At 66.4% G+C, this 55,864-nt stretch carries 54 protein-coding genes (2 of these 54 only partly in view); 25 read left to right on the forward strand and 29 right to left on the reverse strand.

Annotated features, from left to right (window positions below; translation table 11 throughout):
* A protein-coding gene (gene budC / locus MUN73_RS06015) for a meso-2,3-butanediol dehydrogenase (RefSeq protein ID WP_250139522.1) crosses the window boundary here: on the reverse strand, positions 1-517 show its 5' portion. 212 nt of this gene lie to the left of the window's left edge; the window shows 517 of its 729 coding nt (coding positions 1-517); it begins with the start codon at positions 515-517; its stop codon lies off the left edge, out of view.
* Positions 518-662: 145 nt separating this feature from the next.
* On the opposite strand from budC, the gene MUN73_RS06020 reads away from it, so the two are divergent.
* Positions 663-3,425, forward strand: coding sequence for a cation-translocating P-type ATPase (locus MUN73_RS06020; RefSeq protein ID WP_250139523.1), 2,763 nt, complete (start codon positions 663-665; stop codon positions 3,423-3,425).
* 122 nt (positions 3,426-3,547) lie between these two features.
* Positions 3,548-3,952: a universal stress protein gene (locus MUN73_RS06025; RefSeq protein WP_250139524.1), complete on the forward strand. Its 405-nt coding sequence runs from the start codon at positions 3,548-3,550 to the stop codon at positions 3,950-3,952.
* A gap of 27 nt (positions 3,953-3,979) precedes the next feature.
* On the opposite strand, the gene MUN73_RS06030 is transcribed toward MUN73_RS06025, so the two are convergent.
* From MUN73_RS06030 to MUN73_RS06045, 4 genes are all read right to left on the reverse strand, one after another.
* Positions 3,980-4,390, reverse strand: coding sequence for a universal stress protein (locus MUN73_RS06030; RefSeq protein WP_250139525.1), 411 nt, complete (start codon positions 4,388-4,390; stop codon positions 3,980-3,982).
* 68 nt (positions 4,391-4,458) lie between these two features.
* Positions 4,459-6,147 (reverse strand): cation:proton antiporter domain-containing protein, encoded by a 1,689-nt coding sequence (locus MUN73_RS06035; protein WP_250139526.1) that lies wholly within the window; start codon positions 6,145-6,147, stop codon positions 4,459-4,461.
* Positions 6,140-7,864, reverse strand: a complete 1,725-nt coding sequence (locus MUN73_RS06040) for a cation:proton antiporter (protein WP_250139527.1) — start codon at positions 7,862-7,864, stop codon at positions 6,140-6,142. Before MUN73_RS06040 ends, MUN73_RS06035 begins: the two co-directional genes overlap by 8 nt.
* Positions 7,865-8,059: 195 nt before the next feature.
* Positions 8,060-8,524 (reverse strand): universal stress protein, encoded by a 465-nt coding sequence (locus MUN73_RS06045; protein WP_250139528.1) that lies wholly within the window; start codon positions 8,522-8,524, stop codon positions 8,060-8,062.
* A gap of 234 nt (positions 8,525-8,758) precedes the next feature.
* Here MUN73_RS06045 and MUN73_RS06050 point away from each other — a divergent pair, with 234 nt between their 5' ends.
* From MUN73_RS06050 to MUN73_RS06070, 5 genes are all read left to right on the forward strand, one after another.
* Positions 8,759-9,010: a DUF8015 family protein gene (locus tag MUN73_RS06050; RefSeq protein ID WP_250139529.1), complete on the forward strand. Its 252-nt coding sequence runs from the start codon at positions 8,759-8,761 to the stop codon at positions 9,008-9,010.
* Positions 9,011-9,107: 97 nt separating this feature from the next.
* Positions 9,108-9,872, forward strand: coding sequence for a proteasome assembly chaperone family protein (locus MUN73_RS06055; RefSeq protein ID WP_250139530.1), 765 nt, complete (start codon positions 9,108-9,110; stop codon positions 9,870-9,872).
* A 69-nt stretch (positions 9,873-9,941) separates the two neighbouring features.
* A complete protein-coding gene (locus tag MUN73_RS06060; RefSeq protein ID WP_250139531.1) occupies positions 9,942-10,346 on the forward strand; it encodes a universal stress protein in 405 nt (134 codons plus the stop codon).
* A 112-nt stretch (positions 10,347-10,458) separates the two neighbouring features.
* On the forward strand, positions 10,459-10,878 hold the full coding sequence (locus MUN73_RS06065) for a universal stress protein (RefSeq protein ID WP_250139532.1): 420 nt from the start codon (positions 10,459-10,461) through the stop codon (positions 10,876-10,878).
* Between the two features lie 187 nt (positions 10,879-11,065).
* Entirely contained in the window at positions 11,066-11,551 is a 486-nt protein-coding gene (locus tag MUN73_RS06070) for a cupredoxin domain-containing protein (protein WP_250139533.1), read from the forward strand.
* 80 nt (positions 11,552-11,631) lie between these two features.
* Here the strand turns inward: MUN73_RS06070 and MUN73_RS06075 are convergent, their stop codons facing one another.
* Positions 11,632-12,546: a universal stress protein gene (locus MUN73_RS06075; RefSeq protein WP_250139534.1), complete on the reverse strand. Its 915-nt coding sequence runs from the start codon at positions 12,544-12,546 to the stop codon at positions 11,632-11,634.
* A 440-nt stretch (positions 12,547-12,986) separates the two neighbouring features.
* Between MUN73_RS06075 and MUN73_RS06080 the strand changes: the two genes are divergently transcribed.
* Positions 12,987-13,481: a universal stress protein gene (locus MUN73_RS06080; protein WP_250139535.1), complete on the forward strand. Its 495-nt coding sequence runs from the start codon at positions 12,987-12,989 to the stop codon at positions 13,479-13,481.
* 352 nt (positions 13,482-13,833) lie between these two features.
* Here the strand turns inward: MUN73_RS06080 and MUN73_RS06085 are convergent, their stop codons facing one another.
* Complete coding sequence (locus tag MUN73_RS06085; RefSeq protein WP_250139536.1) at positions 13,834-14,334, reverse strand: DUF2267 domain-containing protein; 501 nt, start codon at positions 14,332-14,334, stop codon at positions 13,834-13,836.
* 135 nt (positions 14,335-14,469) lie between these two features.
* On the opposite strand from MUN73_RS06085, the gene MUN73_RS06090 reads away from it, so the two are divergent.
* Positions 14,470-15,120, forward strand: a complete 651-nt coding sequence (locus MUN73_RS06090) for an HAD family hydrolase (RefSeq protein ID WP_250139537.1) — start codon at positions 14,470-14,472, stop codon at positions 15,118-15,120.
* Between the two features lie 74 nt (positions 15,121-15,194).
* On the opposite strand, the gene MUN73_RS06095 is transcribed toward MUN73_RS06090, so the two are convergent.
* The gene (locus MUN73_RS06095; protein ID WP_250139538.1) at positions 15,195-15,836 is read right to left on the reverse strand and encodes a dienelactone hydrolase family protein; all 642 of its coding nucleotides are present in this window, start codon (positions 15,834-15,836) and stop codon (positions 15,195-15,197) included.
* Positions 15,837-15,941: 105 nt separating this feature from the next.
* Between MUN73_RS06095 and MUN73_RS06100 the strand changes: the two genes are divergently transcribed.
* Both MUN73_RS06100 and MUN73_RS06105 read left to right on the forward strand, forming a co-directional pair.
* Positions 15,942-16,580 carry a phosphoribosyltransferase gene (locus MUN73_RS06100; protein WP_250139539.1) on the forward strand — a complete coding sequence of 213 codons (639 nt, stop codon included), beginning with the start codon at positions 15,942-15,944 and terminating at the stop codon, positions 16,578-16,580.
* Between the two features lie 151 nt (positions 16,581-16,731).
* Positions 16,732-17,949 carry a CBS domain-containing protein gene (locus MUN73_RS06105; RefSeq protein WP_250139540.1) on the forward strand — a complete coding sequence of 406 codons (1,218 nt, stop codon included), beginning with the start codon at positions 16,732-16,734 and terminating at the stop codon, positions 17,947-17,949.
* A gap of 66 nt (positions 17,950-18,015) precedes the next feature.
* On the opposite strand, the gene MUN73_RS06110 is transcribed toward MUN73_RS06105, so the two are convergent.
* A complete protein-coding gene (locus MUN73_RS06110) occupies positions 18,016-18,465 on the reverse strand; it encodes a universal stress protein (protein ID WP_250139541.1) in 450 nt (149 codons plus the stop codon).
* A gap of 78 nt (positions 18,466-18,543) precedes the next feature.
* Positions 18,544-18,738, reverse strand: a complete 195-nt coding sequence (locus tag MUN73_RS06115) for a DUF2196 domain-containing protein (RefSeq protein WP_250139542.1) — start codon at positions 18,736-18,738, stop codon at positions 18,544-18,546.
* Positions 18,739-18,901: 163 nt separating this feature from the next.
* Between MUN73_RS06115 and MUN73_RS06120 the strand changes: the two genes are divergently transcribed.
* The 4 genes from MUN73_RS06120 (at position 18,902) to MUN73_RS06135 (ending at position 21,973) form a co-directional block, all read left to right on the forward strand.
* Positions 18,902-19,507, forward strand: coding sequence for a metal-dependent hydrolase (locus tag MUN73_RS06120; protein ID WP_250139543.1), 606 nt, complete (start codon positions 18,902-18,904; stop codon positions 19,505-19,507).
* Positions 19,508-19,749: 242 nt separating this feature from the next.
* The gene (locus MUN73_RS06125; protein WP_250139544.1) at positions 19,750-20,190 is read left to right on the forward strand and encodes a universal stress protein; all 441 of its coding nucleotides are present in this window, start codon (positions 19,750-19,752) and stop codon (positions 20,188-20,190) included.
* Between the two features lie 260 nt (positions 20,191-20,450).
* Positions 20,451-20,939, forward strand: coding sequence for a universal stress protein (locus tag MUN73_RS06130; protein WP_250139545.1), 489 nt, complete (start codon positions 20,451-20,453; stop codon positions 20,937-20,939).
* Between the two features lie 158 nt (positions 20,940-21,097).
* Positions 21,098-21,973: a universal stress protein gene (locus MUN73_RS06135; RefSeq protein ID WP_250139546.1), complete on the forward strand. Its 876-nt coding sequence runs from the start codon at positions 21,098-21,100 to the stop codon at positions 21,971-21,973.
* Positions 21,974-22,061: 88 nt separating this feature from the next.
* Here the strand turns inward: MUN73_RS06135 and MUN73_RS06140 are convergent, their stop codons facing one another.
* The 4 genes from MUN73_RS06140 to MUN73_RS06155 all read right to left on the reverse strand — a co-directional run bounded on the left by MUN73_RS06140 (position 22,062) and on the right by MUN73_RS06155 (position 25,049).
* Entirely contained in the window at positions 22,062-22,535 is a 474-nt protein-coding gene (locus MUN73_RS06140) for a pyridoxamine 5'-phosphate oxidase family protein (protein ID WP_250139547.1), read from the reverse strand.
* Between the two features lie 100 nt (positions 22,536-22,635).
* Positions 22,636-24,006 carry a nicotinate phosphoribosyltransferase gene (locus MUN73_RS06145; protein ID WP_250139548.1) on the reverse strand — a complete coding sequence of 457 codons (1,371 nt, stop codon included), beginning with the start codon at positions 24,004-24,006 and terminating at the stop codon, positions 22,636-22,638.
* Positions 24,007-24,084: 78 nt separating this feature from the next.
* Complete coding sequence (locus MUN73_RS06150) at positions 24,085-24,432, reverse strand: DUF7344 domain-containing protein (RefSeq protein ID WP_250139549.1); 348 nt, start codon at positions 24,430-24,432, stop codon at positions 24,085-24,087.
* 203 nt (positions 24,433-24,635) lie between these two features.
* Positions 24,636-25,049 (reverse strand): universal stress protein, encoded by a 414-nt coding sequence (locus tag MUN73_RS06155; protein ID WP_250139550.1) that lies wholly within the window; start codon positions 25,047-25,049, stop codon positions 24,636-24,638.
* Between the two features lie 143 nt (positions 25,050-25,192).
* On the opposite strand from MUN73_RS06155, the gene MUN73_RS06160 reads away from it, so the two are divergent.
* Entirely contained in the window at positions 25,193-26,401 is a 1,209-nt protein-coding gene (locus MUN73_RS06160; RefSeq protein ID WP_250139551.1) for a CBS domain-containing protein, read from the forward strand.
* Positions 26,402-26,532: 131 nt separating this feature from the next.
* Here the strand turns inward: MUN73_RS06160 and MUN73_RS06165 are convergent, their stop codons facing one another.
* On the reverse strand, positions 26,533-26,976 hold the full coding sequence (locus MUN73_RS06165; protein ID WP_250139552.1) for a pyridoxamine 5'-phosphate oxidase family protein: 444 nt from the start codon (positions 26,974-26,976) through the stop codon (positions 26,533-26,535).
* An 82-nt stretch (positions 26,977-27,058) separates the two neighbouring features.
* The gene (locus tag MUN73_RS06170) at positions 27,059-28,633 is read right to left on the reverse strand and encodes an ABC1 kinase family protein (protein ID WP_250139553.1); all 1,575 of its coding nucleotides are present in this window, start codon (positions 28,631-28,633) and stop codon (positions 27,059-27,061) included.
* 571 nt (positions 28,634-29,204) lie between these two features.
* On the opposite strand from MUN73_RS06170, the gene MUN73_RS06175 reads away from it, so the two are divergent.
* The 3 genes from MUN73_RS06175 (at position 29,205) to MUN73_RS06185 (ending at position 31,674) form a co-directional block, all read left to right on the forward strand.
* Positions 29,205-29,558 (forward strand): hypothetical protein, encoded by a 354-nt coding sequence (locus MUN73_RS06175; RefSeq protein WP_250139554.1) that lies wholly within the window; start codon positions 29,205-29,207, stop codon positions 29,556-29,558.
* Positions 29,559-29,788: 230 nt separating this feature from the next.
* Entirely contained in the window at positions 29,789-31,012 is a 1,224-nt protein-coding gene (locus MUN73_RS06180) for a molybdopterin molybdotransferase MoeA (protein ID WP_250139555.1), read from the forward strand.
* On the forward strand, positions 31,009-31,674 hold the full coding sequence (locus MUN73_RS06185; protein WP_250139556.1) for a nucleotidyltransferase family protein: 666 nt from the start codon (positions 31,009-31,011) through the stop codon (positions 31,672-31,674). The genes MUN73_RS06180 and MUN73_RS06185 overlap by 4 nt, the downstream gene beginning before the upstream one ends.
* A gap of 56 nt (positions 31,675-31,730) precedes the next feature.
* Here the strand turns inward: MUN73_RS06185 and MUN73_RS06190 are convergent, their stop codons facing one another.
* Together MUN73_RS06190 and MUN73_RS06195 are read right to left on the reverse strand one after the other, a co-directional pair.
* Positions 31,731-32,537, reverse strand: coding sequence for a hypothetical protein (locus tag MUN73_RS06190; RefSeq protein ID WP_250139557.1), 807 nt, complete (start codon positions 32,535-32,537; stop codon positions 31,731-31,733).
* A gap of 175 nt (positions 32,538-32,712) precedes the next feature.
* A complete protein-coding gene (locus MUN73_RS06195; protein ID WP_250139558.1) occupies positions 32,713-32,898 on the reverse strand; it encodes a 30S ribosomal protein S17e in 186 nt (61 codons plus the stop codon).
* A 314-nt stretch (positions 32,899-33,212) separates the two neighbouring features.
* On the opposite strand from MUN73_RS06195, the gene MUN73_RS06200 reads away from it, so the two are divergent.
* On the forward strand, positions 33,213-33,455 hold the full coding sequence (locus MUN73_RS06200) for a DUF7979 domain-containing protein (protein ID WP_250139559.1): 243 nt from the start codon (positions 33,213-33,215) through the stop codon (positions 33,453-33,455).
* Between the two features lie 73 nt (positions 33,456-33,528).
* Here MUN73_RS06200 and MUN73_RS06205 read toward each other — a convergent pair whose 3' ends face one another.
* The 5 genes from MUN73_RS06205 to MUN73_RS06225 all read right to left on the reverse strand — a co-directional run bounded on the left by MUN73_RS06205 (position 33,529) and on the right by MUN73_RS06225 (position 39,314).
* On the reverse strand, positions 33,529-34,476 hold the full coding sequence (locus MUN73_RS06205; RefSeq protein WP_250139560.1) for a DUF8073 domain-containing protein: 948 nt from the start codon (positions 34,474-34,476) through the stop codon (positions 33,529-33,531).
* Between the two features lie 238 nt (positions 34,477-34,714).
* On the reverse strand, positions 34,715-34,909 hold the full coding sequence (locus MUN73_RS06210; protein WP_250139561.1) for a 30S ribosomal protein S17e: 195 nt from the start codon (positions 34,907-34,909) through the stop codon (positions 34,715-34,717).
* A gap of 196 nt (positions 34,910-35,105) precedes the next feature.
* Positions 35,106-36,899, reverse strand: a complete 1,794-nt coding sequence (locus MUN73_RS06215) for an archaea-specific SMC-related protein (RefSeq protein WP_250139562.1) — start codon at positions 36,897-36,899, stop codon at positions 35,106-35,108.
* Complete coding sequence (rdfA, locus tag MUN73_RS06220) at positions 36,896-37,546, reverse strand: rod-determining factor RdfA (protein WP_250139563.1); 651 nt, start codon at positions 37,544-37,546, stop codon at positions 36,896-36,898. Before rdfA ends, MUN73_RS06215 begins: the two co-directional genes overlap by 4 nt.
* Before the next feature lie 469 nt (positions 37,547-38,015).
* Positions 38,016-39,314, reverse strand: coding sequence for an amidohydrolase family protein (locus MUN73_RS06225; protein WP_250139564.1), 1,299 nt, complete (start codon positions 39,312-39,314; stop codon positions 38,016-38,018).
* Between the two features lie 154 nt (positions 39,315-39,468).
* Between MUN73_RS06225 and MUN73_RS06230 the strand changes: the two genes are divergently transcribed.
* Positions 39,469-40,824 carry a dihydroorotase gene (locus tag MUN73_RS06230; protein WP_250139565.1) on the forward strand — a complete coding sequence of 452 codons (1,356 nt, stop codon included), beginning with the start codon at positions 39,469-39,471 and terminating at the stop codon, positions 40,822-40,824.
* Positions 40,825-40,897: 73 nt separating this feature from the next.
* Here the strand turns inward: MUN73_RS06230 and MUN73_RS06235 are convergent, their stop codons facing one another.
* Positions 40,898-42,619, reverse strand: coding sequence for an inositol monophosphatase family protein (locus MUN73_RS06235; protein ID WP_250139566.1), 1,722 nt, complete (start codon positions 42,617-42,619; stop codon positions 40,898-40,900).
* Between the two features lie 425 nt (positions 42,620-43,044).
* On the opposite strand from MUN73_RS06235, the gene thrC reads away from it, so the two are divergent.
* Positions 43,045-44,304 carry a threonine synthase gene (gene thrC / locus MUN73_RS06240; protein ID WP_250139567.1) on the forward strand — a complete coding sequence of 420 codons (1,260 nt, stop codon included), beginning with the start codon at positions 43,045-43,047 and terminating at the stop codon, positions 44,302-44,304.
* Between the two features lie 239 nt (positions 44,305-44,543).
* On the opposite strand, the gene MUN73_RS06245 is transcribed toward thrC, so the two are convergent.
* Both MUN73_RS06245 and MUN73_RS06250 read right to left on the reverse strand, forming a co-directional pair.
* Positions 44,544-45,581 (reverse strand): LLM class flavin-dependent oxidoreductase, encoded by a 1,038-nt coding sequence (locus tag MUN73_RS06245; protein ID WP_250139568.1) that lies wholly within the window; start codon positions 45,579-45,581, stop codon positions 44,544-44,546.
* Positions 45,582-45,806: 225 nt separating this feature from the next.
* A complete protein-coding gene (locus tag MUN73_RS06250) occupies positions 45,807-47,447 on the reverse strand; it encodes an N-acyl-D-amino-acid deacylase family protein (protein ID WP_250139569.1) in 1,641 nt (546 codons plus the stop codon).
* A gap of 125 nt (positions 47,448-47,572) precedes the next feature.
* Between MUN73_RS06250 and MUN73_RS06255 the strand changes: the two genes are divergently transcribed.
* The 3 genes from MUN73_RS06255 (at position 47,573) to MUN73_RS06265 (ending at position 50,661) form a co-directional block, all read left to right on the forward strand.
* Entirely contained in the window at positions 47,573-48,805 is a 1,233-nt protein-coding gene (locus MUN73_RS06255; RefSeq protein ID WP_250139570.1) for a Zn-dependent hydrolase, read from the forward strand.
* Between the two features lie 93 nt (positions 48,806-48,898).
* Positions 48,899-50,227, forward strand: a complete 1,329-nt coding sequence (locus MUN73_RS06260; protein ID WP_250139571.1) for a 5'-deoxyadenosine deaminase — start codon at positions 48,899-48,901, stop codon at positions 50,225-50,227.
* A 131-nt stretch (positions 50,228-50,358) separates the two neighbouring features.
* A complete protein-coding gene (locus MUN73_RS06265) occupies positions 50,359-50,661 on the forward strand; it encodes a sulfurtransferase TusA family protein (protein WP_250139572.1) in 303 nt (100 codons plus the stop codon).
* A 255-nt stretch (positions 50,662-50,916) separates the two neighbouring features.
* Here the strand turns inward: MUN73_RS06265 and MUN73_RS06270 are convergent, their stop codons facing one another.
* From MUN73_RS06270 to MUN73_RS06280, 3 genes are all read right to left on the reverse strand, one after another.
* Positions 50,917-53,421 (reverse strand): xanthine dehydrogenase family protein molybdopterin-binding subunit, encoded by a 2,505-nt coding sequence (locus MUN73_RS06270; RefSeq protein WP_382181799.1) that lies wholly within the window; start codon positions 53,419-53,421, stop codon positions 50,917-50,919.
* Positions 53,422-53,483: 62 nt separating this feature from the next.
* Positions 53,484-54,053, reverse strand: a complete 570-nt coding sequence (locus MUN73_RS06275; protein WP_250139574.1) for a (2Fe-2S)-binding protein — start codon at positions 54,051-54,053, stop codon at positions 53,484-53,486.
* Positions 54,054-54,234: 181 nt separating this feature from the next.
* Positions 54,235-55,864 carry the 3' portion of a xanthine dehydrogenase family protein molybdopterin-binding subunit gene (locus MUN73_RS06280; RefSeq protein ID WP_250139575.1) on the reverse strand. The gene runs 815 nt beyond the window's last position, so the window shows 1,630 of its 2,445 coding nt (coding positions 816-2,445); the start codon falls outside the window, past its right edge; the stop codon is at positions 54,235-54,237.

Consider the following 55,864-nt stretch of genomic DNA (forward strand, 5'->3'; position numbering starts at 1 on the left):
TGACCCGGACCCCCTGGTCGGCGTAGTCGATCGCCACCTGCTGTGTGAAGTTCACGACGCCGCCCTTCGCGGCGGAGTAGGACGCGGCCCCTTTCCCGCCGACGAGGCCGTAGATGGAGCCGAGGTTGATGATACAGCCGTCGGACGCTTTGAGGTGGGGCAGGGCGGCCTTGGTCCCGTGCATGACGCCGTCGAGGTTGGTCTCGACCACCGTCTCCCACTCTTCCAGATCCATCTCCTCGACCGACGTCTCGCTCGCGACGCCGGCGTTGTTCACCATGACGTCGAGTTCACCGTACTCCTCGACGGTCCCCTCGACGAGCGCCTCGACCTGGTCGTACTCGCGCACGTCACACCGTTCGAACCCGCAGTCGAGTTCGTCGGCCGCCGCCGCGCCCGTCTCCGCGTCGATGTCCGCGATCACGACGGTCGCGCCCTCCTCGATAAATCGGTCGGCGATCGCCTTGCCGATCCCGACCGCGCCGCCGGTCACGATCGCGATGGTGTCTTCGAGCATGGTGGCCCCTGCCTACACCCACTACCGATAAAGTGGTCGTACCTGTCGCTCGTTCGATCTCTCCCGTTGGCCACCAGTCAGGCCGAGTGCCAGTCGCTGGGGGAATTAAGTCGCGTATCGTCGTAGGGGCGACGGCGACACACACGTGTCACGAACTGAACAGTACGAACGGCCCAGGACCGAGTCCGCCGACGACTGGCACTCGCGCCCGATCGAGGACGTCTACGACGCGCTCGAGACGTCGGAACGGGGTCTCGATCCGGACGAGGCGCGTGCTCGTCTCGACCGCGTCGGGCCGAACGAGATCGAGGCCGCGGAGGGGATTTCGCCGCTCCGTATTCTTCTCGAGCAGTACTCCTCGGCGTTGATCTGGATCCTGATCGTCGCCGCGATCGTGATGGCGGCCGTCGGACACACGATCGACGCCGCGGTCATCGCCGGGATCGTCGTCTTCATCACGCTGTTCGGATTCCTCCAGGACTACCGGGCCGAACAGAGTATCCAGGCGCTCAAGGAGCTGTCGACGAGGTACGCGCTCGCGCGCCGCGGCGGCGAGAAGACCGAGATCGACGCCACGAAACTCGTCCCCGGGGACGTGATCTTCGTCGAGTCCGGCGACATCGTTCCCGCCGACGCCCGCATCGTCGAGGAATCGAACCTGAGCGTCGACGAGGCGGCGCTGACCGGGGAGAGCATGGCCGTCTCGAAGACCGTCGGGACCGTCGCCGAGGACACGTCGCTCGCCGACCGCGGGAACACTCTCTACAAGGATACCGTCGTCGAGCGCGGCTCCGGAACCGCGGTCGTCGTCGAGACCGGTCCCGACTCCGAGATCGGGCAGATCGCGACCGCACTCGAGGAGGCCGAGGAGCGAGCGACGCCGTTCCAGGCCGAGATGGACCGGCTCGGCAAACTCATCGCCGCCGGCGTCGTGGGTATCGTCGCGATCATCGCGATCGCCGAACTCGTCGTCGGCGACACGCCGCCGCTGCAGGTCTTCCTGACGGCGGTCGGGATCGCAGTCTCGGCGGTTCCGGAGGGGCTCCCCGCGGTCGTCACGCTCTCGCTCGCGCTCGGGGCTCGCCGGATGGCCGACCGGAACGCGCTCGTTCGCCGGCTGCCGATCGTCGAGGCGCTCGGCTCGGTCGACGTCATCTGTACGGACAAGACGGGAACGCTCACCGAGGAGGAGATGACGGTCCAGCGGATCGTCGCCGATCGGGGGGTCTACGAGGTGACCGGCACCGGCTACGACACCGACGGCGAGTTCCGCCGGGACGGCGACCCCGTCGACACCGATCGCGTGGCCGACGTGCTCCGCTGTGGGATGCTGTGTAACGACGTCGACGTCGGAACGCGGGAACGGGACGCGGAAGGAGACGACGGTGGTGGCGGCGACGGAGGTGTGCCTGCGGGCACCGGAGTCGATGGCGACCGGACCTATCTCGGGGATCCGACCGAGATCGCGCTGTTCGTCGCCGCACGGAAGGCCGGGTTCGATCGCGATCGACTCGACGAGGCGTACCCCCGCATCGGCGAGGTCGACTTCACCTCGGCGCGCAAGCGGATGACGACGGTCCACCGAACGCCCGACGGGGGGACGGTCGCCTACATGAAAGGGGCGCCCGAGACCGTCCTCGAACGCTGTGATCGCGAACTCGTCGACGGCGAAATCGTCCCTCTTACCGACGATCGGCGGGCGGAGATCGAGGCCCGGAACGAGTCGCTGGCGGCGGACGCGTTCCGCGTGATGGGCTTTGCCTCCCGGCCGGACGTCCCTCCCTCGCAGGCCGAGGCGCCGGACGAGACGATCGAGCAGGGGATGGTCTTTCTCGGCCTGCAGGGCATGCTCGATCCGCCCCGGCCCGAGGTGCCGGACGCGATCGCGGCCTGTCTCGACGCCGGCATCGACGTGGTGATGGTCACCGGCGACAACGCCGTGACGGCGCGGGCCGTCGGCGAGGCGATCGGCCTGCGATCGACGCGCGTGATCTCGGGTCCCGAACTCGAGGCGATGAACGACGAGGAACTGGCCGACGTCGTCGAGGAGGTCGACATCTTCGCGCGGACGTCGCCCGATCACAAGACGCGGATCCTCCAGACGTTACAGGCGAAGGGGCACACGGTGGCGATGACCGGCGACGGCGTCAACGACGCGCCAGCCGTAAAGAACGCGGACGTCGGCGTCGCGATGGGAATTCGCGGCACCGACGTCACCGAGCAGTCGTCGGACATCGTCCTGCTCGACGACAACTTCGCGACGATCCGGGACGCGGTGAAAGGGGGCCGCCGTATCTTCGACAACGTCCGCAAGTTCGTCAACTTCCTGCTGTGCTGGAACGCCGGCGAGGTGACGCTGGTGTTCGCCGGATCGATGCTCGGCTTCGGCCTCGTGATCTCGCCGGTCCAGATCCTCTGGATCAACGTCGTGACCGACGGGCTGCCCGCCCTGTCGATGGGCGTCGATCCGGCGACCGACGACGTCATGGACCGCGACCCCCGGCCGCCCGAGGAGGGCGTGATCACGGATCGAATCTCGATCTCGATCGTCGGCGTCGGAATCCTCATCGCGCTCACGATCCTGCCCCTGTACGCCCTCCACCGGGCCGATACGGCCCTCGCCCGGACGATGGTCTTTACGTCGCTCGTCGTCTTCGAGATCGCCGGCATCCAGTCGGTCCGATGGCGATACGGGCACGGGCCGTTCTCCAATCGGTGGCTCGTGATCGGGGTCGCCACCGCGCTCGCCCTCCAGTTGGTGGTGCTGTACACGCCGATCGGGATCCTGTTCGACGTCGTTCCGCTCGGACCGGGTCACTGGGCTCAGATCGGGATCGCGCTGGTCGCGTTCGGCGTCTTGCTGGCGCTCTTCGAGCGCGTCCTGGATCGGTACTACGATCGCTACTAAGTCCCCATCGCGGACCCCGACGCGATCCGAACCCGGGCCGATCGATCGCCGCGTGGACCCGGACCTGTCACCCGCACTCACAGTCAAGGCAGGACCTTGCCCGCCCGGGACCTACGTCGACTATGTTCCGCGTTCTGGTCCCGGTCGATGGCTCGTCGCAGGCGGCGGCCGCGCTCGAGGAGGCTCTCGAACTGTTTCCCGACGCCGAGATCGTCGTCTTGCACGTGATACAGGTCACCCGGATCCCGTCGGATCCGGATGTCACGCCCTACGAACACGCGAGGGAGGAGGGGGAAGCGATCCTCGAGGACGCGGAGGCGATCGCTGCCGAACACGAGCGCAGTATCGACACCGCGCTCACCGAAGGGCACGCCGGACGAGCGATCGTCTCCTGTATCGACGAGTACGATGCCGACCACGTCGTGATGGGCAGTACTGGCCGCTCCGGCGTGACGAGAGTTCTGCTGGGAAGCGTCGCGGAAACGGTAACGCGACGGTCCCCCGTCTCGGTGACGATCGTTCGGTGACGCACGCGCACACTGTCCGTCGCTCGCTCACCTGACGACCGTCACCGGGACCGGTGTCCGGCGGACGACCGTCTCGGCGACGCTTCCCAGGAGGACGCGCGAGGCACCGTCGCGGCCGTGGCTCCCCATCACGACGTGATCGATATCGTGTTCGTCGGCGTACCTGACGATCTCGCGCGACGGCCTGCCGGTGACCACCTCGGTCTCGATCGGTCCACCGTGCGCCCGCTCGTCGGCCAGTCGATCGAGCATCTCGCGCCGTCTCGCTCGCAGATCGTCGTAGTCCGACCCCCGTTTTTCGAGGTGGATCTCCGGCGGGCCGCCCGAGAAGACGTGCAACAGCGTGATGGCGGCGTCGGGGTACTCCTCGAGGGCGTAGTCGAGCGCCCGCCCTGCCTGTTCGGAGCCGTCGATCGGGACGATGACGTGTTTCGGCATCGCTGACCAGTATGTAGAGCACGTGCTCCGTATCCTCCTAATTCCTTCGCCGGGGTCCGCGACGCGGGTCAGCGCGTCGCCCGGAGTTCGTCCGCAGCCGTGTGATAGCCGTGAACGGACCGCTCGTCGAGTTCGGCCACGTGCCAGCGTCGGAGACTCTCGCGCGACCGGTCGCCTTCTATCAGCTCTTCGATATGTTCGACCAGTCGATCGGCGGCCAGTCGATCGGGGACGTTGACGTACAGTGCGCCCCGGTCCAGCAGATCGAAGGCCCGCTCGGTCGACCGGGCGCGGAGAATCACGTCCGTCCCGTCCGCGAGCGAGAGCAGTCGATCGGAGAGGGACGTCGAGTCGACCGTCGACACGATCAGTCGAGCGTCCTCGAGGCTCGCCTTCTCTCGAGTGTACGGTTCCATCGCGTTCCCGAAGACGTAACCGGCACACTGGGCGTCCAGGGCCGTCAGGAGGGCCGGATCGTTCTCGATGACGACGTACGGACGGTCGACGTCCTCGCAGGTTTCGACGAGCCGCTGACCCTGTCTCCCGTATCCGACGATGACGACGTGGTCGGAGACGTCGTCGGGGACGGCGCTTCGTTCGTCGACCTTCTCGTGGTGGCTCGCGAGCAGCCCACGATCGGTGAGCGTTCGGTAGACGCGCTCCGCGTGACGGTGACTGAGACTGGACGTGATCATCGTGAGCGCTGCCGTGAGAACGATGGCGTCGAACACCGACTGTCCCAGGATGCCGAGCAAGAGCGCCTCGATGGCGATGACGAGCGCGAACTCGCTGATCTGGTCGAGAGTGAGGCCGGTCAGCGTCGCCGATCGTGCCTCGTAGCCCGTGTGAATCAACAGGCCGATGGTGACCGCCGGTTTGACGACGACCGTCAGCACCACGAGGGTCGCCGCGACGATCACCGCGTCGGCCGTCGGCACGGACACGAGGGCGCCGAGTGTAACGAAGAAGACCGCGGCGAAGAAGTCCGTGATGGACGCCAGCCCGTTGAGCACGCCGATGTGTTCGGCGGGTTCGTGACGAACCGCGAGACCGGCGGCGAAGGCGCCGACGACGATCGAGACGCCGACGAGTTCCGCGGCAGTGAGGAACGCGACGAGCAACGCGACGACGCTGACGATCATCACCTCGTCGGACTCGTCCGCGAGCACCCCGACGTACTCGAACAGGACCCGGTTGATCAGGACGCCAGTTCCGACGATCGCGACGCCGAACCCCAGTTTCGTCGCGATCGACGGGGCTGTTGCTGCCCCGACGCTCATCGTGAGGACGAAGACGATCGCCAGTACGTCGTGGACGAACTGGATCGACTCCGCCAGGCGACCGTGAACGAGGTTCTCCCGGACGTCCGGTTCGAGGAGGGACGTTCCGACGGTCGTCGAGGAGAGCGCGGCCGCGACACCGAGATACGTCGCCTGTTCGGCCGAGAGGCCGACGAGAACGCCCGTCGCGACGCCGATCGACCCGGTCACGACGACTTGCCCGATCGCCACGAGTTCGCTGTCGTCGAGCACGAACCGGATCGCGTCGAACTGGATACGTGCGCCGAACGCGAACACGAGCAACGCGATGCCGTATCGGGCGAGTTCGAGCGTGAGACGTTCCTCGATGACGGTCCCGGTGACGAGCCCCGCGAGGATGAGAAACGGGATGGTCGGCAGATCGAACCGGTTCGCGACGAGGAGAAACGCACCGCCGACGACGAAAATAACCGAGAGTGCGGTCACCAGTTCACTCATGGTCTCGTCGCTCCGGGTCGAGCGTCTCGGGGAACGGTTCGGAACGTCGTAATCGCGCGACGTCCGTCTCGATCGCCGCCTCGAACGCCTCGACGTCTTCGAAATACGCCTCGAGATAGGCCGCGAGCCGTTCGGCGGTGAGCTGGGTACTCATCACGACGTAGTGCGCCCCGCGGGCGTAGAGTTCGCGGGCGTCGTCCGCCCACTGTGCTTCGACGAACACCGTCGTCTCCTCACTAACCGCCCCGAGAAGCACCTCGTTCACGTCCCGTTCGGGGGTCGAGGAGAGCACGAAGTCGGCTCGCCCCAGCCCGGCCTCCTTCCGAATCTCCGTGTGACGGAAGTCACCGTAGATGACGTCGTAACCGGCCTCGTCCAGCGTCTCGACGTGATCGACCGTCCGGTCGATGATGACGACGTCGTCGTAGTACGCCTCGAGCGGTTCGAGGGCGCTTCGCGACAGTTCGTCGTAGCCGATGACCACTGCGTGATTCCGGTACTCCGCTCGATCCATCTCGTGCTCGTCGCCGGTTTCCAGGCGACCGACGTGTGGGTGGAGGCGTTCGTAGAGCGCGTGACTGTACGCGATCGCGTAGACGGAGATGCTCATCGTGAGCAGGGCCACCAGACTGAGAAAGCCGAGGACTGGTGGCCCGATGACTCCCTCCGCGACCGCGACGGTGCCGACCACGAGCGCGAACTCGCTGACCTGAATCATGTTGGCACTGCCGAGAAACGCGGTTTCGAGGCTGAACCGCTGCCAGCGGATCAGGGAAAAAAACACCCAAAACTTGGCCGAAATCAGAACCAGCGAGGCGACGACGGCTTCCCGCCAGTAGACGACCAGGTCGGCCGCCTCCAATCCCAGGCCGATCGAGACGAAGAAGATCAGTATGAACAGATCCGTTATCGGTGTAATTCGATCCTGCAGTTCCGTGCTGTAGGGGAGCTGTGCGATGGCCAGACCGGCGAGGAACGCCCCCATCTCGATCGAGAGATCGAGTCGGTCGGCGACGAAGATGAACAGGAACGCCCAGCCGATGGCGATCAGGAAGAACACGTCTTCGTTGTCCGCGATACGCCGGAACACCACGGGCAACAGGTAGCGAGACGCGGCGATCGCGGCGAGACCGATACCGGCGACCAGGGCGAGGACCGTAAGGAGGGTGGTCGCGACGTCGATCGCGCTGTCCGGGCGGCCGAACGCCAGTAGCGTGAGCAAGACGACGACCACGACGTCCTGGACGAGTAGCACGCCGACGTCGATCGTTCCCTGCGGCGAGGTCACCTCGTCCCTGTCGGACAGCATCTTGACGACGACTGCGGTAGAGCTGTACATCACGGCGAGTCCGATCAGCAACGACTCCCGGAACGAAAAGCCCACCAGTAGCGCAGTCCCGAGTCCGACGAGACAGACGAGTCCCATTTGCGGGACGGCAATCATGACGACCGGACGGAAGACGTGCCTGACGTCCTCGATTCGCATCTTGACACCGAGCAGGAACAGCAGGAACGCGAGTCCGAGTTCCGACATCGTCTGCGTGAGTTCGCCGGGCGTACCGATGCCGAGGACGGCGGGTCCGAGCAGCAACCCCGTCAGGATGTAGGCGACGATGGTCGGCTGCTCTAGCTGTTTCGCGACGACGCTGGTGACGGCAGCGGCCACCAGAATGATGGTGAAATCCGCCGGGAGCGCTATCTCGGATGCCAGTGCCATTGGCGCGGTAGCCCACACTACTGCTGGTCGCCGGTTAACGCTGTTGACGGGACGCTGACAGGGCGCGATCGACCCGTCTTGGGGGGCCTCGACCGGCAACGGCGAATCGGGTTCACGCTCCGGTGCACCCGTCGAACCGACGTTCGACTTGAGGCTGGAAGCTACCTCTCGTGAACCGCGTCGCGGACGAGTCGTTCATCGCACGATCATCACCGGCACTGGTGCCCGTTTGACGACGGTTTCCGCGACGCTCCCCAGCAGGAATCGCTCGGCCCCGGTGCGGCAGTGACTGCCCATCACGATGCGATCGACGTCGTGCTCCTCGGCGTACTCGAGGACGACGTCGGCCGGGTCGCCGAACTCGAGGACGGTCTCGACGTCGCGTTCGCCGGCGATCTCGCGAGCGTCGTCGAAGACTTCCTGTGCCTCGGCTTCGGATTTCTCCCGCCACTCACGCCAGTACGCCGGCGAGACCGAGCCCGGCGGTGCCCCGTCGTCGAACGTCGGCCGCATGACGTCGATCAGACTGAGCCCGGATCCGATCGGGTCCATCACGTGAACGACGACGACGTCGGCGTCCGGATAGTCGGTCAGCGCCGTCTCGAGCGCTTTCGTCGAGAGTGGTGACCCCTCCGTCGGAACGAGGACCGTCCGCGTCATACGTCCCGTACGGGCCGTCGGTGCAAATATAGTAGCCACTGAACGTTACTGCACACCTGATCACAGGACAGCTTTGCGATCAGTGTGTGAATCGTTTCAGTGGCTACTATAGCCGGGGGCGCGCACCCGATCGACGGCAGGGTATCTCCCCACTCACCGGCGTTCCCGCCCCGTGGGAACTGGCACGGGGTCTTCGATGATCCAGGGCGAACCATTCCATAGAGGGGATCGAACGTGGTCGACTACTACGACAAGGTCATCGCCGGCATCGCGGGAAGCCTCCTCGGAGGCCTTCTCATCGGCGTCGTGGCCCCGATCGCGGTCCAGAGCGGACTGTTCCTCGGGACGCTCGCCGCGACGCTCCTGGTGTACGACGCCGTCTTCCGGAACCCGCCCGTGCCGGCGACGGATCCGCGGGTCGCGGCCGCGGCGATCGTCTGGCACGCGGTGCTGTTCTCCCTGGCGATCGCCGTTTTCGCCGGCTAGTTGACGCGACTCTCGCTGAAACGGCCGATTCCCACCAGTCCGGCGGAGCGGGAACAGGGGATACAATCTTGGTCGTTACCGGTGTAGCTGATCACCGATGGGAGATCAGACCCAATCCGCGTCGTTCGAACAGGTTACGGACGTCGACGCCGAGTCTCCGACGCTCGTCGAAGGGTTGCCCGGTCACGGGCTCGTCGCCTCGATCGCCGTCGATCAGATCACGGACCAGCTGGGGCTCGAGCACGTCGGGAACGTCGCGTCCGACGAGTTCCCCGCAGTCGTGACGTTCGACGACGGGCTCGTCCACGACCTCGTCCGCGTCTACGGCGGCGCCGATCCGGCGGTACTGACCCTCGAGAGCGACCTCGCGCTCCCGCAGCGGTCGTTCGAACCCCTGGCCCGGTGTGTCCTCTCCGACCTCGCAGACGAGTTCAGCCGTGCGATCTTCATCGCGGGCGCACCGGCCGAATCGGAGGAACAGATCGGCGACGTGACCGGCGTCGGGACCACCGAGGCGATCAAGAATGACCTCGTCGACGCGGGCATTTCGGTGCCCGAAGAGCCGGGACTCGTCGGCGGCATCACCGGCGCGCTCGTCCGGGAGTGTTACCAGGCGGACGTCCCGGCCGCACTGCTGATCGTTCGCTCCCACCCGTTCCTCCCGGATCCGAAGGCGGCGAAGGCGGTGATCGAAACCGCGCTCGAACCGCTCGTCGACTTCGACGTCGACACGACGGCGCTCGACGAGCAGGCCGACGAGATCCAGCAGCGCATGCAACAGGTCGCACAGCAGTACCAGCAGGTGGCCGAAGAGCAAGGGGGCCAGCAACAGCAACAGGTCCAGACCGGAATGTTCCAGTGATCCGATCGTCACGTCCTGGGAGCCGCCTGCAACCTATATATCCCGTCCAGTGGTTGAATCGGCACGGCCATGTACGACACGATCCTCGTGGCGACGGACGGGAGCGACTCGGCGAACCGCGCGGTCGATCACGCGATCGATCTCGCGTCCACGTTCGACGCCGATCTCCACGCGATATACGTCGTCGACACCCGGCGGTACGGCGGTTCGATGCTGGGGAACGCGGACGATGTCGTCGCCGACCTGGAAGACCGCGGTCGAGAACTCCTCGACGACGTCGCGGAACGCACGACCGTCGAGGTGACGTCGACGATCCGTGACGGTCGCCCACACGAGCAGATCGGGGCGTACGCCGACGAGATCGACGCGGACCTGGTGGTGCTCGGCAACCGCGGTCTCGGTTCCGGCGGCGAGATCGGCAGCAACGCCGAACGGGTCGTCAGGTACGTCGATCGACCGGTGATCACGGCGTGACCGGTGCCCGCGATCGGCTCCCCCTCGATCGTGGCGGATGGATCGAACCGCCGAGGGTCTGGCGCCCCGGCGTGAGTTATTTGACGGCGTTCGATGTGAATAACCCTGTTCGATGTACGATACGATACTCGTCCCGACAGACGGCAGCGACCCGGCGAACCGAGCGGTAGAGCACGCACTGGAACTCGCGGACCGGTACGACGCCGACGTCCACGCGATGTACTGCGTCGAGACCCACCGCTACGGCGAACCGGCCCTGAGTAGCGCCGAAATCGTTCTCGACAATCTCGAGGATCAGGGCGCGGCGATGCTCGAGGAACTGGCCGACCGCGCGGACAACGTCGGCATCGAGTGCACCTGGAACGTCTGCCACGGCCGACCCTGGGAGGAAGTCCACCGGAAGGGCGAGGAACTCGACGCCGACCTGATCGTGATCGGGTTCCAGGGCCAGAGCCACGATCGGACCGGGAAGATCGGCAGCGTCGCCGAACGCGTGGTTCGCAACGCCGATCGGCCGGTGTTGACCGCCTGAGGCGACGTCCGGGGTTCGGACCGGTCCGAGAGCTTCGGGACCGGGTTGCGTCCGAGAGCGATTGGGTGGCGCGATCGACTTCTCAAAATACTAGAACATCAGCTCAGCCTCAAATTGATAACGTTTCCTGATAGTCAGTCAAAGGCTGTAAACACGTTATTAGTGCTGAGCCCTACGATTCATCTTGATGACAGACTCCGACCGAATGTCGCGACGAACGATGCTGATGATCACCGGTGCAGCGGGCATGACGGCGCTCGCCGGCTGTGGTGGCTCGGATAATGGGGATGGAAACGGTGGCGGCAACGGTGACGAAAACGGGGCCGCCGACGCGGACTGGGAGAGCGTCGAGGAGTTCTACTTCAACGGGCAGATCTCCCACTGGGGGGCCGAGGAACCGGCCTTCCTCGAGGGCGAGGAGAACCCGACGATCACGCTCATCGAGGGTCAGGAGTACACCTTCAGGTGGTACAACAACGACGGGGTCCAGCACAACATGGAGATCCGCAACGAGGACGACGACGTCGTCGAGGACTACCAGAGCGACGACGTCAGCGAGGAGGGCGAGGAGGCGTCGATCGAAGGCGTCACCGCGACCCAGGAGATGGCGACGTACATCTGCCAGTACCACGAGACTACGCAAGTGGGTGACATCGAGGTCCAGTCCGAGTGACGACCACGGATCGACCTCGATCCGTACCGAATTTCCGGCGTCGATCGCTCCGGATGCACTGCGATCTTTTGTGAGCCCGCTTAGTCGTGGCTCATCGGGACACAGAGGACCGGCACGTCGGCGTTGCGGACGACGTTTTCCGTGACGCTCCCGAGGAGTTTCCGCTCGAGTCCGGAGCGACCGTGCGTTCCGATCGCGAGGAGATCGATCGCGTGCTCGTCGGCGTAGTTCAGGACCGCCCTGGCGGGCGGGCCGGTCGCGACGGTTCCCGTGACGCTGACGCCGGCCGCTCGCGCGCGATCGCGGACCGTTCCGAGCGCGTCCTCGCCCTCGCGCTCGAGTTTCGTCAGGATCGTTCCGGGCTCTGCGCTCCCCGTGAATCGGCTCGTATCGGCCGAATAGATCGTGTGGAGCATCGCGTCGAACGCGTCCGCGAGGGTGACTCCCCAGTCGACGGCGACCTCGGCGCCCTCGCTTCCGTCCGTCGGGAGGAGGACGTTCTCCGTGGTTTCGGTGGTCAGTTCGACGTCCCCCGCTTCGGGCGGGACCGCGAGCACCGGGACGGGAGCGGTTCGAAGTACATTTTCGGTGACGCTCCCGAGCACCACCCGTTCGAGTCCCGCTCGGCCTCTCGTCCCCATCGCGACGACGTCGATCCCGGCCGCGTCGACGGTGCTCTCGATGATCCGGAACGGTTTCCCACGTTCGACCGTCGTCGTAACCTCGAGATCCGGGTCCCGCTTTTCGGCCGCCCTCGCGACGGTTTCGACGGCCGTCTCGGCCTCGGCCTCGATCGCCGCTCGCGCCTCGTCGGTGTCGTCCTCGAAGATCCCGGAGACGCCCTCGACCTCCGAGGTGTCGACGACCGAGAGGACGTGAACGTCCGCTCCGGCCGCGACAGCCAGGTCGAGGCCGCGTTTCGCTCCCGCGAGCGCGCCGTCGCTCCCGTCGGTCGGCAACAGAACCGACTCGATCGCGTCGTCGATCGGTGGCATACTCGACCCTTTCACTACCCCGCCGAATAACTGTCCGGGTACGTCTCGAGGGCCGGCACGTCCCTGGCGACCGCTCGAGCGTGCCACCGCCGATCGAGGCCGGGCCGATATTGGAACGGCCTCGTCGTCGTAGACGTACGTCGCCACTGCGGTGGGAAACCATCGATTGGCGAACCATTACGGTCGCTCGATTTTCGACGGGCGGCCGCACCTGCACCACGGCAGACGTATTTAACTGATTTTACAACCGTATGTTCGTCATGGTTTTCGGAACAACCGACGGTTTCCCTCGGCAAACAAGTGGTAATGTGACATGTTGGCGAGCTATCTATCGTGGGGTCCCGAGGTGTACGGGTTCGATCGACCCGGCTACTCGAGGCGCGGACGCCCGCACCGATCGTCCCCTCGAAGTTATTGTCCAGCGAATCGAACGGACGCGTATGACCTTCGTCGTCCCGTTCGATGGATCGGAGCTCGCAGAGGCCGCCCTCGTCAGGGCCGTCGAGTACGCGTCAGTCCTCGACGAGGAAGTTGTGGCCGTCTCGGTCGTCCCGGAACGGAAGCGCTACGCGCGAGAAAAGGGCTGGATCGGGGAAGACGAGTCGTACGACGTCGACGCGGTCGTCGGACGCCTCCGCGACCAGGTCCAGGCGCTCGCGCCGGACGCGACGTTCGAGTACGAGCGAATTCGCGAGTTTCCCCCCGAATCGAAACTCGCCGGCCACATCGAACGGCTGGCCCTCGAGCACGACCCGAGCGTCGTCTTCCTCGGGAGCGACAACGTCGGCCGGGTCGTGACCCCGCTGACGAGCGTCGGCGTCCACATCGCCGCGGACGAATCCTACGACGTGTTCGTCGTTCGCCAGCCCGAGCCACCGAAGGTCGACGCGATCGAGCCTCATCCCGAGTTCTACGGGCGGGAGGATTCGGCGTAGCGATCGGCGGGTCCGGGGATCGATCGCTCTCGCGTCGGCGCTACTGGTCGATCGTTCGCGCGGTCAGCGGGCGATCGAGAGTCCCGCTGAGGTGGCGTCCGTCGCGGCGTCGCTCCCGTCGGTGGCGATGAGAACGTCCTCGTACATACCGGCCCGTACACCGACTACGGTCTTGGCTCTGTTGACAGCCGGGGCGCTGTTCGGATGCGACGCTCGGGTTTCGATCTCCGGCCTGCCGGTATCCACCGCGAGTCGCCTGCGCTCCGGACTGCGGTCGATCGCTCCGGGGACGGTTCGCCCGCGAATCCGCGAGCGATTCCGGGGCGGAACCCGTCCACGAACCCGGTGAACGTCATTCCGGTCCGCCGTCCGTCGACTCCGGATCCGTCTCGCCCGTGGCCTCGGGTTGCGGGCCGCCCCCGGTCTGTGCCTCCTCGGCCGCTCCCCACCCGCCAGCGTCGACGACTTCGAAGAGTTTGCGCCAGTTCTCGTCGCCTTCACTCTCGGGGAGCTGATCGCGGAGTTGCTGGAAGTCGGACGGGGGAACCGCGGTCTCGACGAGGTCGACGACGACCCGGGCGTGGTAGGCCGCCTCCGGCGGATCGACGCCCTCGATCTCGCTGACGCGTTCGACGAATTCCTGCCAGTCGAACCGCTGGCCGTGTTCCTGAACTGCACCGGTCAGGTACCACCTGATCTCGAGCGGGAGCGAGCCGGCGAGGTCGGCGGCGTTTCCCTCGGGGAGTCGCTGCCCCAGCGTCATGAGGGTCGCCCGGATCGCCCGCACTGTTCGGCCGGTGTCCGGAAGCTCGAGGCGGTGCTGAACCGTCCCGGTGAATTCGTCGAAATTCATACCACGACGTTCGCGAACCAGCACCGTCAATCTAGGTGGTGGTCACGCCCTGCTTCGAGGGGCCACGCCCGTCGGGTCGGCGGCCGGCCGCGATCGACGGGTGGATATCATTGAAACGGCGGCTGAACGGACTCCATGACGCTCGTCGCCTTCGACTTCGACGACACGCTCGCCCAGTCCGACCCGGGTATCCTCCTCGGGAGAGAGTACGACGTTGCGAGCGAGACGCGTGGGCTCGTAGAGCAGGGGCTGCGTGACGAGATCGATTTCGAGACCAGCCTTCGAGGGCGCGTCTCGTTGCTCGAGGGGATGCCGGAACGCCGGGTCGAAACCGCGTTCGATCGGTGCCAGTTGCGTGACGGCGCCGCCGAGTTGATCGCGGATCTGCGACGATCCGACGTGTCCGTGGCGATCGTCACGGGGAGTTTCGAACGGGGCGTCGAGGCGACGCTCGATCGAGCCGGGATCGCGGTCGACCACCTCGTCGCGAATCGACTCGTGCTGGAAAACGGGGCGCTGACGGGCGACGTCGAAGGCCCCGTGCTCGACGACAGGAAAGATCGGTCACTGGGCGAACTCGCCGTCGCCGAGGGGGAGGACCTCGACCGGACGATCGCGGTCGGTGGCGGGGCCACGGATCTCCCGATGCTCCGCGCTGCCGGGACCGCAGTCGGGTTCGATCCGGTGCCGCTCGTCGAACAGCACTGCGACGTCGTCGTACCGTCGATGCGAAAACTCCGGCTCTACTTCGACCAGCACGACATCGTCGACGCTGACGGGACCTGACGCGATCGTCGCCACTGTGCCACCCCGTGGTGGCTCCGGACCCGGTTCGCGAGCGGTACGCGGGATCGCGATCCCTATTTCACCGTCCGGGCGAACCAGTCGGCTGCCACGTCGGCGACTTCTTCGAGTTCGCCCTCCCCTTCGAAGAGGTGCCCTGCTCCCTCGACGACGTGCAGGTCCTTCTCACAGGAAAGCTGAGCTTTGGCCTCGCGGTTGAGTTCGAGCACCTGGGTATCGCCACCGCCGACGATGAACAGGGTCGGTGCCCGAACCTCGTCGAGGACGTCGGACGCCATGTCGACGCGGCCGCCGCGCGAGACGACGGCGTCGACGGCGTCCTGCAGGCGCGCCGCTGCCCGGAGCGCGGACGCCGCTCCTGTACTGGAGCCGAAGTACCCGACGGACGCGTCACGAGTGGCCTCGCGATCCCACAGCCACTCGGTAGCCGCGACGAGACGGTCTGTCAACAGCGGGATGTCGAAGCGATTGTCGCGGATCCGGTCTTCCTCCTCGGTGAGCAGGTCGAACAGCAGGGTCCCGAGTCCCCGATCGCGGATGACGTCGGCGACGAAGTTGTTACGAGGGCTCTTTCGGCTGGACCCGCTCCCGTGAGCGAAGACGACCACCCCCGGCGCGTCCGCCGGGATTTCGAGCATACCTTCGAGTGTCACGTCGTCGACCGGGATGGATACGAGGGTCTCCGATCGCGGTGCCATACTCGACCCGACACCGGCAGCGATCTTTATACAGGGGGGTCGTCCCCCGCGAGTATCCCACCTGTGTGTTATATGTACTCGCATTCCGTGATTCAATCCGGGACGATGGCAGAGACTCGCCGATTCAGCGACCGGACGGACGCGGGAGAGCAACTCGCGGACGAACTCCGCGAGCGGGGACTCGACGCGGATATCGCGCTCGCCATCCCCCGGGGCGGCCTTCCGCTCGGCCGAGCGGTGGCCGACGCGCTCGACGTTCCGCTCGACGTCGTCGTCGCGAAGAAGATCGGTGCCCCGGGCAATCCGGAGTACGCCATCGGTGCCGTCGCGAGCGACGGGAGCGTCTGGCGGAACGAACAGGGCCTTCGCGGCTCGGGGGCCGACGAGGAGTACTTCCAGCAACAGCGCGAGGAGGAAGCAGCGAACGCCCGTCGGAAGGCCGAGCGCTACCGCGGCGATCGATCGGAACCCGACCTGACCGACGAGACCGTGGTCGTCGTGGACGACGGCGTGGCGACGGGATCGACCGTCAGAGCCTGCCTCAGGAAGCTCAGCGAAACGGACGCCGATCGCATCGTGCTGGCAGTCCCCGTCGGCCCGCCGGAGACGATCGCGGAACTGGAGGACGAGGCCGACGAGGTCGTCTGTCTCGAGACGCCGCGCGGTTTCAGGGGCGTGGGGCAGTTCTACGAGCGGTTCGGACAGGTGACCGACGAGGAGGCGATGACGTATCTGGAGCGGTGACCGGTGTGCGACCAGCGCCGTCGGTCGACTCTCCGAAACCGAGGCCGATCACAACGATAACGACCGTCGGACACGTGTTCGTCGTACGGCGCACCGATGGCAGCGTCGTCCCGGCGGTATTGCAGTCCGATCGAGCGAACGCATACAAATCATGGATATCGCTGACATCGTTTCGAAAGAGTACGTCGAATTCACCCCGGAGACGCCCGTCTCGAAGCTCGTCGGGACGTTCGCGGATTCCGACGTCAAGGGCGTCGTGGTCCGCGACGACGAGTTCGAGGGGGTCGTCACCAGGAGACAACTCGCCACGTCGCATCGCCAACCGAACGAAAAGCTCGGATCGCTCGTCTGGCACGTGCCCCGGCTCGCGCCGGACGAGGACGTCCGCAAGGTGGCACAGCTCATGATCGACAGCGATTCGCAGCTGCTCCCCGTGTTCGAGGGCCAGGAACTGGCCGGCGTCGTCACCGTCGACGCGATCCTCCGGAAGGTCGAGCCGTTCCTCGACGCGGCGACCGTTGCAGAAGCCCACTCCGCCGATCTCGTCTCGATCGAACCGGAGACCACCCTCGGCGACGCACTCAACGTCTTCCGGGAGAACCGCATCACGCACCTGCCGGTCGTCGAGGACAGCACGGCAGTCGGTATCCTCAGTCTCTACGACGTGACCGGCATCACCGTCCGGGCCGAGGTACAGAGCCAGGGCGGCGACGCGGGCGGGACGGATCCGTTCGGGGGTGAAATATCCGACAGCACGGCTCGTGCACGCCGTGGCGGCTACGGGGCCCGGGACGGTGAGTCCGCGCGGATGCTCGACCTCCCGGTCCGGGACGTCATGGTTTCGCCGGTTCGCACGATCCACCCGGACGAGACGCTCGACGTCGCCGTCGCAGAGATGTTCGAGATCGACGCGTCGTCGCTGGTCGTCACCGAGAACGGCGCTCCTCACGGCATCGTGACGAAGACGGACGTTCTCGACTCGCTCACCTGGGAGGCCGGCGGGAACCGCGGCGTCCAGGTCTACGGCACCGACCTGATCGACGACGTGACCTACGACGAAATCATCGCGAAAGTCGAGAAGTTCGACGACCGGGACCACGGGATGAACGTCCTCGACGCGAAGGTCCACCTTCACGAACACGACGAGACGCGCCGCGGGAGACCGCTCCTGCTCGCTCGCGTCCGACTCCACACCGATCGGGGGCTGTTTATCGCCTCCGGGGAGGGGTACGGCGCGAGTCACGCGATCAACGAGGCGAGCAAGGTGCTGGAGCGACAGATCCGCGACGAGAAGACCTACGGACGGACCAAGAAACCCCCGGACGAGGAGTTCTGGGAGAAACGCTTCGGCTGGCTGCTCGAGGAGTGAGCGACCCGGCCACCGTGTCGTGGTCGTCGACGCTCTCGAGGTCGGGCGGGGACGGGCGTCGTGACGTCAGCGCACGACGGTCACCGGAACGGTCGCCCGCTCGACCAGCGACTTCGCGACGCTGCCGAGCATCAGCCCGGCGCGCTCCGATCGGCCCTGGTGGCCGACGAAGATCGTGTCGAAACCCTCGACCTCCGCATAGTCGGCGATCACCGGAACCGGATCGCCGTAGAGGTGTTCGCTCTCGACGTCGTGGCCGCGTTCCGCGGCGAGTTCGACCGCGTCGTCGAGGACGGCCTGGCCGCGCTGTTCGGCGTCTTCGACGCTTTCGATGATCAGTCGCTGGTCCGCGTCCGAGAGCGACGAGATCGGTTCGCTCCCGCCCTCGTCGTAGACGGTGGGGTCGACCGCGTGGACGACCGTGATCGATCCGCCCATCGCGTCCACGACGTCGGCGGCGTAGGCGAGGGCGTTCTCGGACGCTTCGGAACCGTCGACCGCTACGAGAGCCTTCATGCCCGTATCTTCGGTCCCGAGTCAGTTAAAACGAATCGTGAGGTCGAACTCCCTGCTCTACCGCAGGCGGGGCCCCGGTCACGTCTCCGGCCCGATACGCTTGACACGTCCCCGTGGACCGGACTCGAGCTTCACGAAGATTCCTTCGGGGTGGGTCCGTTCGTCGGTCAGGACGGCGCCGTCCTCCCCGACGACGCGGTCGCCGTTCTCCTGTTCGATCTCCACGGTCATCCCCTGGACGAGTTCGTCTCGGGTCGGAAGGTCCGCTGACACGTGTTCGACCGAACGGTGGCGAACCCCTTCGAGTGACGGCGTCGTTCCACTCGTTCGAACGCGTCCACGAAAACCGTGTCCAGTCGTCGATCGATCGCATATGCCGGGTGGTACCGGTTCGCAGGAAACACATTTATCGTTTCGTCGCCTACGATCGGTCACAATGATGGCGACGACGCACGCGCTCTGGGGGATGGTGCTCGCACTTCCCGTCCTCGCGATCGCCCCGGAACTCGCACCCGTCGCGTTCGTGGCGGGGTTCGTCGGCGGGCTGGCTCCCGATCTGGACCTCTACACGGGCCACCGGAAGACGTTCCACTACCCCGTCTACGCGTCGATCGCGGCGGTGCCGGCGCTGGCAGCGGCGCTCCTCGCGCCGACGACGCTGACGGTCGCACTCGGCGTGGGACTCGCCGCGGCGGCCCTCCACGCGGTGGCCGACGCCTTCGGCGGGGGCCTCGAGCTACGGCCCTGGGAAGGAACCTCCGAGCGGGCGGTCTACAGCCACTATCACGATCGATGGGTCCGCCCCCGTCGCTGGGTCCGTTACGACGGCGCTCCCGAAGACCTCGCGCTCGCCGGCGTCGCGGCGGCGCCGCTGGCAATGATCGGTACCGGGCCGATCACGACCGTCGTGCTCGCGTTCGTCACGGTGTCGGCCGTCTACGTCCTGTTGCGCAGGCACCTCGCCGGCGTCGCCGAGCGCCTCGTCCGGCTGGTTCCGGACTCGCTGACTCCCTATCTCCCCGCCCGATATCGGCGGGCCTGACGCGGTCGCGACGCCGACTGATACGGTCCCCTGTACCGAGTTCCCGGCGCACCAGCGATCCGTCTGCGGGTGCGCCAGAACTGACGGACAGTAGTCCGTATGACCGACCGGGTGGGTCGCGTCCACGACTGATCGACGATCGGGACTGTCGGGCCCGAGGCCGCCAGCCTGACGCCGGCCGGTACTGCTCGGCAGTCGGGGCCGCCGCGGCCACTATGGCGCTCCGGAGTGAAGACTGGCGTATGTCCAGCAGGATTCTCGTTCCGGTCGATGGCTCGCCGCTGTCCATGCGTGCGCTCCGGCACGCGTTGCGGACGTTTCCCGACGCGGAGATTACGGCCTACCACGTGGTCGACCTGTTCGAACCCGACACCGTCCCTGACGTCGAGTCGTCGTACGAACCGATGATCGGCTCGCCCGAGTGGTACAGCGTCGTCGACGACGCGACCGACCGGCTCTTCGCGGAGGTCGACGAGATCGCCGCGGACTACGATCGATCGGTCGCGACCGAGTCGGACATCGGCGATCCGAAGCGACTCGTCGTCGAGTACGCCACGGAGGAAGACGTCGATCACGTCGTCGTCGGCTCTCACGGACGGATAGCCCCACAGCGATCGATCTACGGGAGCGTCACCGAGGCGGTCGTGCGCCGCGCACCGGTTCCGGTCACCGTCGTTCGGTGAGGGCCCCTGTGATACGGTTTACTGTACGTCAGTTCCGGCGCAACCGCGATCCGGGCGGCGGTTGCGCCGGTACATCGGTACAGCAATCCGTATGAGTCGACGCTCGCACCGACTCGCCAGCCGTCCGTCGTCGGACCGCCGTCTCGACGATGGTGTTCTCGCCGCGATCCGTCTCTACCGTCCCCGTGAGACGTCTCCGTCGTTCTCTCACTGTGGGAGTCGTCCCCAAGGTTGTTCACCCACAGGTACCAAGTGCTACCATGGCGTTTCTCGTCCCCTTCGACGGGTCCTATCTGGCGGAGGCTGCACTGATGCGGGCGGCCGAGTACGGCGAGGCGCTCGACGAGGACGTGATCGCGCTCTCCGTCGTTCCCGACGACGAGTCGTACGCGATCGACGTCGGGTGGTACGAGCAGCGAGAAGACGACCCGTTCAGCGTTCAGTACGTCGCGGGCAAACTACGTGACGGCGTGGCCGACATCGCCCCCGAGGCCGCGTTCCGGCACGAGCGGATCGACACCGGGACGGCCGCCGCGATCGCAGCCCGGATCACCGAGATCGCCGACGAGATTCGGCCGTCGGTCGTCTTCCTCGGCACGGAGAACGTCGGCGAGATCGCCCAGCCGGTGACCAGCGTCGCCGGCGGCGTCGCCGAAAACGCGACGTACGACGTCCACGTCGTCCGGTACTACGCACCGCCGTCCATTCCAGCGGTTGGACTCGAGGAGGGGTCGTACACGGAGGGGTGACCGAAGGGGCGGTCACGGCTCGCCGGGGATCGACTGCCGAGACGTCACGGCTCACCGAGGACCGACTGCCATGGCGGTCACGACTCACCAGGGATCGACTGGTCACGACCGATGAACGTACGAGTGGCTTGATGACCGTCCGGGTCGAACGAATCGGTATGTTCAGCACCGTACTCGTCCCGACGGACGGCAGCGCCGGCGCCGAAGCGACGATCGCCCACGCAACCGAACTGGCCGACGCCTACGGCGCGGCCGTCCACGCCCTCTCGGTCGTCGACACCGGTGTCGAACCGATCGGACTCGGGGCCGACGATCGCGAGTCGCTCTACGAGTCCTCCGAGCGACGGGGCCGCGAGGCGACGATCAGGATCACGAATCGGGCGGAAGAGCGCGACCTGCAGGCCGCACGGGACGTTCGCGAGGGCGTCCCCTACAGGGAGATCCTCGCGTACGTCGACGAGGTCGACGTCGACCTGATCGTCATGGGGACCCACGGCCGGACCGGAGCCGATCGGGTTCGCCTGGGCAGTACCACCGAACGGGTGATCACGCGGGCGGACGTGCCGGTGCTGTCGGTTCGGCTGGCGGAAAGCGAGGAACCCGTGCCCGGGGACGGCGGCTACGATCGACTCGTGATTCCGACGGACGGGAGCGACGCCGCCGAACGCGCCGCGGAGGCGGCACTCGACATCGCCGGGAAGTACGACGCTGACGTCCACGCCGTCTACGTGGTCGACTCGACGACGTACGACCTCGAGGACGCGCCCCGGAGTATCGTGGGGTTGCTCAAAGAGGGCGGACAGAATGCGACGGAGACGATCGCCGAGATGGCACGCGAGCGAGGTCTCGACGTGGGAACCGACGTCCGCCGCGGCGCTCCGGCCGAGGAACTGCTCGACTACGCCTCGGGTGTCGACGTCGACCTCGTCGCCATGGGCACGCGCGGGAGTGCGGTCGGTTCCGGCCGACTCCTCGGGAGCACGACGGCGCGCGTCGTCCGGCGATCGCCGATCCCCGTCCTGACGGTGAACTAAGTAGCCACTGAAAGTCACTGCACACCTGATCGCAGGACAGCTTCGCGATCAGTGTGTAAATCGTTTCAGTGGCTACTATAGGGGCCCGCTACTCGTCCGGTTCGAGCGCCGGCGGGAGCCCCTGGTGTTTGATGCCGGTCCGATCGTCGATCCGGAACTCGTAGACGGCCACCTCGCCAGAGAGGGAGGCCGTTTCGAACAGGTCCGGGCGCCACACGTCGCCCATGATCTCCTCGAGGTCGTCCCACTCCGACTCGGGGACGGCGGCGATCGATCCCGACAGGAGCACGCTCTGCCAGTTGTACATCGTGTCGACCGCGAAGACGAGGAAGCTCGCGGTGTCTGCCGCGTTGCTCATCGCTTCTTTCCGGCTCCCGGCCCCGAGGAGATACGTGAAATAGAGTCGGCGGTCCCCGTCGTACCCGAACGATAGCGGAAGGAGATACGGGCCGTCCTCCCCGGGGAGGCCGAGCACGCCCATCTTCCGGTTCGACAGGAAGTTTCGAATCTCGTCGTCGGTCATCTCGGCCAGGCCGTACTCCCGTAGTTCGTCGACGGACATACTGTGACGGACTCCGGGCGGCACGAAAAAGCCTCACCCCGTCTGCGCTCGCCGAGGGCCGATCGGACACGCCTCCAACCCTGCTCCGAAACCCGCGCGTCTACTCCGAAATCCGGGCTTCGAGCGTCGATCGCAGGTCGTCCGTCTCCGCCTGCAGCCCGTCGCTGATCCGGACGTCGTACGGGGCGGGATCCTCGATTCGACGGTGTCGCTCCGGCAGTTTCCGACGCTTCTTACGGGCAGTTTCTCGGATTTCGTCGAGGCCCGGGATCTCGTAGACGCGATCGCCGTCCTCGATGACGGTGACCAGTTGCTCCTCGCCGGGTCCCGACTCGCCCCGGAGTCCGAGGACGTCGCCGGCGTACTCCCCGTCGGATTCGATCCGGCGGACGCTTTTCGCCCCGGGATAGGTCACCTTCCCTTTCGAGAGTTTCATCGTCGGCTGCATCTCGCCGTCGCGTTCGACCGCAACGAGTTTGTAGACCCCCTCGACCTTGGGGGCGTCCGTACTCGTCACCAGGGCGGTCCCCGGTCCGAAGCCCGCGCCGACGCCGCCGCGATCGAAGAACTCGTGGATGGCGTACTCGTCCATCCCGGAGGAGATGAACTGGTCGACCTCGGGGATCACCTCGTCGACGGCTTTCGAGAGCGCCGCGAGATCGCCCGAGTCGAGACGGACGCCGCGGAGATCCACGTCCTTGCGTTCGGCGATCGCGTTTGCGACCTCCGCACCCCGAACGGTGTCGTAGGTGTCGATCAGGAGTACGCTCTCCGACCCGTACTCGTCGACGAACGTCTCGAACGCGTCGCGTTCGTACTCGAAGCTCTGGACCCACGAGTGGGCCATCGTCCCCGAGACGGGGATCCCGAACGCCTCGCCCGCGGCGACGTTCGAGGTGGCGTCGAAGCCGCCGACGTACGCGGCCCGCGCGGCCTTCATCCCGGCGTCGGTGCCGTGGGCGCGTCGCGACCCGAAGTCGACCAGCCGCTGGCCGTCCCCCTCGCGATCGATCACGTCCCGCATCCGGCTGGCTTTCGTCGCGATCAGCGACTGGTAGCCGACCTGGTTGATCAGCGCGGTCTCGAGGAGCTGTGCCTCCTGGATGGGTGCCGTCACCTCGAGCAACGGCTCGTTCGGGAACACCGGCGTCCCTTCCGGCAGCGCGCGAATCTCGCCGGTGAACTCGAAGTCGGCCAGCCACGAGAGAAACGCCTCGTCGAAGTCCTGTTCGGCCAGGAACTCGAGGGCGCGATCGCCGAACGAGAGGGTCTCGACGTAATGGACGGCCTGTTCGAGTCCCGCGGCGATCATGTACCCCCGGTTCGGCGGCAGGTCGCGGACGAAGAGACTGAACGTCGCTCTCGGGATGTGGTCCTGTGCGTGGTAGGCCTGCATCATCCGCAGCTCGTAGAGGTCGGTAAACAGCGGGAGCGTCTCCTGGGTCAGGTAGCCGAAGCTGGTTTCGGACATCGGATCACCTGCACGAACTACGTGAATCGTGATAATTGTCGGTGTCTGTTCAACTCAACGCGGTGTGTCGCCCTGACGTCACGCGATTTCGACGGCATCAGTCGCGTCGAGAACGGCCGAAACGAGATCGCACTCGTAGTAGCGGACCGTCTTGCGCTGCCGATCGTAGTCGACGATCTTTCCGTCCTCGAGCGACGGCAGGTGGACGTGGTGGAGTTCCGTCTTCCAGGTGGCTGTCTCGCGCCTGTCGGTCACGGTGGACAGGGTCGCTGCCAGGTTTTCAACTCTCATCTCGTTGTCGTCGTACCCGTCCAGTACGGCGACGATCGCTCGGCGCCGAGATTCCGCGAGCAATCGAAGGACGGCGTCCGCATCGCACGTACAGTGGACGGTGCCGTCGTCGTCGACGATCGAGCACTCAGTCATGGTTTTCGGTGGTTGAACTTCGATCGCGTGGCCTAAAGTAGGCGTACCGTCTTCCCACCGCGTGATAGATCGTCGATCGGTGAACCGTCAGGATTTTCGAACGGCGACGGGTCGACGGCGACAGTCGATGCCGGGGGCTCTCGGCGGGCGTCCCGCGGGCGAGCGCGGTCCGGATCGCCGGAATCGCCGGTGCCGGCGATCGATCACCGGACGACCGTCACCGGAACCGACGCGCGGCGAACGACCTGTTCGGCGACGCTACCCAGCAGAACCCGCGAGACGCCCGACCGACCGTGACTGCCGAGGACGATCGTGTCGACGTCGGCGTCGTCGGCGAACTCGACGATCCCGCGGGCCGGCGACCCGACGATCGTCTCGGTCTCGATCGACGCGTCGTGGTCGGCGCGATCCTCGGCCATCTCGAACAGCTGTTCGGCCTGCTTCTCCGCCGCTTCGATCGCCAGCTGGAAGTTGTACGGTGCGTCGCCGCTGTAGGCCGATATCGACGGGTTGAGGACGTGCAACACCGTGATGTCGGCGTCGGGATACGTCTCGAGGGCGTGGTCGAGTGCCTTTCGTGCCGGGTCGGAGTCGTCGAGCGGGACGAGAACGTGCATAGCCGATCGTTCGACCGGTCGCCGTATATACCGCAGGGAACGTTCCCGATACGTGGACACTCGATCCGGCTGAACGTTTCGACAACTCTCCCTGCGTGGGAAGAGTCGACAGCAGGTATTCCGACGGGCCACAACAGTTACGTATGAACGTACGCGAAATCGTCGCCGACGAGTTCGAGACGTACGACGAGTCGACGCCGCTGTCGAAACTCCGCGGCGCGTTCGAGGAGACCGGCCGGCAGACGCTGCTGATCACCAGCGACGGCGCGTTCGAGGGCGTCGTCACCCGGCGAGACGTCCTCTCGTCCCACCAGAAGACCTCCCGCAAGGCGTCCTCGCTCGCCCGCCCGGTCCCGACGATCGATCGCGACGAGGACGTCCGGGAGGCCGCACGGCTCATGATCGCCGGCGACACCAGGGCGCTCCCGGTGCTCGACGGCGAGGACCTCGCGGGCGTCGTTCGTGCGGACGACCTCCTGGAACTGGTCCAGCCGTACCTGTCGGTGCTCGCGGTCGACGACGTCGCGACGCGGGAGGTCGTCACCGTGGGCCCGGACGAGTCGCTGGGCGCGGTGCTCTCGACGTTCCGGACCGAACGCATCCAGCACCTGCCCGTCACCCAGTCCGGGACCGACGAGGTCGTCGGCATCGTGAGTCTCGCCGACGTCCTCGAGTTCGTCACCCGGGAACTCCAGCGCTCGCAGGGCGGCGATCCGGCGGCCCACATGGACGCCGCCTCCGGCGGCCACCACGGCGGTTTCGGCTCCCGGGAGGGCGAGAGCGACGACCTGCTCGGCCTGCCGGTGCGCAACGTGATGGTCGAGACCCTCGGGACCGCACGGGCGAGCGAAACCGTTGACGAGACGCTCGCGACGATGCTCGAGCACGGGGCCTCCTCCTCGATCGTCCTCGACGAGGCGGGCGCTCTCGACGGCATCGTCACGAAGACGGACCTGCTCGAGTCGCTGACCTGGACCGACGAGGGACGGCTTCCCGTGCAGATCTACGGCGCGGACCTCCTGTCGGATCTCTCGCGATCGGCCCTGGCCGATCGGATCGAGGCGGTCGCGGAGAAGTACGCGGAGATGCGCGTCCTCGAGGCCAGGGTCCACCTCCAGAAGCACACCGAGCAACTCCGGGGCGTTCCCCTGCTCCTGGCCCGGGTTCGGCTCTACACCGACAAGGGGCTGTTCGTTGCCTCCGGCGAGGGGTACGGCGACGGTCACGCCGTGTCGCTCGCGCTGAACGCGGTCGAACGCCAGATTCTCGAGGGGAAGACCCACGCTTTGAGCGAGCGGACCGACGACGACGCGGACGTCGCCAAGATGTACGGCTGGTGGCTCAGCGAGTGATACGGTTTACTGTACGTCAGTTCCGGCGCAACCGCGATCCGGGCGGCGGTTGCGCCGGTACATCGGTACAGCAATCCGTATGAGGAGCGGCGACGCTCGATCCGGTCGGATGCGATCGCCTTCGGACCCGTTCACTCGCCCGTTTTCCGGCCGGTGATCGACTCGATCTCCAGTTCGTAGATCTCGAGGTCGATCGCCTCGACGTCCTGGTCGAAGACGTACAGCCGGTGGAACGACTCGTTGAGCGTCGTCGCGTCGAAAGCGTCCCGTTCCGAGTCGTCGAGTTTCCGCAACGGGCCCCTGACGAGCACGCTCCAGCTATCCGTGCCCGAACCGTCGCTGTAGAGACTCAGGCAGGCGTCGGTCGTCGTCTCGACGTACGCCATCTTCGTACTCGACCCGTCGTCCGCCAGCCGGATATACAGCGACTCGCCGTCGTAGTGGTATCCAACCGGGATCGCGTAGGCGGACGAATCGTCCGCAAGTCCCAGAACTCCGACCTCTCCCGCTTCGAGGCGGCGATCGACCTCGTCGGCCTCCATGCCGAACGTGTACACGTACTCGATTCTGTCCATGGTGAACGTACGGTCACGATACCTATGAAGCTCTCCCGCCGGCGTCGGGCGATCGATTCCGGGTCGAACTGCCGACGGGAACTCAGCGCCCGCTCGATCGGCGCGTTCGAACGTACTGGAGCGCGACGACGAGCGCCGCGACCAGACTGGCGAGTTCGTACGGCTGGGCGTGAAACGTCAGCACGGCGGTGGCGACGAACAGCGCCCCGGCGAGGACGGCGTAGCCGACCCCCGGATCGCCGTCCGGCGTCGGTTCGACCGGCTCGGTCCTGACCACCAGTTCGCCGCGTTCGAGCTGGCCGAACACGGCGTCGAACCGGGCGGGTGCTCGCGCGAGGACGGGGGCCGACTCCCGCAGGTCCCGTTTGACGTCCTCGAACAGCACTTCGAACTCGCTCTCGATGAACCCGTGGTCGACGAGGAACGATCGCGTGACGGCGATGAAGTCGAACTCGGGATCGAGGCTCCGGCAGACCCCTTCGCCGACCGTCCCGACCCGCATCAGCAACATCACGTTCGGCGGGATGCGAAACGGGAAGTCGTGGAGCATCGAGAGCAGTTCCGTGATGATCAACTGCCAGGTGACGTCCGATCGCCCCTCGAGGTTGTCGATCACCAGTTCGAGCACCCGCCGGACCGCGGCCCGGTCGACCGTCGGTTCGAGAACCTCGAGCGCGACGAGCGTGTTCAACAGGCCGTCGACGTCGCGGCGAACGAGGGTGCGATAGAGGCTCGTGATGTCCTCCTGTTCCTGTGGCGAGAGCCGCTGGCTCATGCCGTAGTCGTAGATGACCAGCCGACCCTCGTCGGTCACGGCGAGGTTGCCGGGGTGTGGATCCGCGTGGAACACCCCGTCGACGAGGCCCATCTTCAGGTACGTCCGGGCGATCAGCGTCGCCATCTCGGTCGGCCCCAGCCCCGCGTCGGCGAGCGCGTCGTCGTCGGTGATCTTTCGCCCCTCGACGTACTCCATCGCCACCACGCGATCGGAACACAGCTCGTCGTAGGTGTCCGGGACGACGATCCGATCGTCGTCGGCGAAGTTGGCGTCGATCTCCCGCATGATCGTCGCCTCGCGCTCGAAGTCCAGTTCCCCGAGGATGATCTCCTCGAAGTCGTCCGCCGCGTTCTCGAGCGAGTACCGCTGGCGTTCGTCGGCGAACGTCGCGAGCAGCGGCACGAGACCCCGGATGACCCGCAGGTCGCGTTCGATCTGCGACACGAGCCCCGGCCGACGGACTTTCAGCGCGATTCGATCGCCATCGTAGTCGGCGGTGTAGACGAACGCGAGCGAGCCGCCGGCGACCGGTTCGACCGACTCCAGGTCGATGCCGTCGCGGAGTTCCGCCTGGAGGACGGCGAACGGATCGCCGCCCGCATCCTCGGGGACCTCGTCCTGCAAGGTCGCGAAGACCTCGACGTACGTCGGCGGTACGATGTCCGGCCGCGTCGAGAGCACCTGCCCGACCTTGATGAACGCCGGCCCGAGGTCGAGCATCGTCTCGGTGAGTCGCTCGGCGCGGGCACGGTGGACCTCCGTGGAGACCGTCCGGGACGGGCCGAACAGCAGGAACCGACGCCGATCGCGCAGGAACGCGATCGCGACGGGGAGGAATCGAACGAGGACCTGCAGATAGCGTCGGTAGTACCCGCTCATCGTCCGTGGACAGGCGACCAGTCGATCGGAAGATCGTTCATACGTTTGCGTTCGAACAACGGCTATTAATACGTGACTGACGGTTTCCGCGATCGGAACCGACGTCGAGGTATCCGTCTCGGCCACTGCATCCGAGCTCGTCAAACTACCAAATCTAAATGCACATAAGATAACACACAATACAGTCCCATCCGGTCGACGACGTCGTCGATCGCTATCGACGGTCGGACTCGTCGTTTCCCGTAAAGACGTCGTTTTCGCCCCATCTGAGGCGATTGCTCTCGCGTGACGATGCGGGACGTTTGTCCGACTCTCGACTACCCTCCCGTACTGGCGCTTCTGGCCCAGAGCCGCAGACGAAACGGAAATTCAGTCGACGACCGGCCGTCGACGGTGTCGTCCTCGGCGACTCGCGAACTGCGCTCTACAATTGTAACTGAAATCTGGTAACTCGACGAACTAGTACTCGTTCTATCTAATCCGAATCGCAGGCCGACCTGTCCCGTCGACGCCTCGGCGATCGGCCGCGTAAGGAGGGAGATTTTTCAGTGCTTCTCGCTACGTACCGCGTATGACGTCTGGACTGGACCCGACCGAATCCTACGACGGGCGGATCACGGTCCTCGTCCTCGAGGACGAGGGTCGCCGGGAGCGAATCCGGTGTTCGTCGTACGAGGCCGCGATCGAGACCGCGAAGGAAGCGGCACCGTCGGCCACCGCCGTGAAGATCGTCGATCGGGACGACGAGGTCGTCTTCACCTCGGCCGAGATGGACATCGACGACTGGGCGAGCGAGTGGCGCCACGCCAAACGCCGACTCTCCGTCGACGTCGAGGCGTACGACTGCCCGTACGACAGCGTCGGGTGTTTCGCGGACGATCGCTGCGTCCAGTGCCAGATCGACAGGGTCCAGGAGCAGTACTGATACGGACTGTTGTAGTCAATTACCGCCGATCACCAGGACGGGGTCGGCGATCGGCGGTAAATAGTTACAGCAATCCGTATGACTCCCCGATCGGGTCGAGTTCCCGTCCGATGCGATCGGCGACGGGCAGTGATTCGATCGGCGCATCTCTCCGACCCGCCAGTGGGCCGGGATTCCCGCTTTCCTGCCCGGGGAACACTATTTTTACGACCGTCTCGAAACGGATTGGTATGGGACACGATCAAGAGGACCTGCTCTGGCGCGAGGACGCCGTGGCGCAGGTGCGTGCCGTCCGCCGCGACGTCCAGGCGTCGCTCGGGACCGAATCGGTCCCCCTCGAGTCGATCGCCGGGCGCGTCGCGGCCGAGTCAGTCGTCGCCGATCGGGACGTTCCCGAGCGGGACTTCGCGACGATGGACGGGTTCGCGTTCGACGCGACCGACCCGTACCCGCTTTCGATCGTCGAGGGGGAGGTCTATCCGGAGGCCGACCCGCCGTCGATCGCGTCCGGCGAGGCGGTCCGCGTCGCGACGGGCGCACCGATCCCGGAGGCGGCGAACGCGGTATTGAAACGGGAGGAAGCGGTCGTCGAGGACGGAACGCTGCGCGGCCCGGATCTTACCCCCGGCACCTACACCTACGAGCGCGGGAGCAACGTGAGCGAGGGGGAGGTCCTCGTCGACGGCGGGGAACGCCTCTCGGCCAAGGACGCGATACTGCTGGGCGATCTCGGGCGGGATCGACTCCGTGTCAGGGACCGATTCTCGGCTGGCCTCCTCGCGACGGGCACGGAGATCCACGAGGGCCGGTCTCGCGACCTCGATTCGCCCATGCTCGCTGGACTCGTGCGCTCGTGGGGCCACGAGGCGACCGTCGAGGGGTCCGTCCCCGACGAGTACGATCGGGTCGAGTCGGCGATCGAGCGCCTCGCGGCCGAGTACGACGTCGTGATCACGACGGGCGGAACGAGCGTCGGCCACAAGGACCACGTCGTCCGCGCGCTCGATGCGCTCGGTTCGGTTCGCTTCCACCGGGTTCGGCTCCGGCCCGGGAAGCCGATCGCGCTCGCAGAGTTACCCGACCACGACGCGGTCGCGTTTGCGATCCCGGGGAAACCGATCGGCGCGCACACCGTCGCGACGCTCGTGATGCGCCCGTTCTTCACGGGGAACGCGACGACGCCGACGCTACGTGCGACGATGGATCGATCGGTCTCGCTCGGTCCCGACGGCTTCGACTACGCGATTCCCGTCCTGCTGTCGGACGACGATGGGACGCGAGCGATGCCGCTCGGCCATCGCGACTCGCCGCTCCGGGTGTACGACGAGCAGTTCGACCCGAGCGTCCTGTCCTCGAGCACGCGCGCGAGTCGTGCGGACGGACTCGTCGTCACTCGAGAACCGCTCGAAGCGGGAGTGAACGTCGACGTCGTCCCGTATCCGGTGCTCGAATGACCCGGGAGACGCTTCCGGTGGTCGACCCACCGCCGGTCGCGGAGACCGACCCGGACGCCGCCGTCCAGGGGATCGTCCTGGCGGCGGGGACCAGCAGTCGGTACGGACCGGCGAACAAGTTACTCGACCCCCTCGACGGCGACCCGCTGGTTCGGCACGCGGTCGCGACGCTCGTCGACTCCCGACTCGACGCGGTCGCGGTCGTCCTGGGACACGACGCCGATCGCGTTCGGGCGGCGCTCGAAGCGTACGACGACGAGGTCCGATTCCTTCGCAACGAGGACTACGAGTGCGGGCAGAGCACGTCGGTTCGGGCGGGCGTCGCGAGGGCTCGCGAGACGGGCGCCGACGCGGTCCTCTTCGCCCTCGGCGATATGCCGTCCGTTTCTCCGGCGACGATCGATACCCTCGTCGCTGCCTACGATCGCGGATACGGGTCGGTGCTCGCGGCCGGTTACGACGGGTCCCGGGGCAACCCCGTCCTGTTCGGTTCCCGGCACTTCGACGCGCTCGCGTCCGTGTCGGGCGACGTCGGCGGCCGCGACGTCCTCCGACGGGCGTCCGACGCGGCGGTCGTCGAGACGGGCGATCCCGGCGTTCTTCGCGACGTCGATCGGCCGGCCGACCTGGAGCGCGTGACTCGCGATTCGGACCCCTCGTAGACTGGCGGCGCGACACGCCCCACTCGATCGCCCTGGTTCAGTCGACGACGGGCGCGTTACGGTTCGTCCGCTTCCTCCGCGAGGTAGAGGCTTCGGCGAAGGAGCAGCGGCATGAGCGTCCCCGTCCCCATGATCTCCGTCTCCGACCGGTCCCCGTCGCTCTCGGACCGCCGGACCCGGTAGGAGTCGAGTTCGTTCCGGTTGTCGGTCACGCGTTCGATCACCTGGAGTACGTCCCCGGTCATCTCGTCCCGGTAGGTCGTGCCGGGTTCGACGCCGATGACCGGGACGTCCGCCGGCCAGTCCCAGTCGAAGTCGCGAACGTACTGTCCGAACTGCCAGACGAGATGCTCGAGATCGGTGTCGTCGTCGGTCACCTCCACCGCGAGGTGTTCGAGTTTGCGATCCCAGTAGTCGATCACGCAGGCCTTGAGATCGTCCTGTAACGTCTCCTCGACGAGCCGTTTTTCGATCGGATACCCGATCTCGATGCCGACGATCGCGTGGTGGTCGAGGTGCGTGAGACAGCGCTGACACTCCATCTCGTAGACGGGGATGCGCAACGGGTTTTCGACGGAGAGATGGGCCATCTCTTTGCCACAGTTCGGACACCAGAGAAACAGGACCCCGCTATCGACGGTCGTGAGTTCATCGAAGACGGTCAAATCGTCAAACGCCTTCTCTCCGGGCAACGAGTCCGGCTCCGCCGGGTCCTCGCTCGGCGTGGTGGCGTTTGCGAACTGTGCCAACTCGTGGTCTTTCAGCAGGGACTTGATGACCGAATCGTGCGACGAGTGCGATTCCGCGTCCCGTATCTCCTCCAGTTGCTCTTTCGTCCACTCCCGTATCCTGATCGTGGCCATTGACTATACGCTCCGTAGAAACACAGATAATTGTTTCTCCCGTTTACCGCGGCGCACGTGGCGGCAGTGGGTCTGTTGATCCTCGCACGTGGCGGCGGGGTCTGCTGATCCGATCCGTGTCATCGGATCCGTGTCATCGTTGTCGATTCGATCTGCCGTCGACGCGATCGTCGGCTCACCGTGCGTCGTCGCGCTTTCGAGTGACGTAGCCGGCGATCCGATTTCGTACGCGCTTCGATTCGACGTCGGTGAGCTTCTCCACCTGGTACTTGTTCTCCTCGAAGTCGGCCGAGAAGACGTCCGGATACCGATCGAGAAGCGTGTCACCCACGCTGATGATGTGCTCCGAGTCGTCGAGCATTCCTCTGTGTGAGTGTGCGTGCCAAACACAATAACGTTTGCCAAACGATCACAGACGTGACTCGCCGTGCGAGTTCCCGTCCGGCACAGTGCGATCGCGACCCGCTTCGACGGTCCAGACGACCGTCGTGTCGCGGCCAGTACCCGTCCCGGTCACTGCTGTACACGTATTCACCACGCTCCGTGTACTGACCGGGTTCGGTGCCCTCCCGTCCGTCGATCGGTACGAGCGAGTCCGACGACGGTCGCGATCGGTTACCGGCGCCGGTATCTTGATTAGCCGGGACCGACACTGTATGAGTGGTAGCAAGTAGCATGAATGCCCGAGTCACCGTTACCAGGATCGAATCGATACCTTCGTCGCTCGACGTTCGACACATCGACGAACTCTCGGAGCGGGCCAGGGATTGCTTCTATCGGGTGGTCTCCGAGGGCACCCCCGTCGCCGTCGACGCGGACGTCGAGGCGGAACTCGCCCAGTACGACGTCGTCAAATTCACCGAGTACTATCGCGTCTCGCTGACCAGTTCTCACGCGAGCGGTCACGTTACCGCCTGAGCGTCGTGGATCGATCGGTGACGGTATGTCCCGCCCGGTACGCGGAACGTCTCGGCGTTTCGACCCCGCCGCATCACTCGCCCGTCGCTCGCTCGTCTCGAACCCGCCGCGCCACCTCGGAGACGGTCACGTCGTCGCGAGAATCGCCCAGTCGACCGGTGACGAACCCGATACCCCCGAGTTCGTTCAGCACCCGTCGCGTCTGCTCGTACTCGAGGTCGAGCGCGCGGGCGACCTCGGAGACCGTTCGTGACCGGTCGAGAATCTCCGTCAGCGATGCGACCGTCAGGTCTCGCGGAACGCCGACGCCGTCGGTGACGAGCGGGTCGTCCTCCTCCCCGTCCGCGTTCGCCAGGATCTCCGCGATCGATCGATCACCGAACGCCGAGTCAGCTGGGGGTCCGGTCGGTGACTCGTCGTCCCCCTCGGCGTCGTCGCCCGTCGTCTCGCTGTCTGTCGTCGGCGGTTCGCCGTCCGTCGTCCGATCGTCCCCCGCATCGGTTGCGTTCGCTCGATCGCTTCCCCCACGGTCTCCGCCCTCTGGCTCGTGTATGTCGTGTTTGACCATGTACCGGCGGACGGTTTCGGACGTGACGTCGACGCCGAGCGCCGCGGTCATGGCCGGGAACGAATCGTACTCCTCGTAGACTGCGCGGAGCGCGTCCGGGTCTTTGTACGCCGCCTGGCCGTTTCCGGCGTCGGCCGTTCCGCCTGGCGTTTCACCTCCCGCGAGCGAATCGACGGCGGTGCCGTCGAGACGCGATTCGTCACTCGTGGTCGGGATCGAGAACTCGAGCGTTACCTCGACGGCTCCGTCGGTCAACTCCGTGTCGGTCGCCTCGATCGTCACGTCGTCGGTCACACTGTCGTCGTCGACGATCGGGACCTCGATCTCGACGCAAGCGATAACCTCGTCCGCGTGCGCATCCGTGTCCGGAATCGCGACCGATCGCACGTCGTGCAGTTGCTCGAGATCGGCGAGAATTCCGGCGAACTCCCCGATCGCTGCGCTAACGACCATATGCTTTGTTACCTAGTACCATACAACGTGCTGGTGGTACAGGAAACATTTTCCCGTTTCTGGCGAGTGGGCGCCCTCCCGTTCGACTGGATCCCGTGAAACCGCCCGTCGGCCGGTTTTACGTCTCACGACGGCCGCTCCCGGATCCGTCCGAAACTGGTTCGGCGGGTTATAGTAACAACTGAAACGATTCACACCTGATGGCAAAGCTGCCTTGCGATCAGGTGTACAGTGACTTTCAGTGGCTACTACACTTCGACTGTTTCTTCCGGGTGATGTAGCCGGCGACGCGATTCCGGAGGCGGTTCGAACCGACGGCGGTCGTGTTCCGGACGACCTGCTTGTTCGCGCTGAATTCGGTCGTGAACGCGTTCGGATACTGCTTGAGGAGGCGATTACCGATGTCCATGACGTCGTTGGGATCGGATGTCATTCGACACCGTCCGTTCCCCCGAGACGAGAATAAAGGCTTTGCTCGCGGCGTCTCTCGTGGGCTATCGAAAACACGGTCGTCGCTCGCAGCCGTCCGGTTCGGAGCGGGCGGCGTCATACGGACTACTGTAAGTCATTTCCGGTGCAACCGCGACCGCCCCTGCGGTTGCACCGGTAAATCGTTACAGCAGACCGTATCAGTCCGCGTCGATCGACTCGCGACTCGCGACCGACCACGCCGTCGGATCGATCGTCCGCCCGTCGCCGGTCGTGTGTTCCGGATAGGTGGTGAACACGAGGTACTCCGTCCGTTCGTCCAGGTACTCGACGAGCGTCCGCAGGTTCTCGTCCGCGAGGCTCCCGACGCCGTCGACGAGCATGATCGGCACGGCTTCGTCGACGTCGAACGACTCGTACCCCGCGAGTGCGGCGATGAACCCGATCAGTTCGAGTTCCCCTTCGCTGAGCGCGTCGAGGTCCGCTTCGCGCCCCTCGCGGGCCACCACGAGGTCGAAGTCGCCGGTCAGGTGCGCCGACTCGAACCCGGTTTCGAAGCGCTCGCTGATCTCCCGGATCGAGTCGCTGAACTCGTCGCGTGCCTGCTGTTTGATCTCCTGTTTGCGGTTGCGGAGGTCCTCGATCTCCTCCCGGATCGCCGCCCGCTCGTCTTCCAGCACCTCGATCTGGTCGGCCCGGGATTCGAGTTCCTCGAGTTCGTTCCGCGCGTCTTCCAGTTCCGCCTCCCGGTACTTGATCTCGCTTTCGACGTCGGTGAGCCGATCGACCTGCTCGTCGACCGTCTCGCTGAGCCGCTCGACGCGCTCGTCCGCGCGCTCGAAGCGGTCCCGGGTCTCCGCGAGGCTCTGTCGCCGATCGGCGAGTTTCTCTTCGAGGTCCTCGATCTCGGTCTCCAGGTCCCGTTTCCGCCGCCGCGCCTGGGCGCGTTCCTCCCGTCGCGCCTCGAGTTCCTCCACCCGGTCACGGTGGGTCTCCAGCTGGGTTCGCTTCTCGGTGATCTTCTCCCCGAGCGCGTCCAGTCGGTCCTCGAGGTCCGCCCGGTCCACGTCCGTCCCGCAGGTCCAGCAGACGACGGCGTCACCGGTGAGTTCCCGGTTGACGTCGGTGATGAGGTCGATCCGGTTCTCCTCGAGGACCATCTCGTTGGCCGAGTAGACGGTTTGCAACACCTCCAGGACCCGCTTTGCCTCCTGGCGGTTCTCGCGGGCCGCCTCGAGTTCGGACTCGACGGTATCGTCGTCCTCGATCTCGATGTCGTCGAGTTCCGCGCGACGATCCTCGAGCCGCGTTTCGATGCGGTCGATCGTCTGCGTGAGCCGTTCGAGTTTGTTCTTCGCCTGACTGCGTTCCGACTGGGCCTGGCTCAACTCGCCCTGGACCGAATCGGATTGGTCGTCTACGTCGCCGGCGGCGTCCGCCAGTTCCTCGCGGCGATCGCGGAGATCCTCGACGTCGCGCTCGAGTTGGGTTACGCGCTCCTGGATCGCGGGGAGTCGTTTGCGCGCCTCCCTGGCCTGTGCCAGTTCGGAGTCGATCCGCTCGCGCTCGCGCTTGCGGTCTGCGATCTGTGCGTCGATGTTCTGGAAGTCGAGCGGCCGTAGCAACACGTCTTCCAGGTTCTCCCCCGCTCGAACGGCCCGGCGCACCTCGTTTCCCTCGCCGAGACAGGCGAACAGCGCGGTCCGGGCGACGTCGTACTCGGACTCGAGGTACGGCGTGCCCTCGGCGTTCACGACGCCGTTCGACCGGCGGAGTTCGACGTCGACGGTCTTTTCGGGGGTCTGAAGATGGACGCGCCCGCGGTCTTTCCCTTCCGTGAGCGTCGTCGCCGTTCCGAGGGCGGTCTTGAGTGCCTCGATGAAACTCGATTTCCCCTGCCAGTTCGATCCCTTGACCGCGTTCAGTCCCGGTTCGAGTCGTGCGCTGCCCTCGTAGATGCCGGCGATGTTCTCGATGTCGATGTCCCAGGTCATGCGTGTGTCTCCGTGTTCGCGCTCGTCTCGCTGTGCTCGTCGCAAACGTAGCCGCGGTCGAGCGCCACCTCGAGCGGGACTCGCGTGGGGCACTCGTCGCATCGCAGGTGAATCTGGACCTCGACGGACGACGAGTCCGTCCCGGCGAGTTCGCCCTTCGTCGCGAGCGACGAGAGCGCCTCGTCGACCTTCTCGGTGACGACCTCCCGGGCCACGGCGACGCTGTCGCGCTCCCAGTCGGTGCGAGCGCCCGATCGATCTTTGCTCCCCTCCAGGCAGTCGTTCAGGTGGGTCCGCATCGTCCCCCAGGACACCATGTCCTCGAGGAGGGCCTCGCCGTCGATTCCGGCCGCGGAGAGCCGTTCTGTCGTCTCCTCGCGGACCAGGTCGTCGTCGCCGGTCAACGCCTCGTAGTCGGCGTCGATCCGCGCCTCGTGGGCCTCCCGCCCGTGCTCGTCGTAGACTCGCTTGAGGAGTCGCTTGTTGAACCACTCGGTCAGGCGCCGATAGCCGACCTCGGAGTGTCCGTCGTCCCCCGTCCAGCGCGCGAGCAGGCCGTCGTGTAGCGACTCGTGGCGAGGATCGGCCGTCTCGAGATCGTAGCGATCGATCGTCGCGTCGACCTTACACCCGTATTCGGGAGCCATCGGTCGAATCTATCGTCCGGGATCTTATAAGCCTGACTATGCGTATACGGCCCGTTGGCGGCCGCTGGCTCCGATTGCTGGCGACAGCACGGTTCGAAGATCGCCCCCGATCCCTACCACCTGGCACACTATCGTCGGCGGACGGTTCGCCCACCGTAATTCACACCCTTAGGGTGTATATTCTGGCCGCAGGTCCACCGATCGCGCCCGGCCGATCGAAATCACGCCCTAAGGGTGTATATTCGATCGCGGGACGCGGGGTCGGAGCGACTCGCCGCGTCTCGGGCCCGTCCGTCAGCGCCTGCCGGCGGCGTCCGTCGGCGTGTACGCCTCGACGACGCGTTCGCCACTGGACTCCGTTCCGGGTGCAACCGAGACCGGGCGCAGAGAAGAGTCGATCGCGTACGGACGGCCGATCCGCTGGCGGGTCGAACGCGCGAAAACGGGTACCTCTGGCGATTCCCGGACGTCAGATCCGGTCCCACAGGTCGGCGCTCGCGGCACCGACCGCCGCCATGTCCTCGCCGTCGACGGCGTGGACGCCCTCGCCGCGCTCGTAGACGACGTCCCCGTCGACGATCGTCCGGGTGACGTCGGCCCGACTCGCCGCGCTGACGACGTAGTAGGGCGCGCTCTCTCGCAGGACCGGGTTCGGCCCGAGATCCAGGGTGACGAAGTCGCCCCGCTTCCCCGTCTCGATGCTCCCGATCCGGTCGTCCATCCCCATCACGGCCGCGCTCCCGATCGTCGCCCACTCGAGCGCCGTCGCCATGTCGAATCCGCTCGGGTCGTTCTGCTTCAGTTTGTGGATCCCGACGGCGGTCCGCATCGTCTCGAACATGTCGGGATCCCAGCCATCGTCTCCGATGCCGATCGTCACGTCCTCGTCCTGCATCTTCTCGACGTTCGCGATCCCGACCGCGTTGTTCGTGTTCGAGTAGGGGTTGTGCGCCACGGCGACGTCGTTCTCGGCGAGGATCTCGATCTCCTCGTCGGTCGCGTGGACGCAGTGTGCGGCGATGACGTCGGCGTCGAAGAACCCCATCGACTCGAGCGCGTGGACCGGGCGCTCGCCGTACTCCTCGATCGATCGGTGGACGTCGACCAGCCCCTCTTCGAGGTGGAGCTGGATCGGCCGATCGTCCGCGGTCGCGCGATCGACGCACTCGCGGACGACCTCCTCCGGGTTGGTAAACAGCGTGTGGAGGCAGTAGTGGCCGGTCACTCGATCGTACTCACCTTCCTCCTCGTCGATGAACCGTCGATTCTCGTCGAGGCCCGCCATGGCTTCGTCCCGCGAGTTCCGCGCCGTGGTCTCGAACGCGATCAGGCCGCGGATCGGCGTCTGGGCGACGCCGTCGGCGACGGCGTCCAGCCCACCCGGGAGGGTGTTCGGCCCGGAGTAGTTGTCGCAGAAGGCGGTGACGCCGCCCTCGAGCATCTCTTTGCACGACCCGAGCGCCGAGAGGCGCGCGTCCGCCATCGTGAACGCTTCGTCTACTTCCCACCAGATGTCGACCAGCGCCTCGTAGAAACTCCGCGGCGACGCCTCGAGCGGCGCACCCCGGATCGGCAGCGCGTACATGTGGGTGTGGCAGTTGACTAGCCCGGGGATGACGACCTCCGAACGCGCGTCGACGACATCCTCGCCCGACGCGAATCCGTCCGCGACGTCGACGATTTCGCCGTCCTCGACGACGACGTGTACCTCCTCTCTGACCTCGCGCTCGTCGTTCATGGTGACGAGCGTCCCTGCGTTGAGTATCACAACGTGTGACTCTCTATCAACCCCCAAAAAACTATCTCCAGTCCGTCTCACTTCGGACCGGAAACGGGGGGCTACGACGGAGCGTCACGCCAGGGGCCGGACAGTGCCGAATCGACCTGAACTGTTATGAGACTCCCGCATGAGTGTACGAACCATGACGGACTGTCTCGTGGAGAACGCGCGGATCGTAACGGACGCGGGCCTCCAGCGCGGATCGATCGCGACCGAGGACGGGTCGATCGCGGCGATCGGGCCGGACCTGTCTGCGTCCGGGGCCGACGCCGAGACGGTCGTGCAGGCCGACGGGATGGTCGCGCTCCCGGGCGCGATCGACGTGCACACGCACATGCACGACGCGGGCCTGTTCCCGGACGACATCGACATCGGGACACAGACCGCGAGCGCCGTCGCGGGCGGGGTGACGACCGTCGTCGAACTCCCGACGCAGACGCCCGTGACCACGCCCGCCGCGCTCCGGGAGAAACGGGCCCGGTGCGAGGACCGGGCGCACGTCGACTTCGGACTCGTCGCCGGGAACTTCCAGGACGGCGACGTCGACGTCGAGGGGTTCCTCGAGGCCGGCGTACCCGAGTTCAAGACCTTCACGGCGGAGCCGTACCGCGCGGACGACGCGGCGATCCTCGACCTCATGACCGAGGTGGGTGCCGCCGGCGGCACGGTCCGCGTTCACTGCGAGTCGCAGGCGATCCTCGACGACGCGCGAGCGCGACTCGACGGAACCGATCCCGAGCTGTATCCACAGTCGCGCCCGCTCGAGGCCGAACTCGAGGCGATCGGCCGCGTGGGGTGGCTCGCGGAGTACGCGGACTGCCCCCTGCACGTCGTCCACATCTCGAGCGGGAGCGGCGCTGCGGTCGCCGATCGATTCGCCTCCCGCGCGAACGTCCCGGTGACCCTCGAGACGTGTCCGCAGTACCTCGCGTTCTCCGCGGACGACGTCGCGGACAGGGGGCCGTTCCTGAAGGTCAACCCGGGGCTGAAGTCTCCGGACGAGGTCGATCGGCTCTGGCAGGCGGTCCGGGACGGCACGATCGATCTCGTCGCGACGGATCACTTCCCGACCCATCGCGAGGATCGCGAGCGGGGCTGGGACGACATCTGGGTCCCCTACGCGGGCTTGCCGGGCGTCGAGACGATGCTCGAGTTCCTCGTCAACGAAGGTGTTCACGAGGGGCGGCTTTCGTGGCCGCGACTCCTCGAACTCGTCTGTGCCCGGCCCGCACGCGAGGCCGGGTTTTTTCCGCGAAAGGGCTCGCTCGCGGTGGGGACTGACGCCGACCTCGTCCTGCTCCGGAACGAGGGGTACGAGGTCTCGGCGGAGGACCTGGCGTACAACGGCGGGTGGACCCCCTTCGAGGGGCGGACCTGGAACTGGCGGGTCGATACGGTCGTCGCCGACGGATCGATCGCGGCACGCGATCACGACGTGCTCGCGGAACCCGGTGACGGCTCGTTCCTTCCGCGGGGGCCTCGCGTCTCGACCGGGTAATGGATCGGGCAGTCGAGTGACGGACCCGTTGGCCGAGCGACGGAACGGACGGCCGATCGGCGGAGCGGGCGAGTTAGTCGGTCGCGCTCGAGGCGGAGGGCTGGAGCGTCTCCGCGTCCTGGAGGTGTGCGAGCAGCGTCTCGTGGAGCGGGCCGTTCGACCCGAGCAGTTCGTTTCGCGCGTCGATCGGGCCGTTCGGATCGTAGGGGTCGCCCGCGGCGTTCGTCACCGTCGCGCCGGCCGCCCGGGCGACGACGAGGCCGGCGTTGACGTCCCACGGGTAGGTGTCGTACTCCCAGACGGCGTCCGCGCTGCCGGCCGCGAGGTAACAGAGGTTCAGCGCGGCCGACCCGAGTCGGCGGACGCCCCGCGCTTCGTGATAGCTGTGCGAGAGGAACGTCCCGTCGGGATCGTACCCCGAGAGGAGCATGCACTCGTCGAGGCTGGTCCGATCGGTCGTCGAGAGGGGTTTGCCGTCGAGCGTCGCTCCCTCCCCGCGGATCGCGCTGAACATCTCGTCCGTTTCGGGGGCGTACACGACGCCGACGACGGGGTCGTCGTCCTCGAGGAGGGCGATCGAGACCGAGTAGTTGGGATTCCCGTGGGCGAAGTTTCCGGTCCCGTCCAGCGGGTCGATCGACCACGTGTACTCGCTCGCGCCCGTCCGCTGGACGGTCTCCTCCGATCGGATGCCGTGGTCGGGAAACTCGCTCTCGATGACCGTCGTGATGATGTTCTCGGCCTTGTAGTCCGCCTCGGTGACGATGTCCGACTTGTCGGTCTTGTACTCGATCGACTCCGTCTGTCCGTGGAGTTCACGAAGCGGGGGCCCGGTCGCGCGGGCGGCTTCCGTGGCGACCCGTCTCGCTCGCTCACGGAGATCGGACTCGCGTTGCTCCTGGGGCCCGCGAGATCCCACGTGCACCGTGCCCGTATCGTCCTTGCCGTCGCGGACGCCCCAGCCGAGTTTCTCCGAGACGGAGGTGAAGAAGTCGTCGTCGTAACTCGTGGTCACGACGTGAGCCCGCGTCTCGGCACCCTCGATCGTGACGATGGCGTCCTCGTCGAGCGTCGTCTGGGCGCGGCCGCCGTCGACGAGCAGGTTCGCCGGGCCGCCCGAGGCGACGCGAACGGTCGTGTCCGCGTCGACGACGAGGGGACGGACACCGAGCCGGTGGGTGTGAAGCGGCACGATCTGGAGCGTGGCGTTGTTCTTCGGGTAGTGAATCGGACCGCCGGCGGAGAGCGATACGCCGGTCGAGCCCGTCGGCGTCGAGACGGCGAGACCGCTCCCCTCGTACTGGCCGATGAACTCCTCGTCGGCGAACACCTCGAGGCGCGTGATCTTGCGCTCGACCGGGTCCTCCGGCGGCACGTGTTCGATCATCACGTCGTTGATGCCCGTACAATCGACGCCGTCGGCGTCGACGTGTAACTGCTGGCGCTGATCGATCGTCGCCGTTCCGTCGACGGCCTCGGTCAGCGCGTCGGTGAGGTCCGCCGGCGAGATGCTCGCGAGGAAGGCGAGCGTGCCGGCGTTGATCCCGAGGATCGGGATCCGTCTGGGGCTGAACTGCCGGACGCCCTCGAGGTAGGTGCCGTCGCCGCCGAGGGTGACCCCGAGGTACTCCGTTCCGGGGTCGTAGACCGGGTCGATGTCCTCGCCCACGTCGACCGCGTGGACCGGCAGGTCGCGTTCGCGACCCCACCGTTCGATCGTTTCGAGTTCCTCGTCGCTGTCGGGGCTGACGAGGACGATGAGCGCTTCCGTCGTGGCCAGTCGTCGTCCAATCATGGCTGTACTCGGTGCTAACCGACTCCGGCAACCGTTCCGCTGCGAGCGGACGGTGTCCTGTGGGTAGTTAGCACCCACCAGTCACGATGGGAGAGTCGACTATAAATATTCGGTGCTGTGTGGCCGGTGTGGCGGCCGCTGTGTCGGTTCCCACGCGATCTGTCGGTGGCAACTGCGGCGGTCAATCTGTCGGTGCCAGTCGCGGCGGTGGAAGAACGGGTTCCGAATCCGGTGTGCTGTCGATGCCCGACCACAGAACCGTCCCGATCGGCGACACGGGCCGATCGGTCGACCGGCACACCGTCGTGTACACGCGGCGTATACGTCCTCGAGCGACCGCGGTGTGATCACGGATTTCGGTGGCACACGGCTACACGGGTCCCCGGAGGCGAGTCTTTATGTGAGCCGCCTCTGTTGTTCAGGACATGGCGATAGACCACGTTACCACACTCGAGTGTACCATTTGCGGGCGAGAGTACGATCCGGACCAGGTCATCTACACCTGTCCGGAAGAGGACGGCGTTTCGGGCATTCTCGAAGTGAAGTACGATTACGACGTCATCCACGACAACTTCGACGCCGACCTCGACGGCACGATCGACAGCCAGTGGAAGTACGAGGCGTTCCTCCCCGTCGACGACGAGGCCGACGTCGTGACGCTCAACGAGGGCGGGACGGACCTCTTCGACGCCCCCAATCTCAGCGAGGAACTCGGGGTCGAGACGCTCGTCAAGGACGACGGCCGGAACCCGACCGGCTGTTTCAAGGACCGCGCGAGTTCCGTCGCGGTGACGAAAGCGAAACACGCCGGGCGAGATATCATCACCTGCGCCTCGACCGGCAACGCCGCGGCCTCGCTGTCGGGGTACGCCGCCCGCGGCGGGCTGGACTGCCGGATCTTCGTCCCCGGCGACGCTCCCGCCGGAAAGCTCGCCCAGCCGCTCGTCTACGGCGCGGACGTGCTGGCAGTCGAGGGTTCTTACGACGAGGCCTACGACCTGAGCGTCGAGGTCACCGACGAGTACGGCTGGTACAACCGCAACGCCGCGATCAACCCCTTCCAGGTCGAGGGCAAACGCACCGTCGGCCACGAACTCGCCGAACAGTCGAGGGTCCGCGGCGAGATTCCGGACTGGGTCGTCTTCTCGATGGGCGACGGCTGTACGATCGCCGGCGCCTGGAAAGGGTTCCGCGAGTTCTACGACCTCGATTACGTCGAGGACACGCCCAGGATGCTCGGCGTCCAGGCCGAGGGGGCGTCCGCGATTCACGACGCGTTCCACGATCACGACGACGTCGACGACATCGCCGACACGCTGGCCGACAGCATCGCCGTCGGCCGGCCCCGGAACACGATCAAAGCCTGTCGCGCGTTAGAGGAGAGCGGCGGTACCTCCCTGCTCGTCGAGGACGAGGAGATCCTCGAGGCCGAGAAACTGCTGGGCAGCACCGAGGGGATCTACACGGAACCGGCCGGTGCAACGCCGCTCGCCGGCGTCAGGCGCGCGATCGAGGAGGGGATCATCGACACCGGGGAGACGGTCGTCGTCAACTCCACTGGCTTCGGCCTCAAGGACACCGAGAGCGCGAAACGGGCCACCGGCGACGTGATGCGGATCGACCCGGACATCGCGGAGGTCCAGCAGCGCTACGACGTCCCGGAGTCGGCTGCGGCCGACGACTGATACGGTTTACTGTACGTCAGTTCCAGCGCAACCGCCGCCCGGATCGCGGTTGCGCCGGTACATCGGTACAGCAATCCGTATGAGCGATCGGTCGCCTCGCTCCCGATCGTCGCCCTGCAGGGACGAATCGAGCACTGGTCCGTCGTCGATTCTGCCGTCACTGCCCGTTCGCCGTCGTCGAAAATTCGCACGTTCGGGCCGCGACGGGCATCGCTGCGTGCGTCGCGGCGATCGCGTTCTCAGCGGTAGCCGTCCGCGAACTCGTCGATCATGAGCTTCGGATCGTCGCCCAGCGGGTAGAGGATCGGGCAGAGACAGCCGTTCTCGGCGTACTCCCGGACCTTCTCGCGACACTGCTCGGGGCGGCCGCTGGCTGTCAGCTTGTGAACGACCTCGTCCGGGATGAGGTCCATCCCCTTTTCGATGTCGTCCTTGTCGGCCGGCCAGCCGCCGATCGCCTCGCCGACCTCGTCGATCAGGTCCTGGCTCACGCCGCTGGCTTTCATGATGTGGGGTTGCTGGCCGAGATACTGCGTGATGAGTTCCCGGGCGTTGTCCAGGGCCTGCTCCTCGTCGTGGTCCATCGAACAGACGATCAGTTGCGGGCGATCGATCTCGTCGAGCGAGCGATCGGATCGGTCCGCGCCGGTCGCGAGCGCGTCGAGGGCCTTCTGGTTGTACTCGGGGCTGACGAGGTAGTTCATGAGCGCGCCGTCGGCGAAGTGGCCGGTCAACTCCATCATCTTGAACCCGGTCGCGCCGACGTAGACGGGGACGGTGCGGGGCCCGGCGTCGCCGTGGACGACGTCGAGTTCGATGTCGCGGACGTTTACGTGTTCGCCGTCGTAGGTCACGTTCTCCATGTCGAGCAGCCGTTTCGTCACCTCGACGGTCTCGCGCATCGCGCGCGGGGCGTCCGATCGATCGACGCCGACCTTCTCCGCGAGGGGGTCCCACCAGGCACCGATCCCACAGAGGATCCGGTCCGGGCCGGCCAGTTCCTCGAGGGTGCTCATCGTCTGTGCGATGAGGGCGGTGTTGCGCGTCCAGTTGTTGATGACGCCGGACCCGATTTTGATGTCGTCGGTGACGGCGGCGTAGGCCGCCATGGGGGTGATGGCGTCCCGGGCGAGGCGGGATTCGGCCTGCCAGACCTCGTCGAAGCCCTGCTCCTCGGCGTACTGTACCAGTTCCATGTTCTCCCGGATCGGGTGTTTGTCCTGCAGGTAGAGTCCGACTCTGTCGCTCCCGTCGCTTGCCTCGTGACTGTAGCTCATGGAGTCGTCCCCAAATAGCATAGCAGGTGATATATAACTATGGGGCAAGGTAGCACGGGTCTGGGGTCGCCGTTCGGATCGCGCCCGTCCGACGAGCCCGATCGATCCCGGTCTCCGTCCGAACCGTTGCGGGTCGACCGTGCGACGGCACACGCCACACGTCGCGTGCCACGCTCGTGATACGGGTGTGTCGGACTCGAAACGCGGTACGTCGAGGCGATCCGTCTAGAACGATCGTCGGGACGTGGACGGACGGGTTCGACCGCCCCACTCCTCGGTCGATCGGAGCACGGCGCCGTTGCGGACGCCGGTCGGCTCGCCGCCCCCGACGGCAACCTCGCCGCCGACGAGGACGTAGTCGAAGTCCTCGGTGAGCCGGAAGGGGTCCTCGTAGGTCGGTCGTTCGACGACCGCGTCGGGATCGAAGACGACCAGGTCGGCCACGTAACCCTCCTCGACGTAGCCTCGATCGGGGAGTCCGAGCAGGTCCGCCGGTCGACCTGCGGCCTTGTACACCATCCGTTCGAGCGACAGCGTCTCCCGTTCCCGGACGTATCGTTCGAGGATCCGGGGGAACGTCCCGATCGCACGCGGGTGGGGTTTGCCGCCGAAGATGCCGTCGGTACAGAACGTCCCGCGCGGGTCGGCGAGGAAGCGCTCGATGTCGTCCTCGGACATGACGAAGTCGGCCATCGTCACGTCGAGGTCCTCCTCGACGAGCAGGTCACACATCGCCTCGACCGGGTCGCGATTCCGTTCGGCCGCGATGTCGGCGATCGTCTCCCCCTGATGCCGTCCGCTCGCCGTTCGCGTGATCAGGATGTTGTCCCACGTGCCCGCCGCACGGGCGAGGTTCTCCCAGTCGCCCGACTCGTCGTCGATGTCGGCGGCGATCCGTTCGCGCACGGACGCCTCGCGGAGGCGCTCGCGTATCGCCGTCGAGTCCCCCCGTCGCGCCCACGGGGGCAACAGTGCCGTGAGCATCGTCGACCCGGCGGTGTATGGGTACTGGTCGAAGGAGACGCGCTGTCCCCGCGCTTCGGCCTCGTCGAACAGCGAGCGGACGTCCTCCGAGGCGCCCCAGTTGTGCTGGCCGCCGACCTTGAGGTGCGAGACGTGGGCGTCACAGCCGCCGCAGTGACAGATGTCGAGGTAGCGCTCGATCGACTCGACGACGTAATCGGTCTCGTTCCAGACGTGCGAGATCATGAACGAGTCCCGATCGCCGAGGGTCGCCGCGAGCGCTTCCAGTTCGGTGTCGCGACCGTAGGAACTCGGCGGGTAGATCATCCCCTTCGAGAGGCCGAACGCACCCCCGTCCAGCGCGGTCCCCAGTTCGGCCCGGACCGTCTCGAGTTCGGCGTCGGAGAGCGGTCGATCCTCGAAGCCGGCCACGAGCGACCGGAGGTTCCCGTGCGGGGCGTAGAAGGCGCAGTTGACGGCGGGGTCGGCGTCGGCCAGTTCGTCGAGATACCCCGCGACGTCGGTCCACGGCCACTCGCCCTCGATCCGACCGTCGAGCGACTGGATCCGGTTCGCCCACTCCGTCTTCAGGTCCGTCGGGACGGGTGCGACGCTGACGCCGTCCTGCCCGAGGACCTCCGTCGTGACGCCCTGGGTTACTTTCTCAGGCGCCCCGGGCCTGTCGAACAGTCGCAGTTCCGAGTGCGCGTGCATGTCGATGAAGCCCGGCGCGAGAACCGCGCCGTCGAGGTCGATTTCGCGATCGGCACCGGCGGGATCGGCGGCGATTCGACGGATTCGACCGCCCTGGACGAGGACGCTGGCGGTGACGGCGTCGCCGCCGCTCCCGTCGAGAACCCGCGCGTTGCGGAACTCTATGGACTCGGTGCTCGGAGCCGACATACCAGTGGTATCGTGTATCGGTGATTTGATTCTTTTGGTCGTTACACCCGGAACGTCGGCCCGATCGGACCGCCACACTGCAGTTCGTCGGAATGTTAAAGAGCGTGGACTCGGTGTGATGGCATATGACGGACGCAACGATCGACGAGCGTCGGTTCCGCGATCGGTTCGACGAGTTCAACGAGATCGGCGCGACCGACGCCGGCGGCGTGAATCGACCCTCGCTCTCCGACGAGAACAAACGGGCGCGCGACCTGCTGGTCGAGTGGTTCCGCGATGCAGGGCTCGAGGTGCGCATCGACGAGATGGGGAACATCTTCGGCCGCCGCGAGGGACGCGATCCGGAGGCGGACGCGGTCCTGTTCGGGTCCCACGTCGACAGCCAGTACAACGGCGGCCGGTACGACGGCGTCGTCGGCGTCCTCAGCGCACTCGAGGTCGTCGAGGCGTTCGACGACGCCGGCATCGAGACCGATCGGCCGCTCGAGATCGTCGCCTGGAGCAACGAGGAGGGCGTCCGCTTCCAGCCGGACATGCTCGGCAGCGGCGTCTACACCGGCGTCTTCGACCTCGAGTACGCCTACGATCGGGAGGACAAGGACGGAAATCGATTCGGCGACGAACTCGAACGGATCGGATACAAGGGCGAGGAACCCTGCGAACCGGATGATCTGCACTGCTACTTCGAGGTCCACGTCGAACAGGGGCCGTTCCTCGAACGGGCGGATCTGAGCGTCGGGGTCGTCGAGGGCGTCTTCGGCTTCTCGTGGATGAACGTCGCCTTCGAGGGACAGGCCAACCACGCCGGCCCGACGCCGATGAACATGCGCCACGACGCGTTCGTCGCCACGGCGGACGTGACGAAAGCCGTCCGCGAGATCACGGCCACCGAGGGGACCGACCTCGTCGGCACGGTCGGCAGCGTCGACGTCTGGCCGAACGCGATCAACGTCATTCCCGAACGCGTCGAGTTCACCCTCGACTTCCGATCGTACGACAACGCCGTGGTCGACGCGGCCCTCGAGCGCATCCAGGACGAGATCGAGTGGGCCGCCGAGCGCGAGGGCCTCGAGTACGAGTTCGAGGAAATCATGCGCGTCGACGCCGACCCGTTCGACGACGAATGTATCGAGACCGTCGCGCAGGCGGCCGAAGACGCCGGCTGCGAGTACACCCGACTGGTGAGCGGGGCGGGCCACGACGCCAACTACCTCAACAAGATCACGCCGACCAGCATGATATTCGCCCCGAGCGTCGACGGCATCAGCCACCGGGAGAGCGAGTACACCGAGTGGGAGGACGTCGTCACCGGTGCGGAGGTCCTCCTCCGGGCAGTGAACGAGCAAGCGTCGACCTGAGGTGCCGATCGGGTGGATCGCGATCGATTCCCGGGGCCGTCCGCGACCCGGCAGTAGCAATCATTTTCAATTTCGACGACGAGTTAGTGACGTATGCTACTATCCGGAACGGTGATCGCGGACGCCGACACCGTCATCGAGGAGGGGTGCGTGGTCGTCGCGGGGTCGCGGATCGAGGCGGTTGGCCGGCGGACGGATCTGGTCGATCGGTATCCCGATCGCGAGGAGCGATCGTACGACATTCTCCTTCCCGGTCTGGTCGGCGGCCACATTCACTCGGTCCAGAGTCTCGGCCGCGGGATCGCTGACGACTCGGAGTTGCTCGACTGGCTCTTCGAGTACGTTCTCCCGATGGAGGCGTCGCTGTCGGCCGAGGAGATGGAGATCGCGGCGAAACTGGGCTACCTCGAACTCGTCGAGAGCGGGACGACGACGTGTATCGATCATCTGTCGGTCAACCACGCCGATCGGGCGTTCGAGGCGGCCGGCGAGATCGGGATTCGGGGCCTGCTCGGGAAGGTCCTGATGGATCGCCGATCGCCCGAGGGACTCGCCGAGGAGACCGACGCCGCGCTCGCCGAGACGGAACGGCTCATCCGGAGGTACCACGGCTCGTTTGACGATCGGATCCGGTACGCGGTGACGCCGCGGTTCGCCGTCTCCTGTTCCGAGGCGTGTCTCCGTGGCGCGCGGGACCTCGCGGACTCGTACGATGGCGTTCGGATTCACACGCACGCGAGCGAGAACCGGAGCGAGATCGAGACCGTCGAGTCCGACACCGGGATGCGCAACATCCACTGGCTCGACGAGGTCGGCCTCACGGGGGAGGACGTCGTCCTCGCCCACTGCGTCTGGACGGACGAGAGCGAGCGCGAGGTCCTGGCCGAGACCGGAACGCACGTCACCCACTGCCCGTCGTCGAACATGAAACTGGCCAGCGGCGTCGCGCCCGTCACGGACTACCTCGATCGCGGCATCAACGTCGCGCTCGGGAACGACGGGCCGCCGTGTAACAACACGCTCGATCCGTTCACGGAGATGCGCCAGGGCAGTCTCCTCCAGAAGGTCGATCGGCTCGATCCCGTCGCGGCCCCGGCCGAGACGCTGTTCGAGATGGCGACGATCAACGGTGCGAAGGCCGCCGGCTTCGAGAAACTCGGCGCCCTCCGGGAGGGATGGCGGGCGGACATCGTCGGGATCACGACCGACGTGACGCGCGCGACGCCGATCCACGATCCGCTCTCGCACCTCGTCTTCGGCGCACACGGCGACGACGTCGTCTTCTCGATGGTCGACGGGAAGGTGCTGCTGGACGACGGCGAGGTGACGACCGTCGACGCGGACGCGATCCGCGATCGGGCGAACGAGGTCGGCCTGTCGCTGGAGGAACACCGCGACGCGGCCGACGAGGTGCGGCCCTAGAAGCGCCGTAGGCGGGCGTCCCGGGAGGGGATCGAAACCGTCGGGGACGAGTCGCGGTTCTAACCGCCGGCTCCCACGAGCCACGCCGACGGCCACCAACAGTTATGGGGCGCGTGCTCGTAGCGATTCGCGTGCAGATCGACGTCAGCGGAATGGTCTGTCCGCAGCCGGTGAGCATCGTCCGGTGCTGTCTCGCGGAACTCGAACCGGGCGACGAACTCGTCGTTACCGGCGATTATCCGCCGGCCGAGCGGAGCATTCGGCGCACGTGCTACAAGCACGGGTACGCGGTCGCCGACGCGGACGACGACGGAACCGCTTCGAATGCGGACGCTGTAGACGCGGACGCGGACGGAGCGAAGACGTTCTCCCTCCGGATCCGCGTGACCGATCGGGCCGCCTCGCGAGCGGACGAGGCCGAATCGGCTCACTGATCGGGCGATCGTCCCCGCGCCGTGTCGAGTCCGTCGGATAGTCGAGCCCGGAGTCACGAGCCGACCGCTCGCCGGCCGTATACGCATCGTATGCGGTGCGTTCGCAGAGGGCATTCGGGGCCCGGACGCGACCCGATCGTCGTTCGCGACCCACCCAGAATCGGCAGGACTCCCCCAGTGTCAGTTTATAGTAGCAACTGAAAGTCAATGCACACCTGATCGCAGGACGGCTTTGCGATCAGTGTGTAAATCGTTTCAGTTGCTACTATAGTTCTCCGCACCGCGCCGATCGATCGCCGCCTTGACGTCCTCGGAAGTGATCGGCAGGGAGGTCAGCCGCACCCCGACGGCGTCGCGGATGGCGTTGCTCAGCGCCGGCGGGATGCCGTTGGTCGGCAGTTCGCCGATCGACTTCGCGCCGAAGGGACCGGTCGGCTCGTGGGTTTCGACCAGGATCGTTTCCATCGGCGGGTGGTCCGTCGTCCGGGGCATCCCGTACTGGCGGAAGCCGGTGGTCTGTGGGTTCCCCTCGTCGTCGAACTCCAGGCCGCCGCTGGTCGCGTACTCGAGACTCATGTGCTGGCCGCCCTCGACCTGGCCCTCGGCGAGCGGCGGGTTGATCGCGACGCCGCAGTCGGCGGCGTAGACCAGTTCGTTGAGTTCGAACTCGCCGGTTTCCTCGTCGACGGTGACGTCCACGAACTGCGCGCCGAACGGCGGCGGACTCTCGTCCGTCGAGTGGTGGCCGTCGCCCATGATCTGCTCGCGCTCGTCGTGGCCGTAGGTCGCCTCGTAGCCGATCTCCTCGAGGCTCACGCTCGCGCCCGTCGCCTCGCTGTAGACCTCGCCGCCCTCGGTTTCGAGGTTCGATTCGGACTCCTCGAGGAGTTTCGACCCCCAGTAGCGGATTCGTTCCTTCGTGTCCTCGGCGGCCTTCTTGACCGCCGTCCCGCTGATGTAGGTCGTCGACGAGGCGTAGGAGCCGTAGTCGAACGGCGTGACGTCGGTGTCCGAGGACGTGACGACGATATCGTCCGGTCCACAGCCGAGCACTTCGGCCGCGACCTGGCTGAACATCGTGTCGTTGCCGGTGCCGGTGTCGACGCCGCCGACGTGGAGGTGGAACGAGCCGTCCTCGTTCATCTTGAGCTTGGCCGCGCCGAGTTCCCTGCCCGCGACGCCGCTCCCCTGTGCACAGATCGCCATGCCGACGCCGCGGTGGAGATGGTCCTCGTCGGGCTGCTCGATCTCGTCCCAGCCGATCGCGTCCTTGCCGCGGTCGATACACTCGCGGAGGCCGCACGATCGGATCCGCCGGGCGAACCGATCGTCGTCCTTGAGGATGGTCGAGACGTCGTCGAGGTCGCCCGTCCGGATCGCGTGGTTCCGCTTGAACTCGATCGGGTCGACCCCGAGGTCGCGGGCGACCTCGTCCAGGTGCGCCTCGACGGCGAAGTGGCCCTGCGGCGCGCCGTAGCCGCGCATCGCGGCCCCCATCGGCAGGTTCGTGTGGACGACGTCCCCCTCGAACCGGACGTTCGGGACGCGCGGATACAGGGGGAGTGCCTTGGTCCCGACGTTCGAGGCGACCGTCATCCCGTGGGTCCCGTACGCTCCGGCGTTCGAGCGCGCGTAGAGGTCCATCGCGACGATGGTCCCGTCCTCGGTCACCGCCGATCGCATCGTCAGGTCCATCGGGTGACGCGATCGGAGCGCGTAGAACTCCTCCCGTCTCGTCATCTCGAGTTTGACCGGCCGGTCCGCCGCCAGGTGGAGCGCGAACGTGATCGGTTCGATCGCCATCTCCTGTTTCGCGCCGAAGCCGGCACCCACGCTCGGTTTTTCGACCCGGACGTCCCGGATCGGGACGTCGAAGACGTGCGCTAGCTGTCGACGTGTGTGGTTCGGGACCTGCGTCGCCGTGATGAACGTGTATCGCCCGTCCTCGTCGGTGTAGGCGATCGTCGTGTGGGGTTCGGGGACGCAGTGGGACTGGTAGGGCGTCTCCAGTTCGGTCTCGTGGATCCGGACGTCGTCGCGATCGAACGCGGCCTCGACGTCGCCGATCTCGCCCTCGAAGTGCGACTCGAGGTTGCGCCCGTAGTCCGCGCCGCTCTGTGCGTTCTCGACTTCGTCGTCCTCGAACAGTCGCGGGGCGTCCGGCTCTAGCGCCGCCTCGACGTCGAAGACGTCCTCGCGCTCCTCGTACTCGACGTCGATCGCGCGGGCGGCCCGATCGGCAATCTCGCTCGTCTCGGCGGCCACGGCCGCGATCGGGTCCCCGACGAACCGGACGTGTCGCCTGAGGACGCGCATGTCCCACGGGCTCGGCTCGGGGTAGGACTGCCCGGAACTCGAGTACAGCGTGTCGGGGACGACGTCGTCCCTGGGAGTGACGACCGCGTAGACGCCCTCGATCGCCTCGGCGTCGCTCGTGTCGATGGCCGTCACGTAGCCGTGTGCGATCTCGCTCCGGACGACCGTGCCGTGGGCGAGATCGGGAAACCGGCGGCTGTAGTCGGCCGTGTACCGGGCCTCTCCGGTGACGATCTTTCGCGCGTCGTCCTTCTCGACGTCCGTCGTGAGGTTCACGCGCTCCGCTCTGGGCTTGCGATTGTTTTCCGGTTCGTCCCACTCCACGGGGGACTCCTCGGCGTTCGCCTCGTCAGCGGACGCCTCCGTATCGGCCGCGTCTCCGGAGGCGGCCACGTCTTCGGAAGCGTCCACGCCTGGCGGTTCCTCCCGCTCGATCTCCTCCATCCCGCCGTCCCCCTCGACGGCGTCGGCGTCCGCGTCGGCCCGATCGGCGTCGTCGGGCGTACTCATCGGTCGGTCTCACCTCGCCGATCGGCCCCCGTCGGTCGGTCGCCGGCGCAGTGACAGTCACAGCACCGGTCGGTCGCCGCTCGCCCGCCGTCCGCGGCGACCGCCTGTTCCGCCAGGCGATCCGACGCGTCGAGGACCGCCTCGACGATTTTCTTGTACCCCGTACACCGACAGAGGTTGTCCGAGAGCGCCTCACGGACCTCGGCCTCGGTCGGGTCCGGGTTCTCCTCCAGCAGGGCCTTCGATCGCATGATCATCCCCGGGATGCAAAAGCCACACTGCAGGGCCGAGTTGTCGACGAACGCCTGCTGGACCGGGTGGAGGTCGTCCTGGGTTCCCAGCCCCTCGATCGTCTCGACGGTCGCGCCGTCGGCTTTCGCGACGGGCGTCACGCACGACATCGTCGGCTCGCCGTCGATCTGGACCGTACACATGCCGCACGCGCCGGTGTCACAGCCCCGCTTCGCGCCCGTGTACCCGTTTCGACGCAACACGTCGAGGAGGAGGTCGGACTTCGATACCTCGAACATCCGCTCGTTACCGTTGATTGTACAGTCGATGTGCATATCGCTCACTCTATGGGTGATGCTAACACTATGTGTTCACCATCGCGGGCTGGCACCTAAATAATTGTCGAGGTTTCTGCCCTGTACTGGTTCGCAAAAAACCAGGTCAGCGCGCCGTGGCAATCCGTCGTGAAAGCGATCGGAAACCGCCCTGCCGCCGGAGTCGCGATCGAGGCGCGGTTCAGCCGTCGTCCTCGAGCGCGGCGTTGATCTTCTCCGCGGTGATCGGCATCTCGGTGATGCGGACGCCGACCGCCTCGCGGATGGCGTTGCTCAGCGCGGGCGGGACCGTGTTCGTCGGCACCTCGGCGACGGATTTCGCGCCGAAGGGGCCGGTCGGCTCGTGGGTCTCGACCAGGATCGATTCGATCGTGGGCGTCTCCGCGGCCGTCGGCCAGTCGTAGTCGTCGAAGCCCCGCACTTCCGATCGGCCCTCGTCGTCGAACGTGATGCCCTCGCTGACGGCCATCTCGTAGCTCATGTGGTTCGCGCCCTCGACCTGACCCTCGGCCATGCCGGGGTTGATCGCGACGCCGCAGTCGACCGCGACGACGAGTTCGGTGACCTCGAACTCGCCGGTTTCCTCGTCGACGGTGACGTCCGCGAACTGCGCGGCGAACGGCGGCGGGCTCTCCTCCGTACAGTGGGTCCCCTTGCCGAGGATGTGTTCGCGCTCGTCGTGGCCGTAGGCGGCCTCGTAGCCGATCTCCTCGAGGCTTACGCTCGCACCCGTCTCCTCGCTGTAGACCGTCCCGTCCCCTGTGTCGAGGTTCGACTCGGGCTCTTCGAGGAGCTTCGACCCCCAGTAGAGGATCCGCTCTTTCGCGTCTTCGGCGGCCTTCTTGACCGCCATGCCGCTGATGTAGGTGGTCGACGAGGCGTACGCGCCGTAGTCGAACGGCGTCACGTCCGTGTCCGACGATTTGATGACGATGTCTTCCTCGTCACAGCCCAGCACCTCGGCCGCGATCTGGATGAACGCCGTGTCGGCCCCCGTTCCGATGTCGACGCCGCCGACGTGGAGGTGGAACGAGCCGTCCTCGTTCATCATGAGCTGGGCCGCGCCGAGTTCGTCGCCCGCCACGCCGGTTCCCTGGGCCGAGAGGGCCATCCCGATACCGCGGTGGAGATGGTCCTCGTCGGGCTGTTCGACGTCGTCCCAGCCGATCGCGTCCTTGCCGCGCTCGATACACTCGTCGAGGCCGCACGATCGGATCCGCCGTTCCGCACCTTCGCCGCCCATCATGCCGGCGATTTCGTCGAGATCGCCGACCTCCATGTAGTGGCGCTGGCGGAACTCGACGGGGTCCAGGTCGAGGTCGCGCGCGACCTCGTCGAGGTGGCCCTCGAGCGCGAGGGTCCCCTGCGGTGCGCCGTAGCCCCGCATCGCGCCCGTCTGTGGCGTGTTCGTGTGGACGATGTCGGCCTCGAATCGCGCGTTCGGGACCTTCGAGTACAGCGGCATCGGCTTGCTCCCGACGTTGCCGGCGACCGTCATCCCGTGGCTCCCGTACGCGCCCGTGTTCGAGAGGGCGTACAGGTCGATCGCTTCGATCGAGCCGTCCTCGGTGACAGCGGTGCGCGCTCGCACCGTCATCGGGTGTCGCGAGCGCATCGCGTGGAACTCCTCTTCGCGCGTGGCCTCGTAGAGGACGGGCCGATCGGCCGCGATCGAGAGCGCGAGCGGGATCGGCTCGACGACCATCGCCTGCTTGCCGCCGAAACCGCCGCCGACGCGGGGCTTCGAGACGCGAACGTCCCGGATGGGGACGTCGAACAGGTGTGCCAGCTGTCGGCGGGTGTGGTTCGGC

This window comes from Halosolutus amylolyticus (assembly GCF_023566055.1).
Classification (GTDB): domain Archaea; phylum Halobacteriota; class Halobacteria; order Halobacteriales; family Natrialbaceae; genus Halosolutus; species Halosolutus amylolyticus.

Excerpts from the sequence above, each read along its gene's own strand:
- MUN73_RS06025 (WP_250139524.1), top strand. The coding sequence starts at position 3,548 with ATGTTCCGCGTTCTGGTCCCGGTCGATGGCTCGTCGCAGGCGGCGGCC.
- MUN73_RS06030 (WP_250139525.1), bottom strand. The coding sequence starts at position 4,390 with ATGCCGAAACACGTCATCGTCCCGATCGACGGCTCCGAACAGGCAGGG.
- MUN73_RS06035 (WP_250139526.1), bottom strand. The coding sequence starts at position 6,147 with ATGAGTGAACTGGTGACCGCACTCTCGGTTATTTTCGTCGTCGGCGGT.
- MUN73_RS06040 (WP_250139527.1), bottom strand. The coding sequence starts at position 7,864 with ATGGCACTGGCATCCGAGATAGCGCTCCCGGCGGATTTCACCATCATT.
- MUN73_RS06045 (WP_250139528.1), bottom strand. The coding sequence starts at position 8,524 with ATGACGCGGACGGTCCTCGTTCCGACGGAGGGGTCACCACTCTCGACG.
- MUN73_RS06055 (WP_250139530.1), top strand. The coding sequence starts at position 9,108 with ATGGGAGATCAGACCCAATCCGCGTCGTTCGAACAGGTTACGGACGTC.
- MUN73_RS06060 (WP_250139531.1), top strand. The coding sequence starts at position 9,942 with ATGTACGACACGATCCTCGTGGCGACGGACGGGAGCGACTCGGCGAAC.
- MUN73_RS06065 (WP_250139532.1), top strand. The coding sequence starts at position 10,459 with ATGTACGATACGATACTCGTCCCGACAGACGGCAGCGACCCGGCGAAC.
- MUN73_RS06070 (WP_250139533.1), top strand. The coding sequence starts at position 11,066 with ATGACAGACTCCGACCGAATGTCGCGACGAACGATGCTGATGATCACC.
- MUN73_RS06075 (WP_250139534.1), bottom strand. The coding sequence starts at position 12,546 with ATGCCACCGATCGACGACGCGATCGAGTCGGTTCTGTTGCCGACCGAC.
- MUN73_RS06080 (WP_250139535.1), top strand. The coding sequence starts at position 12,987 with ATGACCTTCGTCGTCCCGTTCGATGGATCGGAGCTCGCAGAGGCCGCC.
- MUN73_RS06085 (WP_250139536.1), bottom strand. The coding sequence starts at position 14,334 with ATGAATTTCGACGAATTCACCGGGACGGTTCAGCACCGCCTCGAGCTT.
- MUN73_RS06090 (WP_250139537.1), top strand. The coding sequence starts at position 14,470 with ATGACGCTCGTCGCCTTCGACTTCGACGACACGCTCGCCCAGTCCGAC.
- MUN73_RS06095 (WP_250139538.1), bottom strand. The coding sequence starts at position 15,836 with ATGGCACCGCGATCGGAGACCCTCGTATCCATCCCGGTCGACGACGTG.
- MUN73_RS06100 (WP_250139539.1), top strand. The coding sequence starts at position 15,942 with ATGGCAGAGACTCGCCGATTCAGCGACCGGACGGACGCGGGAGAGCAA.
- MUN73_RS06105 (WP_250139540.1), top strand. The coding sequence starts at position 16,732 with ATGGATATCGCTGACATCGTTTCGAAAGAGTACGTCGAATTCACCCCG.
- MUN73_RS06110 (WP_250139541.1), bottom strand. The coding sequence starts at position 18,465 with ATGAAGGCTCTCGTAGCGGTCGACGGTTCCGAAGCGTCCGAGAACGCC.
- MUN73_RS06120 (WP_250139543.1), top strand. The coding sequence starts at position 18,902 with ATGATGGCGACGACGCACGCGCTCTGGGGGATGGTGCTCGCACTTCCC.
- MUN73_RS06125 (WP_250139544.1), top strand. The coding sequence starts at position 19,750 with ATGTCCAGCAGGATTCTCGTTCCGGTCGATGGCTCGCCGCTGTCCATG.
- MUN73_RS06130 (WP_250139545.1), top strand. The coding sequence starts at position 20,451 with ATGGCGTTTCTCGTCCCCTTCGACGGGTCCTATCTGGCGGAGGCTGCA.
- MUN73_RS06135 (WP_250139546.1), top strand. The coding sequence starts at position 21,098 with ATGTTCAGCACCGTACTCGTCCCGACGGACGGCAGCGCCGGCGCCGAA.
- MUN73_RS06140 (WP_250139547.1), bottom strand. The coding sequence starts at position 22,535 with ATGTCCGTCGACGAACTACGGGAGTACGGCCTGGCCGAGATGACCGAC.
- MUN73_RS06145 (WP_250139548.1), bottom strand. The coding sequence starts at position 24,006 with ATGTCCGAAACCAGCTTCGGCTACCTGACCCAGGAGACGCTCCCGCTG.
- MUN73_RS06150 (WP_250139549.1), bottom strand. The coding sequence starts at position 24,432 with ATGACTGAGTGCTCGATCGTCGACGACGACGGCACCGTCCACTGTACG.
- MUN73_RS06155 (WP_250139550.1), bottom strand. The coding sequence starts at position 25,049 with ATGCACGTTCTCGTCCCGCTCGACGACTCCGACCCGGCACGAAAGGCA.
- MUN73_RS06160 (WP_250139551.1), top strand. The coding sequence starts at position 25,193 with ATGAACGTACGCGAAATCGTCGCCGACGAGTTCGAGACGTACGACGAG.
- MUN73_RS06165 (WP_250139552.1), bottom strand. The coding sequence starts at position 26,976 with ATGGACAGAATCGAGTACGTGTACACGTTCGGCATGGAGGCCGACGAG.
- MUN73_RS06170 (WP_250139553.1), bottom strand. The coding sequence starts at position 28,633 with ATGAGCGGGTACTACCGACGCTATCTGCAGGTCCTCGTTCGATTCCTC.
- MUN73_RS06175 (WP_250139554.1), top strand. The coding sequence starts at position 29,205 with ATGACGTCTGGACTGGACCCGACCGAATCCTACGACGGGCGGATCACG.
- MUN73_RS06180 (WP_250139555.1), top strand. The coding sequence starts at position 29,789 with ATGGGACACGATCAAGAGGACCTGCTCTGGCGCGAGGACGCCGTGGCG.
- MUN73_RS06185 (WP_250139556.1), top strand. The coding sequence starts at position 31,009 with ATGACCCGGGAGACGCTTCCGGTGGTCGACCCACCGCCGGTCGCGGAG.
- MUN73_RS06190 (WP_250139557.1), bottom strand. The coding sequence starts at position 32,537 with ATGGCCACGATCAGGATACGGGAGTGGACGAAAGAGCAACTGGAGGAG.
- MUN73_RS06195 (WP_250139558.1), bottom strand. The coding sequence starts at position 32,898 with ATGCTCGACGACTCGGAGCACATCATCAGCGTGGGTGACACGCTTCTC.
- MUN73_RS06200 (WP_250139559.1), top strand. The coding sequence starts at position 33,213 with ATGAATGCCCGAGTCACCGTTACCAGGATCGAATCGATACCTTCGTCG.
- MUN73_RS06205 (WP_250139560.1), bottom strand. The coding sequence starts at position 34,476 with ATGGTCGTTAGCGCAGCGATCGGGGAGTTCGCCGGAATTCTCGCCGAT.
- MUN73_RS06210 (WP_250139561.1), bottom strand. The coding sequence starts at position 34,909 with ATGACATCCGATCCCAACGACGTCATGGACATCGGTAATCGCCTCCTC.
- MUN73_RS06215 (WP_250139562.1), bottom strand. The coding sequence starts at position 36,899 with ATGACCTGGGACATCGACATCGAGAACATCGCCGGCATCTACGAGGGC.
- rdfA (WP_250139563.1), bottom strand. The coding sequence starts at position 37,546 with ATGGCTCCCGAATACGGGTGTAAGGTCGACGCGACGATCGATCGCTAC.
- MUN73_RS06230 (WP_250139565.1), top strand. The coding sequence starts at position 39,469 with ATGACGGACTGTCTCGTGGAGAACGCGCGGATCGTAACGGACGCGGGC.
- MUN73_RS06235 (WP_250139566.1), bottom strand. The coding sequence starts at position 42,619 with ATGATTGGACGACGACTGGCCACGACGGAAGCGCTCATCGTCCTCGTC.
- thrC (WP_250139567.1), top strand. The coding sequence starts at position 43,045 with ATGGCGATAGACCACGTTACCACACTCGAGTGTACCATTTGCGGGCGA.
- MUN73_RS06245 (WP_250139568.1), bottom strand. The coding sequence starts at position 45,581 with ATGAGCTACAGTCACGAGGCAAGCGACGGGAGCGACAGAGTCGGACTC.
- MUN73_RS06250 (WP_250139569.1), bottom strand. The coding sequence starts at position 47,447 with ATGTCGGCTCCGAGCACCGAGTCCATAGAGTTCCGCAACGCGCGGGTT.
- MUN73_RS06255 (WP_250139570.1), top strand. The coding sequence starts at position 47,573 with ATGACGGACGCAACGATCGACGAGCGTCGGTTCCGCGATCGGTTCGAC.
- MUN73_RS06260 (WP_250139571.1), top strand. The coding sequence starts at position 48,899 with ATGCTACTATCCGGAACGGTGATCGCGGACGCCGACACCGTCATCGAG.
- MUN73_RS06270 (WP_382181799.1), bottom strand. The coding sequence starts at position 53,421 with ATGGAGGAGATCGAGCGGGAGGAACCGCCAGGCGTGGACGCTTCCGAA.
- MUN73_RS06275 (WP_250139574.1), bottom strand. The coding sequence starts at position 54,053 with ATGCACATCGACTGTACAATCAACGGTAACGAGCGGATGTTCGAGGTA.